General features: G+C 60.0%; 43 protein-coding genes. 17 read left to right on the top strand and 26 right to left on the bottom strand.

All coding sequences use genetic code 11. The features are described 5' to 3' along the window. Positions 1 to 1,023 precede the first annotated feature (1,023 nt). Complete coding sequence (locus V8J63_RS24930; protein ID WP_130888120.1) at positions 1,024 to 1,335, bottom strand: Nif3-like dinuclear metal center hexameric protein; 312 nt, start codon at positions 1,333 to 1,335, stop codon at positions 1,024 to 1,026. A 5-nt stretch (positions 1,336 to 1,340) separates the two neighbouring features. Then, positions 1,341 to 5,237 (bottom strand): phosphoribosylformylglycinamidine synthase, encoded by a 3,897-nt coding sequence (gene purL / locus V8J63_RS24925; RefSeq protein ID WP_024011705.1) that lies wholly within the window; start codon positions 5,235 to 5,237, stop codon positions 1,341 to 1,343. Between the two features lie 285 nt (positions 5,238 to 5,522). Between purL and mltF the strand changes: the two genes are divergently transcribed. Then, complete coding sequence (mltF, locus tag V8J63_RS24920; protein ID WP_081932530.1) at positions 5,523 to 6,983, top strand: membrane-bound lytic murein transglycosylase MltF; 1,461 nt, start codon at positions 5,523 to 5,525, stop codon at positions 6,981 to 6,983. A 127-nt stretch (positions 6,984 to 7,110) separates the two neighbouring features. Here mltF and pdxJ read toward each other — a convergent pair whose 3' ends face one another. The 8 genes from pdxJ to lptF form a co-directional block, all read right to left on the bottom strand. Beyond that, entirely contained in the window at positions 7,111 to 7,854 is a 744-nt protein-coding gene (gene pdxJ / locus V8J63_RS24915) for a pyridoxine 5'-phosphate synthase (RefSeq protein WP_076566005.1), read from the bottom strand. 39 nt (positions 7,855 to 7,893) lie between these two features. Beyond that, positions 7,894 to 8,583 carry a DNA repair protein RecO gene (gene recO / locus V8J63_RS24910; protein WP_110600235.1) on the bottom strand — a complete coding sequence of 230 codons (690 nt, stop codon included), beginning with the start codon at positions 8,581 to 8,583 and terminating at the stop codon, positions 7,894 to 7,896. Positions 8,584 to 8,749: 166 nt separating this feature from the next. Next, positions 8,750 to 9,652, bottom strand: coding sequence for a GTPase Era (gene era, locus V8J63_RS24905; RefSeq protein WP_016771562.1), 903 nt, complete (start codon positions 9,650 to 9,652; stop codon positions 8,750 to 8,752). After that, positions 9,645 to 10,334 carry a ribonuclease III gene (gene rnc / locus V8J63_RS24900; protein ID WP_024011703.1) on the bottom strand — a complete coding sequence of 230 codons (690 nt, stop codon included), beginning with the start codon at positions 10,332 to 10,334 and terminating at the stop codon, positions 9,645 to 9,647. The genes era and rnc overlap by 8 nt, the downstream gene beginning before the upstream one ends. 169 nt (positions 10,335 to 10,503) lie before the next feature. After that, positions 10,504 to 11,358, bottom strand: a complete 855-nt coding sequence (lepB, locus tag V8J63_RS24895) for a signal peptidase I (RefSeq protein WP_016771563.1) — start codon at positions 11,356 to 11,358, stop codon at positions 10,504 to 10,506. 9 nt (positions 11,359 to 11,367) lie between these two features. Next, complete coding sequence (gene lepA, locus V8J63_RS24890; RefSeq protein ID WP_016771564.1) at positions 11,368 to 13,164, bottom strand: translation elongation factor 4; 1,797 nt, start codon at positions 13,162 to 13,164, stop codon at positions 11,368 to 11,370. 173 nt (positions 13,165 to 13,337) lie between these two features. Then, the gene (gene lptG, locus V8J63_RS24885; RefSeq protein WP_336464781.1) at positions 13,338 to 14,399 is read right to left on the bottom strand and encodes an LPS export ABC transporter permease LptG; all 1,062 of its coding nucleotides are present in this window, start codon (positions 14,397 to 14,399) and stop codon (positions 13,338 to 13,340) included. Next, on the bottom strand, positions 14,392 to 15,513 hold the full coding sequence (gene lptF, locus V8J63_RS24880; RefSeq protein WP_016771566.1) for an LPS export ABC transporter permease LptF: 1,122 nt from the start codon (positions 15,511 to 15,513) through the stop codon (positions 14,392 to 14,394). Before lptF ends, lptG begins: the two co-directional genes overlap by 8 nt. 296 nt (positions 15,514 to 15,809) lie before the next feature. Between lptF and V8J63_RS24875 the strand changes: the two genes are divergently transcribed. The 5 genes from V8J63_RS24875 to rlmF all read left to right on the top strand — a co-directional run bounded on the left by V8J63_RS24875 (position 15,810) and on the right by rlmF (position 22,475). Then, on the top strand, positions 15,810 to 17,300 hold the full coding sequence (locus V8J63_RS24875) for a leucyl aminopeptidase (RefSeq protein ID WP_039759172.1): 1,491 nt from the start codon (positions 15,810 to 15,812) through the stop codon (positions 17,298 to 17,300). Positions 17,301 to 17,357: 57 nt separating this feature from the next. Next, positions 17,358 to 17,786 carry a DNA polymerase III subunit chi gene (locus tag V8J63_RS24870; protein ID WP_016771568.1) on the top strand — a complete coding sequence of 143 codons (429 nt, stop codon included), beginning with the start codon at positions 17,358 to 17,360 and terminating at the stop codon, positions 17,784 to 17,786. 8 nt (positions 17,787 to 17,794) lie between these two features. Then, on the top strand, positions 17,795 to 18,181 hold the full coding sequence (locus V8J63_RS24865) for a DNA polymerase III subunit chi (RefSeq protein WP_336464780.1): 387 nt from the start codon (positions 17,795 to 17,797) through the stop codon (positions 18,179 to 18,181). 194 nt (positions 18,182 to 18,375) lie between these two features. Beyond that, positions 18,376 to 21,222, top strand: a complete 2,847-nt coding sequence (locus V8J63_RS24860) for a valine--tRNA ligase (protein ID WP_197891442.1) — start codon at positions 18,376 to 18,378, stop codon at positions 21,220 to 21,222. 233 nt (positions 21,223 to 21,455) lie between these two features. Continuing rightward, complete coding sequence (rlmF, locus tag V8J63_RS24855) at positions 21,456 to 22,475, top strand: 23S rRNA (adenine(1618)-N(6))-methyltransferase RlmF (RefSeq protein ID WP_130887706.1); 1,020 nt, start codon at positions 21,456 to 21,458, stop codon at positions 22,473 to 22,475. 195 nt (positions 22,476 to 22,670) lie between these two features. Here rlmF and V8J63_RS24850 read toward each other — a convergent pair whose 3' ends face one another. After that, on the bottom strand, positions 22,671 to 22,952 hold the full coding sequence (locus V8J63_RS24850; RefSeq protein WP_003221909.1) for an HU family DNA-binding protein: 282 nt from the start codon (positions 22,950 to 22,952) through the stop codon (positions 22,671 to 22,673). 395 nt (positions 22,953 to 23,347) lie between these two features. On the opposite strand from V8J63_RS24850, the gene yejK reads away from it, so the two are divergent. Together yejK and V8J63_RS24840 are read left to right on the top strand one after the other, a co-directional pair. Then, positions 23,348 to 24,352 carry a nucleoid-associated protein YejK gene (gene yejK / locus V8J63_RS24845; RefSeq protein WP_016771572.1) on the top strand — a complete coding sequence of 335 codons (1,005 nt, stop codon included), beginning with the start codon at positions 23,348 to 23,350 and terminating at the stop codon, positions 24,350 to 24,352. Continuing rightward, a complete protein-coding gene (locus tag V8J63_RS24840) occupies positions 24,352 to 24,702 on the top strand; it encodes a glutaredoxin family protein (protein WP_073473638.1) in 351 nt (116 codons plus the stop codon). Before yejK ends, V8J63_RS24840 begins: the two co-directional genes overlap by 1 nt. Before the next feature lie 117 nt (positions 24,703 to 24,819). On the opposite strand, the gene V8J63_RS24835 is transcribed toward V8J63_RS24840, so the two are convergent. The 5 genes from V8J63_RS24835 to V8J63_RS24815 form a co-directional block, all read right to left on the bottom strand. Further along, positions 24,820 to 25,755: a glutathione S-transferase family protein gene (locus V8J63_RS24835; protein ID WP_336464779.1), complete on the bottom strand. Its 936-nt coding sequence runs from the start codon at positions 25,753 to 25,755 to the stop codon at positions 24,820 to 24,822. A gap of 84 nt (positions 25,756 to 25,839) precedes the next feature. Next, positions 25,840 to 26,142, bottom strand: coding sequence for a GIY-YIG nuclease family protein (locus V8J63_RS24830; RefSeq protein WP_073473642.1), 303 nt, complete (start codon positions 26,140 to 26,142; stop codon positions 25,840 to 25,842). Between the two features lie 41 nt (positions 26,143 to 26,183). Next, positions 26,184 to 26,654 carry a nuclear transport factor 2 family protein gene (locus tag V8J63_RS24825; RefSeq protein ID WP_336464778.1) on the bottom strand — a complete coding sequence of 157 codons (471 nt, stop codon included), beginning with the start codon at positions 26,652 to 26,654 and terminating at the stop codon, positions 26,184 to 26,186. Between the two features lie 189 nt (positions 26,655 to 26,843). After that, on the bottom strand, positions 26,844 to 28,148 hold the full coding sequence (locus tag V8J63_RS24820; protein ID WP_123443481.1) for a CynX/NimT family MFS transporter: 1,305 nt from the start codon (positions 28,146 to 28,148) through the stop codon (positions 26,844 to 26,846). Further along, a complete protein-coding gene (locus V8J63_RS24815) occupies positions 28,138 to 28,797 on the bottom strand; it encodes a FadR/GntR family transcriptional regulator (RefSeq protein WP_262139228.1) in 660 nt (219 codons plus the stop codon). Before V8J63_RS24815 ends, V8J63_RS24820 begins: the two co-directional genes overlap by 11 nt. Positions 28,798 to 28,963: 166 nt before the next feature. Here V8J63_RS24815 and V8J63_RS24810 point away from each other — a divergent pair, with 166 nt between their 5' ends. Both V8J63_RS24810 and V8J63_RS24805 read left to right on the top strand, forming a co-directional pair. Next, positions 28,964 to 29,275: a type II toxin-antitoxin system MqsR family toxin gene (locus tag V8J63_RS24810; RefSeq protein ID WP_336464777.1), complete on the top strand. Its 312-nt coding sequence runs from the start codon at positions 28,964 to 28,966 to the stop codon at positions 29,273 to 29,275. Next, entirely contained in the window at positions 29,272 to 29,760 is a 489-nt protein-coding gene (locus V8J63_RS24805; RefSeq protein ID WP_125918308.1) for a type II toxin-antitoxin system MqsA family antitoxin, read from the top strand. The genes V8J63_RS24810 and V8J63_RS24805 overlap by 4 nt, the downstream gene beginning before the upstream one ends. Positions 29,761 to 29,811: 51 nt before the next feature. Here V8J63_RS24805 and V8J63_RS24800 read toward each other — a convergent pair whose 3' ends face one another. The 4 genes from V8J63_RS24800 to V8J63_RS24785 all read right to left on the bottom strand — a co-directional run bounded on the left by V8J63_RS24800 (position 29,812) and on the right by V8J63_RS24785 (position 33,974). Next, positions 29,812 to 30,576 carry an amino acid ABC transporter ATP-binding protein gene (locus V8J63_RS24800; protein ID WP_016771581.1) on the bottom strand — a complete coding sequence of 255 codons (765 nt, stop codon included), beginning with the start codon at positions 30,574 to 30,576 and terminating at the stop codon, positions 29,812 to 29,814. Positions 30,577 to 30,589: 13 nt separating this feature from the next. Further along, the gene (locus V8J63_RS24795) at positions 30,590 to 31,684 is read right to left on the bottom strand and encodes an amino acid ABC transporter permease (RefSeq protein ID WP_110600243.1); all 1,095 of its coding nucleotides are present in this window, start codon (positions 31,682 to 31,684) and stop codon (positions 30,590 to 30,592) included. A 10-nt stretch (positions 31,685 to 31,694) separates the two neighbouring features. Then, positions 31,695 to 32,876, bottom strand: coding sequence for an amino acid ABC transporter permease (locus tag V8J63_RS24790; RefSeq protein ID WP_071174462.1), 1,182 nt, complete (start codon positions 32,874 to 32,876; stop codon positions 31,695 to 31,697). Between the two features lie 66 nt (positions 32,877 to 32,942). Next, positions 32,943 to 33,974: an amino acid ABC transporter substrate-binding protein gene (locus V8J63_RS24785; protein WP_016771583.1), complete on the bottom strand. Its 1,032-nt coding sequence runs from the start codon at positions 33,972 to 33,974 to the stop codon at positions 32,943 to 32,945. 468 nt (positions 33,975 to 34,442) lie between these two features. On the opposite strand from V8J63_RS24785, the gene V8J63_RS24780 reads away from it, so the two are divergent. From V8J63_RS24780 to V8J63_RS24760, 5 genes are all read left to right on the top strand, one after another. Then, entirely contained in the window at positions 34,443 to 35,099 is a 657-nt protein-coding gene (locus V8J63_RS24780) for an alpha/beta hydrolase (RefSeq protein WP_110600245.1), read from the top strand. A gap of 96 nt (positions 35,100 to 35,195) precedes the next feature. After that, the gene (rhlB, locus tag V8J63_RS24775; protein ID WP_016771585.1) at positions 35,196 to 36,674 is read left to right on the top strand and encodes an ATP-dependent RNA helicase RhlB; all 1,479 of its coding nucleotides are present in this window, start codon (positions 35,196 to 35,198) and stop codon (positions 36,672 to 36,674) included. Positions 36,675 to 36,791: 117 nt separating this feature from the next. Beyond that, positions 36,792 to 37,736 (top strand): ornithine cyclodeaminase family protein, encoded by a 945-nt coding sequence (locus V8J63_RS24770; RefSeq protein ID WP_336464776.1) that lies wholly within the window; start codon positions 36,792 to 36,794, stop codon positions 37,734 to 37,736. A gap of 149 nt (positions 37,737 to 37,885) precedes the next feature. After that, on the top strand, positions 37,886 to 39,013 hold the full coding sequence (locus V8J63_RS24765) for an NAD(P)/FAD-dependent oxidoreductase (protein ID WP_336464775.1): 1,128 nt from the start codon (positions 37,886 to 37,888) through the stop codon (positions 39,011 to 39,013). An 84-nt stretch (positions 39,014 to 39,097) separates the two neighbouring features. Next, positions 39,098 to 39,724 carry a helix-turn-helix transcriptional regulator gene (locus tag V8J63_RS24760; RefSeq protein WP_016771588.1) on the top strand — a complete coding sequence of 209 codons (627 nt, stop codon included), beginning with the start codon at positions 39,098 to 39,100 and terminating at the stop codon, positions 39,722 to 39,724. 101 nt (positions 39,725 to 39,825) lie between these two features. Here the strand turns inward: V8J63_RS24760 and V8J63_RS24755 are convergent, their stop codons facing one another. The 6 genes from V8J63_RS24755 to V8J63_RS24730 form a co-directional block, all read right to left on the bottom strand. Further along, complete coding sequence (locus V8J63_RS24755) at positions 39,826 to 40,602, bottom strand: ABC transporter substrate-binding protein (RefSeq protein ID WP_110646409.1); 777 nt, start codon at positions 40,600 to 40,602, stop codon at positions 39,826 to 39,828. Positions 40,603 to 40,865: 263 nt separating this feature from the next. Further along, positions 40,866 to 41,318 (bottom strand): molybdopterin synthase catalytic subunit MoaE, encoded by a 453-nt coding sequence (gene moaE / locus V8J63_RS24750; protein ID WP_016771590.1) that lies wholly within the window; start codon positions 41,316 to 41,318, stop codon positions 40,866 to 40,868. Between the two features lie 2 nt (positions 41,319 to 41,320). Then, on the bottom strand, positions 41,321 to 41,563 hold the full coding sequence (locus V8J63_RS24745) for a MoaD/ThiS family protein (RefSeq protein WP_016771591.1): 243 nt from the start codon (positions 41,561 to 41,563) through the stop codon (positions 41,321 to 41,323). Next, a complete protein-coding gene (gene moaC / locus V8J63_RS24740; protein WP_008080206.1) occupies positions 41,560 to 42,033 on the bottom strand; it encodes a cyclic pyranopterin monophosphate synthase MoaC in 474 nt (157 codons plus the stop codon). The genes V8J63_RS24745 and moaC overlap by 4 nt, the downstream gene beginning before the upstream one ends. Positions 42,034 to 42,273: 240 nt before the next feature. Then, positions 42,274 to 43,668, bottom strand: coding sequence for a PhoH family protein (locus V8J63_RS24735; protein WP_024011685.1), 1,395 nt, complete (start codon positions 43,666 to 43,668; stop codon positions 42,274 to 42,276). A gap of 338 nt (positions 43,669 to 44,006) precedes the next feature. Further along, positions 44,007 to 45,083: a polysaccharide deacetylase family protein gene (locus tag V8J63_RS24730; RefSeq protein ID WP_425645517.1), complete on the bottom strand. Its 1,077-nt coding sequence runs from the start codon at positions 45,081 to 45,083 to the stop codon at positions 44,007 to 44,009. A 374-nt stretch (positions 45,084 to 45,457) separates the two neighbouring features. Between V8J63_RS24730 and yaaA the strand changes: the two genes are divergently transcribed. Both yaaA and V8J63_RS24720 read left to right on the top strand, forming a co-directional pair. After that, positions 45,458 to 46,237 (top strand): peroxide stress protein YaaA, encoded by a 780-nt coding sequence (yaaA, locus tag V8J63_RS24725; RefSeq protein ID WP_016771594.1) that lies wholly within the window; start codon positions 45,458 to 45,460, stop codon positions 46,235 to 46,237. Between the two features lie 807 nt (positions 46,238 to 47,044). Beyond that, complete coding sequence (locus tag V8J63_RS24720) at positions 47,045 to 48,361, top strand: nucleotide sugar dehydrogenase (RefSeq protein ID WP_125927509.1); 1,317 nt, start codon at positions 47,045 to 47,047, stop codon at positions 48,359 to 48,361. The last annotated feature ends 10 nt before the right edge of the window (positions 48,362 to 48,371 follow it).

The raw sequence follows: 48,371 nt of genomic DNA, 5'->3' as shown, positions 1-48,371 counted from the left end.
GGGTCGGGGACGATCTTATCCAAAATGCTTCTCCTGCTGATGCTGATGGGCAGCCATCGATCGCCGGATCTCACGCGGCGAATAGGTGGCAGCTATGTGCGAGGTGAGATCCACCGGAGCAGGCAACCGGCCAGACCGAAGTCTGCCCGCACACAGCCGCCATAAAGCAGGCAGCAGATTGAGCTGGCGCCAATTATCGTGGTGCTGGCGCCAGTTGCAAGCTATCCGGGGATCTCACTCCCGATCGCTGATTCGCAGCGACGGGAAAAGACTAGAGATCGCACGTCCGACGGACAACCTGAAAACCTTGTGGGAAGGTTCTGCGAACTCAGATACCGCTTTAAACACACTCCAGATCGCCACCCTCACCCTAGCCCTCTCCCAGAGGGAGAGGGGACTGACCGAGTTGTTCAGGCGAGGTACGCCGACGTGAAAGTCCGAGTTGAACTCAGGATTTGCAAACCACACAAAATCGGCCCCCTCTCCCTCGGGAGAGGGCTGGGGTGAGGGGCAGCAACAACACAAATCAAAAGCCGGACACACACGCTTTTCACCACTCAATAGGCCGAGTGTCAGCTCGCCTGCTCTTGATCTTGATCCACCGGCGACGTCGGAAGGCTGAGTGGAGGGATTGATCCGGGGGTGGGAGCGCAGCGACCGTCTGGCGCAGCCAGACACAGCGGAAGGAGGTGCAGCGAAGCAAACCGTAGCCGCTGCGCCCGGATCAGTCCCGGAGCGAAGGAACCCGAGCCTGCGAGGGCCGAACGTAGGAGCAAGCGTTTTTTTGCTTACTTTTTTTAGGCGTTTGTAAAAAAAGTGAGTCGCCGTAAGGGCGAAACCGCCAGCCGCCACACCCGAAGCAACGGATATTCACCCAATCAGCCAGCATGCTCGCCTGTAGGGGCGCCTTCGCGAGCAGGCTCGCTCCCACAGTGAAAATGCGCCCGCCCAAAAATCAGCGGCAACAAAAAACCCGCAGACAATCACTCATCTGCGGGTTTCCCGTTCAAGCAGCCAAGAAGATCAGAAATCCTCCAGCCGCCACACCTCATAAGCCGGCGTCTCATACGGATGACTGAGCTTCAACGCCGCCACAACAGCAACAATCAAGTCATCCGCAACGACAAGCTCAACCTTCCATTCCTTAACCCGCTCGACCTGCCCCGCCTGACCAATAAACGGCTGACTGCCGTCCAACGGTCGAAACTGGCCAGAGCCAAGCACCTGCCACGCACAGTGGTCATAGTCACCGATCCGCCCACCACCGGCAGCGAACACAGCCCCTTTGACCACCTCGACATGACTGTCAGGAACAAAAAACGCCAGCTTGTACACAGGTCTTAGTTCACCCAGACGCGCGCATTACGGAACATGCGCATCCACGGAGCGTCTTCGTTCCAGTCTTCCGAACGCCACGAGTTCTGCACCGCACGGAACACACGCTCCGGGTGCGGCATCATGATCGTCACACGGCCGTCACGGCTGGTGAGGCCGGTGATCCCGCGCGGCGAGCCGTTCGGGTTGGCCGGATAGGCTTCGGTGACCTTGCCGTGGTTGTCGACAAAACGCATCGCCACGCAACCGGACAGATCGGCTTCCAGCAGTGCTTCTTCGCTGGCGAACTCGGCATGACCTTCACCGTGGGCGATAGCGATCGGCATGCGCGAACCGGCCATGCCCTGCAGGAAGATCGAGTTCGATTCCTGGATCTGCACCATCGCCACCCGCGCTTCGAACTGCTCGGAGCGGTTGCGCACGAAGTGCGGCCAGAACTCGCTGCCCGGGATCAGCTCGTGCAGGTTGGACATCATCTGGCAACCGTTGCACACGCCCAGCGTGAAGCTGTCGTTACGCTCGAAGAAGCCCTGGAACGCATCGCGGGCGCGGCTGTTGAACAGCGCCGACTTGGCCCAGCCTTCACCGGCGCCGAGCACGTCGCCGTAGGAGAAACCACCGCAGGCCACCAGGCCTTTGAACTCGTTGAGGTCGACACGACCGGCGAGGATGTCGCTCATGTGCACGTCGATCGCGCTGAAGCCGGCACGGTCGAACGCGGCGGCCATTTCCACCTGACCGTTGACGCCCTGCTCACGCAGCACGGCAACCTGTGGACGGATGCCTTTCTTGATGTAAGGCGCGGCGATGTCCTGATTGACGTCGTAGCTGAGCTTGACGCTCAGGCCCGGGTTGTCTTCTTCCAGCAGCGCGTCGAATTCCTGCTCGGCGCAGTCGGCGTTGTCGCGCAGACGCTGTATCTGGTAGCTGGTCTCGGCCCACTGACGTTGCAGCAGACGACGCTGGCCTTCGAACACGGTGTCACCGTTGAAGGTGATGTTGATCTGGCCATTGTTGATCGGCTGACCGATCACCGACACGCAGTCGCCCAGACCGGCGGCGCTGAATTGCGCGAGGATGTCCGGGGTGGCGTCCTGGCGAACCTGGATCACCGCACCGAGTTCTTCGTTGAACAGGATCGCGGCGATTTCCGAAGCGGATTCGGCAACGCTGTCCAGGTTCAGGCTCAGACCGCAGTGGCCGGCGAAGGCCATTTCCACCACGGAGGTCAGCAGACCACCGTCGGAACGGTCGTGGTAGGCCAGCAGGTGACCGTCGGCATTGAGGCCCTGGATCACCGCGAAGAAGGCTTTCAGGTCTTCGGCGTCATCGACGTCCGGCGCATGCTTGCCGAGCTTGCCGTGGACTTGCGCGAGGATCGATGCACCCATGCGGTTCTGGCCGCGACCGAGGTCGATCAGGATCAGGTCGGTGGTGCCCTTGTCCATGCGCAGTTCCGGGGTCAGGGTCTGACGGATGTCAGCCACTGGCGCGAAACCGGTAACGATCAGCGACATCGGCGAGGTGACGGTCTTGTCTTCGCCGTTGTCGTTCCAGCGCGTGGCCATGGACATCGAGTCCTTGCCCACCGGAATGGTGATGCCCAGCTCAGGGCACAGCTCCATGCCGACCGCTTTCACGGTGTCGTACAGACGCGCGTCTTCGCCCGGGTGGCCGGCCGCCGACATCCAGTTCGCCGACAGTTTGATGTCGGAGAGCTTGTTGATGCGCGAGGCGGCAATGTTGGTGATGGTTTCGCCGATGGCCATGCGGCCCGAGGCCGGCGCGTCCAGCAGAGCCAGCGGAGTACGCTCGCCCATCGCCATCGCTTCACCGGTGTAGACGTCGAAACTGGTGGCGGTGACGGCAACGTCGGCCACCGGCACTTGCCACGGGCCAACCATCTGGTCACGGGCAACGAGGCCAGTGATGGTGCGGTCGCCGATGGTGATCAGGAAGCTTTTGCTGGCCACGGCCGGATGATGCAGAACGCGCTCGATGGACTCGCTGATGTCGAGGTTCGACGGATCGAAGTCATCGCCCAGCTCGGCTTCGCGAACCACCGAACGGTGCATGCGCGGCGCCTTGCCCAGCAACACTTCCAGCGGCATGTCCACCGGGTTGTTGCCGAAATGGCTGTCGGTTACGGTCAGTTGCGGTTCGGCAGTCGCTTCCCCGACTACGGCAAACGGGCAACGCTCGCGTTCGCAGATCGCCTGGAAGCGCTCGAAGTCTTCCGGGCCGACTGCCAGCACGTAACGTTCCTGGGATTCGTTCGACCAGATTTCGTGCGGGGCCATGCCCGGCTCGTCATTAGGGATGTTGCGCAGTTCGAAACGGCCACCGCGGTCGCCGTCGTTGACCAGTTCCGGGAAGGCGTTGGACAGACCGCCCGCGCCGACGTCGTGGATGAAGCTGATCGGGTTCTTGTCGCCCAGTTGCCAGCAACGGTCGATGACTTCCTGGCAGCGACGCTCCATTTCAGGGTTTTCACGCTGCACGGAAGCAAAATCCAGATCCGCCGAGCTGGTGCCGGTGGCCATCGACGAAGCCGCGCCGCCACCGAGACCGATCAACATCGCCGGGCCGCCGAGCACGATCAGCTTGGAGCCGACGACGATCTCGCCCTTCTTGACGTGTTCTTCGCGGATGTTGCCCATGCCGCCAGCGAGCATGATCGGCTTGTGGTAACCACGCACTTCGTCACCGTGCGGAGTGGTGATCGACTGTTCGAAGGTACGGAAATAGCCGGTCAGCGCCGGACGACCGAATTCGTTGTTGAACGCAGCGCCGCCGAGCGGGCCTTCGATCATGATGTCCAGCGCGGTGACGATGCGCTCAGGCTTGCCGTACGGCACTTCCCACGGCTGTTCGAAGCCAGGGATCTGCAGGTTCGATACGGTGAAACCGGTCAGGCCAGCCTTTGGCTTGGCGCCGCGACCGGTTGCACCTTCGTCACGGATCTCGCCACCGGAACCGGTGGATGCGCCCGGGAACGGCGCAATCGCGGTCGGGTGGTTGTGGGTTTCAACCTTCATCAGAATGTGCACCGGCTCCTGCACCGCGCCGTACTGGCGGGTTTCAGGGTTCGGGAAGAAGCGGCCGGCGACGTTGCCGACGATCACCGAAGCGTTGTCCTTGTAAGCGGACAGCACGCCTTCGCTGTGCATCTGATAGGTGTTCTTGATCATGCCGAACAGGCTTTTTTCCTGGCTCTGGCCGTCAATGTCCCAACTGGCGTTGAAGATCTTGTGGCGGCAGTGCTCGGAGTTGGCCTGGGCGAACATCATCAATTCGATGTCGTGCGGGTTGCGCTTCAGACCGTTGAAGGCGTTGACCAGATAGTCGATCTCGTCTTCGGCCAGGGCCAGGCCCAGCTCGGTGTTGGCCTTTTCCAGCGCGGCGCGGCCGCCACCGAGGATGTCGATGGCCGTCAGCGGCTTCGGCTCGGCATGGCTGAACAGACCGGCGGCCTGCTCGAGGTTGGCCAGCACGATCTGGGTCATGCGGTCATGCAGCGCGTCCGAAATCAGCTGGGCTTCGGCTTCGCTGAACTGCCCTGCAACATAGAAGGCGATACCGCGTTCCAGGCGCTGGATCTTGCTCAGGCCGCAGTTGCGGGCGATGTCGCTGGCCTTGCTCGACCACGGCGAGATGGTGCCGAAACGCGGCAACACCAGAAACAGACGGCCGGTAGGCTCTTGAACCGGAACACTTGGGCCGTACTTCAGAAGGCGCGCTAGCACCTGCTGTTCGTCGCCGGTCAGGACGCCGGTGACTTCGGCGAAGTGAGCGAATTCAGCATACAGGCCACTGACAGCTGGAACCTTCTGGCTCAGTTGCTCAAGGAGTTTGCTGTGGCGAAAGGCAGAAAGGGCAGGAGCGCCGCGCAGGATCAACATCTTCGGGACAGCCTCGGGAAGGGGTGTGCTTTGAGGCCGTGCATTCTAGCCTAAACCGACCTCAACATCACCCGAAACGCTACGCACGGTTGCACTCGGGTAGCAATCTGTGTTTCTGCCTTCGGGGTCAGGTAAATCGAGCGTTTCAGCATGGCTTTTTTTTACTGTAACAAAATGCCCTGAAGGCCCGTATTCAAGGGATTTCGTTCGATTTTGTGATCGCTAGCAGACTAGTCCTACGCTGTCGAGATATGGCGCCCGTGGCCGTTTGCGTATACTGCGCAGATGTTTTTCCCAACGGCTTTGCGTCCGCGATACGCCAAATGGCTGATCGCAACCGGACTCTTCCTGATGCTCGGTGGCTGTGTTGATAAACCCAACACACTCGAGCGCGTAAAGGAGGACGGTGTGCTGCGCGTGGTTACCCGCAACAGCCCCGCCACCTACTTTCAGGATCGCAGCGGTGAAACCGGCTTCGAATACGAGCTGGTGAAGCGCTTCGCCGACGATTTGGGCGTCGAATTGAAGATCGAGACCGCCGACAACCTCGATGACCTGTTCAACCAGGTCGGCAAGCCGAACGGCCCGGTACTCGCGGCCGCCGGTCTGGTCAGCAGCGATGAACGCAAGAAGCAGGTGCGGTTCTCCCACTCCTACCTCGAAGTCACCCCGCAGATCATCTACCGCAACGGCCAGTCGCGCCCCACCGATCCGGCGGATCTGGTCGGCAAGAAGATCACCGTGCTCAAGGGCAGCACCCACGCCGAACAACTGGCCGCGCTGAAACAGAAATATCCCGGCATCGAATACGAAGAATCCGACGCGGTTGAAGTGGTCGATCTGCTGCGCATGGTCGATGAGGGCCAGATCGACCTGACACTGGTCGACTCCAACGAAGTGGCGATGAATCAGGTGTACTTCACCAACATCCGCGTGGCCTTCGACCTCGGCGACGCGCGCAGTCAGAGCTGGGCGGTCGGCCCGGGCGAAGACAACAGCCTGCTCAATGAAATCAACGCCTATCTGGACAAGGTGCAGAAGAACGGCACCCTGCAACGCCTGAAGGACCGCTATTACGGCCATGTCGATGTGCTTGGCTACATGGGCGCCACCACCTTCGCCCAGCACTTGCAGCAGCGCCTGCCGAAATACGAACAGCACTTCAAGAACTACGCGAAGAAAGAGAAAGTCGACTGGCGCCTGCTGGCCGCCATCGGTTATCAGGAATCCCTGTGGCAGCCGACGGTGACCTCGAAAACCGGCGTGCGCGGTCTGATGATGCTGACCCAGAACACCGCGCAGGCGATGGGCGTGTCCAACCGCCTCGACCCCAAGCAGAGCATCATGGGCGGCGCCAAGTACCTGGCTTATATGAAGGATCAGCTGGACGATTCGATCCAGGAACCGGATCGCACCTGGTTCGCCCTGGCGGCGTACAACGTCGGCAGCGGCCATCTGGATGACGCGCGCAAACTGGCGGCGAAGGAAGGCTTGAATCCGGACAAGTGGCTGGACGTGAAAAAGATCCTGCCGCGTCTGTCGCAGAAACAGTGGTACAGCAAGACCCGTTACGGTTACGCCCGTGGCGGCGAGCCAGTGCACTTCGTAGCGAACATCCGTCGCTACTACGACATCCTGACCTGGGTGACCCAGCCGCAGCTTGAAGGCGATCAGGTGGCTGAAGGCAACCTGCATGTGCCGGCGATCGACAAGTCGAAACCCGCGCAAGAACCTGCCCCGCTTTAACCCACACCTCAAATCCAACTGTGGGAGCGAGCCTGCTCGCGAAAGCGTCGTGTCAGTCGACATAATCTTTGACTGATACATCGTTTTCGCGAGCAGGCTCGCTCCCACAGGGGTTTTGTGTAGCTGCTCAGGATTTGGCAGCAGCCAGAATCAGCGCTTTCATTTCCGATACGGCAGACTTGAAGCCAACGAACAACGCATGCGCCACCAGCGCGTGGCCGATGTTCAGCTCATTGATGCCTTTGATCGCAGCCACGGCTTCAACGTTGTGGTAATGCAGGCCATGCCCGGCGTTAACGATCAAGCCTTGAGCCAGACCAAACGCAACGCCATCCGCCACACGCTTCAATTCCTCGGCCACTTCAGTCGGGGTTTCGGCATCGGCGTAACGACCGGTGTGCAGCTCGATAGCCGGCGCACCGACGCGCTTGGAAGCCGCAATCTGCCGCTCGTCAGCATCGATGAACAGCGACACTTCGCTGCCGATTTTCGACAAGCGCTCGACCGCAGCCCTGATGCGCTCCTCCTGCCCCGCTACATCCAGACCGCCTTCGGTGGTCAGCTCCTGACGGGTTTCCGGGACCAGGCAGATGTGCGCCGGGCGAATGCGCTCGGCGAACGCCATCATTTCTTCGGTGACGCCCATTTCGAAGTTCATGCGGGTTTGCAGCACATCCTTGAGCAGCAACACGTCGCGCTCCTGGATGTGCCGGCGGTCTTCGCGCAGGTGCACGGTGATGCCATCGGCGCCCGCCTCTTCTGCATCCAGCGCCGCCTTGACCGGATCCGGGTAGCGCGTGCCACGGGCCTGACGCAGGGTGGCGACGTGGTCGATGTTCACGCCGAGAAGAATGCGATTGCTGCTGGTCACGGATGCGCTCCTGAATTGAGAGGTTCGGCGCACAGCATATCAGGGCTTGCGAAACAGCTCGCGACTGACAAGCGGACGCCCGCCCAAATGCACTGCCAGGGCCTGGCGCATCAGACGCTTGGCCGCCGACAGCGCACCGGGCGCCGACCAGTCGGCTTCGGCCATGGCCAGCAGTTCGGTACCGTTGAACAAGCCTGGTTGCAGCAGATACACCCTTTCGAGACCGGCATCGACTTGCAGGCGATAGAGACCGTCAGGCGCGACAGGCTCGCCGTGGATGTCGGTATTCATGGAGAAGCCGTAGCCGAGATCATCCAGCAGACGCCATTCGAAGGAGCGCAGCAACGGTTCCAGCGGCCGACCTTCGGCCAGCGCCAGCAAGGTCGCGGCGTAATGATCAAATACTGCAGGATGCGGATCCTCGGCAGGCAACAGGCGGATCAACAATTCGTTGAGGTAGAGACCGCTGAACAGCGCCTCGCCATTGAGCCACGCAGAGGTGCCAGAACTCTCCATGCGCCCGACATTCTTCAGCTCGCCCTTGCCACGGAACTCGACCTCCAGCGCCACGAACGGCCGTGCCAGCGTCCCGGCCTTGCCCCGCGCACTGCGCAACACCGCCCGCAGCCGACCTTGCGGCGTGAGGAAATCGACCAGTGCGCTGGTTTCGCGATAGGCGCGCGAATGCAGGACGTAGGCGGGTTGGGCGGGAGGCGGGTTTTGCGACATTGAGTTCTCGATGAAGAAACGCGGTTTTACATACAACCCAAAACCACTGTGGGAGCGAGCCTGCTCGCGAAAGCGGAGTGACAGTCAACATCAATGCTGAATGTTACATCCTCTTCGCGAGCAGGCTCGCTCCCACAGTGAGTAGCGGTGTTTTCGAGATCGCTACTTACAGGTCGCCATAACCCAGCGAACGCAGCGCGCGCTCGTCATCGGACCAGCCGCCCTTCACCTTGACCCACAGGTTGAGCATGATCTTGGAGTCGAACAGCAGCTCCATGTCCTTGCGCGCTTCGGTGCCGATGCGCTTGATGCGCTCGCCCTTGTCGCCAATGATGATTTTCTTCTGGCCGTCACGCTCGACGAGAATCAGCGCGTGGATGTGCAATGTCTTGCCCTGCTGCTTGAATTCTTCGATTTCGACGGTGATCTGGTACGGCAGCTCGGCGCCCATCTGGCGCATGATTTTCTCGCGCACCAGTTCGGCGGCAAGGAAACGGCTGCTGCGGTCGGTGATCTGGTCTTCCGGGAAGAAGTGATCATTCTCCGGCAAGTGATCGGCGATGACCTTTTCCAGCGCTTCGAGGTTGTGCCCGTGCTGCGCGGAAATCGGGATGATCTGCGCGTTCGGCAGCTGTTCCTGCAACCAGCTCAGGTGCGGCATCAACTCGGCTTTGTCTTCGATACGATCGGTCTTGTTCAGCGCGACGATCAGCGGGCCGGTCACGTATTGCACACGCTCCAGAACCATCTGGTCTTCGTCGGTCCACTTGGTACGGTCGACGACGAAGATCACCACGTCAACATCTTTCAACGCCGCCGAAGCGGTTTTGTTCATGTAACGGTTCAGGGCCTTTTCGCCCCCCTTGTGCATGCCCGGGGTGTCGACGTAGATCGCCTGCACGTCGCCCTCGGTCTTGATCCCGAGCATGTTGTGGCGGGTGGTCTGCGGCTTGCGCGAAGTGATCGCGAGCTTCTGGCCAAGGATGTGGTTGAGCAACGTCGACTTGCCGACGTTGGGACGGCCGACGATGGCAACGTAGCCACAGCGAGTTGCGTTTGTATCAGTCATTGCCATTCTCCACGCCCAGGGCAATCAGTGCTGCGGCGGCCGCTACCTGTTCGGCAATACGACGGCTCACACCCTGACCTCGGCTTTTTTCATTCAGTAAGACCACTTCGCATTCGACGAAGAAGGTACGGCAGTGCGGTTCGCCCTGGATATCCACCACTTCGTAGCGTGGCAGTTCGCAACCGCGCGATTGCAGGTGTTCCTGCAAGCGGGTTTTCGGATCCTTGTTGGTGTCGACCAGCGTCAGGCCTTCGAATTCGCCGGCCAGCCAGGCCAGCACGCGCTCGCGGGCGACGTCCATGCCGGCATCGAGGTAGATCGCACCGATCAGAGCTTCGAGGGCATCGGCGAGAATCGATTCACGGCGGAAACCACCGCTCTTCAGTTCACCCGAACCCAGGCGCAGATAATCGCCGAGGTCGAAACCGCGAGCCAGTACGGCCAGGGTCTCACCTTTTACCAGCCGTGCGCGCAAACGCGACAACTGGCCTTCGCGGGCCAGCGGGAAGCGATCGAACAGCGCCTCGCCAGCGACGAAGTTGAGGATGGCATCACCGAGGAACTCCAGACGCTCGTTGTTGCGCCCGGCAAAACTGCGGTGCGTGAGGGCCAGCAGCATCAGCTCCTGATCCTTGAAGGTGTAACCGAGCTGGCGCTCGAGACGGCTTAGAGAAACGCTCACGGTTTACCCACGCTGAGTTCGTGGCTGGTTTCCACTGCCATCGCCGGGGTACGGCGCAGGCCTGGGACAATTAACGCTGTGTTCAAAAAATAAATCCTGGCGATTGCGAAGCCGATTGTGCCGGCTCCAGAAATGCATTCGGCGCTGTGGTCAACAGCGCCGTGTTTGATTACTTGATCAGGCCAACCCGCGAGAAATTCGGCAGGTGGCTGAGTTTCGGCTCTGGCCAGCTCATCCAGACCGCGAAGGCCTTGCCGACAATATTCTTGTCGGGAACCATGCCCAGCAGATCCTTGGGAATGTTCGGATCATCCCAGTAGCGGCTGTCATTCGAATTGTCGCGGTTGTCGCCCATCATGAAGTAGTGCCCGGCAGGCACTGTCCACGAACGGTCCGGGGTGGCGCGGTAGCGGCTCATTTCCTTACGGATCAGGTGTTCGGCTGCGCCGAGTTTTTCCTGATAGAGCTCCGCGCTGCCCAGCGAACCCGCCTCGGCGCCGACCATCTTCTCGGCAATCGATTCGCCGTTGACGAACAGACGCTTGTCGGCGGTGTAACGCACCGTGTCACCCGGCAGGCCGACCACACGCTTGATGTAGTTGACGTTCGGGTCGCTCGGGTAGCGGAACACCATCACATCGCCGCGCTGCGGGTCACCGACTTCGATGATCTTCTTGTCGATCACCGGCAGACGAATGCCGTAGGAAAACTTGTTCACCAGAATGAAGTCGCCGACATCCAGGGTCGGTTTCATCGAGCCGGACGGGATCTGGAACGGCTCCACCAGGAACGAACGCAGCACCAGCACGATGAACAGCACCGGAAAGAACGACTTGCCGTATTCGACCAGCAGCGGCTCTTTGTTCAGCTTCTCGACCACCACAGGCTCGGGCTGGCTGACACTGCCTTGATAAGAGGCAATGGCAGCACGCCGACGCGGTGCCAGGAACAGCAGATCAAGCAACGCCAACAGGCCGCAGACGAACACGGCGATGACCAGCAACAGCGGGAAATTTAGCGACATAGGACCTGATTATTCCAACCTGAGCACGGCGAGGAAGGCTTCCTGTGGAATTTCCACGTTGCCGACCTGTTTCATGCGTTTCTTACCGGCCTTCTGCTTCTCGAGCAGTTTCTTCTTACGACTGACGTCACCGCCGTAGCATTTGGCCAATACGTTCTTTCTGAGCGCCTTGACGGTTGTCCGCGCCACGATCTGACCACCGATGGCGGCCTGGATCGCCACGTCGAACATCTGACGAGGAATCAGTTCTTTCATCTTCTCGGTCAACTGGCGACCTTTGAAGTGCGAATTGTCACGGTGCACGATCAATGCCAGGGCATCGACCTTGTCGCCGTTGATCAGCACGTCCAGTTTCACCAGATTAGCCGATTGGTAACGATCGAAATGGTAGTCCAGCGAAGCATAGCCGCGGCTGGTGGATTTGAGACGGTCGAAGAAGTCCAGGACCACTTCGTTCATCGGCAGGTCGTAGGTCACTTGCACCTGATTGCCGAGGAACAGCATGTCGACCTGAACACCGCGTTTCTCGATGCACAGGGTGATCACGTTGCCCAAGTGTTCCTGCGGTACGAGGATATTGGCGCGCACGATTGGCTCGCGCATGTCCTCGATCGCCGACACATCCGGAAGCTTCGACGGGTTGTCGACGTAAATCGTTTCACCGGTTTTCAACACCAGTTCGAAAATTACTGTCGGCGCGGTGGTGATCAGGTCCAGGTCGTATTCGCGCTCGAGGCGCTCCTGGATGATTTCCATGTGCAGCATGCCGAGGAAGCCGCAACGGAAGCCGAAGCCCAGGGCGTCGGAGCTTTCCGGGGTGTACTGCAGCGACGAGTCGTTCAGGGTCAGCTTCTGCAGCGCTTCGCGGAAATCCTCGAAGTCGTCGGAACTGACCGGGAACAGACCGGCGTAAACCTGTGGCTGAATGCGTTTGAAGCCCGGCAGCACCGGAACGTCCGGCGTGGAGCTCAGGGTCAGGGTGTCACCGACCGGCGCACCGTGAATGTCCTTGATGCTGGCGATGATGAAGCCCACTTCGCCGGCCTTCAGATCAACGGTGGCGGTGTGCTTCGGGTTGAACACGCCGACGCTGTCGACCAGGTGCACCTTGCCGGTGGACTTGACCAGAATCTTGTCGCCCTTCTTCACACGGCCGTGGCGCACGCGTACCAGGGAAACAACGCCCAGGTAGTTGTCGAACCAGGAGTCGATGATCAACGCTTGCAGCGGATCTTCGATGTTGCCGGTCGGCGCAGGAATGGTGTGCACCAGACGCTCGAGCACTTCGTCGACACCCAGGCCGGTCTTGGCGCTGCAGGTGACGGCGTCGGTGGCGTCGATGCCGATGATCTTCTCGATCTCGTCCTTGACGCGATCCGGCTCGGCCTGGGGCAGGTCGATCTTGTTCAGGACCGGCATGACCTCCAGGCCCTGCTCGATGGCGGTGTAGCAGTTGGCCACGGACTGGGCTTCGACGCCCTGCCCCGCATCGACCACCAGCAAGGCGCCTTCGCACGCGGCCAGGGAACGGCTGACTTCATAGGTGAAGTCGACGTGGCCCGGGGTGTCAATGAAGTTCAGCTGGTAGGTGATGCCGTCTTTGGCTTTGTAATAGAGGGTAACGCTGTGGGCCTTGATGGTGATCCCGCGTTCACGCTCAAGATCCATGGAATCCAGTACCTGGGCTTCCATTTCACGCTCGGCCAGGCCGCCGCACATCTGGATGAAACGGTCAGCCAGCGTCGACTTGCCATGGTCAATGTGGGCGATGATGGAGAAATTGCGGATATGACTCAAATCACTCACGGATCAACACTCAAAAAGGCTGCAGGCTTGGCCCGCCGAAAAATAGCCGGGAATTGTACCTGATACACGGCGCAAGCGTCACGTTCGCCTGTCACCCGGATCGCATGCAAAAACGCCCCGGTCTGGCGACCGAGGCGTTTTCAGGGTTCAAGCGCTCAATGAAAGCTTGTTCATCAGCCCGCGCGTCTGAGCAGCCAGACACCCGCCAGCGCACACACGCCGGCCGGCACCAGCACCGCAAACAGCGGCGAGAAACCGAACACCAGACTCGATGGCCCCAGCAGATCCTGGACGATGCGGAAGGTGAAGCCCACCAGCACGCCGGTGAAGACCCGCTGACCGAGGGTCACCGAACGCAGTGGACCGAAGATGAACGAGATCGCCATCAGCACCAGCGCGGCAGTCACCAGCGGCTGCAACACCTTGACCCAAAATGCCAGCCAGTAACGGCCGTTGCTCAGGCCCTGCTCGGCCAGATAGTGGATGTAGCCCCACAGACCGCTGATCGACAGCGATTCCGGCGCCATGACCACGGTGCTGAGCAGCTGCGGGCTCAACGCCACGTCCCATTCCTCGCTCGGGGCGTTGACGACCTCGGTGCTGCGCTCGTGGAACAGCGTGGTGGCAACGTCAGTGAGCTGCCACTTGCTGCCGTCAAACTCAGCCTTTTTGGCGAAGCTGGAGCTGAGCAGATGGCGCTCTTTGTCGAAGTGATAACGCGTCACGCCGTACAACAGACCGTTCGGTTGAACGGCGTTGATGTGGATGAATTCTTCACCCTGACGGTGCCACATACCGTGCTTGGCGCTTTGCGCGTCGCCGCTGCCCTGGGCCAGCGAGCGATTGGCCTGGGCCATGCTTTCGGTGGCCGGGGCGACGTATTCGCCGATCAGCACGCCGACGAGCATCAGCACCAGCATCGGTTTCATGACGGCCCAGACGATACGGCCGATCGACACGCCAGCAGCGCGCATGACTGTCAGCTCACTGCTGCTGGCCAGACTGCCGAGACCGATCAGGCAGCCGATCAATGCCGCCATCGGCAGCATTTCATAGAGCCGGCGCGGTGCGGTGAGCAATACAAAACCGAGCACGTCGACCAAGGTGTAGGTGTCGCTGACGTCGCCCATTTCATCGATGAAGGCGAAAAGCGTTGCCAGGCCGAGGATGATCGCCAGCACGGCGATGATCGCCATGAACACGCTGCTGCCGATATAGCGGTCGAGTTTAACCACGGGCCACCTCCAGCGCAGCACTGCGACGGCTGGCCAGCTTCAGGCGCAGCGGCTCCCAATAAAGCAGGCCGAGGCCGATCACCAGGAAGATCGCGTGTACCCACCACAGGCCGAGGGCTGGCGGAATCTTGCCTTTTTCAAGGGCGCCGCGAGCGGCAATCAGGATGGTCAGGTAAGCCATATAAAGAAGAATCGCCGGCAGCAGCTTGAGGAAACGCCCCTGACGCGGATTCACCCGCGACAGCGGCACCGCCATCAGGGTCACGATGAATACCAGCAAAGGCAGGGACATGCGCCATTGCAGCTCGGTTTTTGAACGGATGTCATCACTGCCCCACAGGGACGAGGTCGGCATCGCATCGCGATCGGTGACTTCTTCGCTGACGTCCGGCTTGGGCAGCAGCACGCCGTAGGTTTCGTAATGAATGGCGCGGTAATCGGCTTGCCCCGGGCTGCCGTCATAGCGATAGCCGTTGTCGAGGATCAGGTAGCGATTGCCATCGGGGCGGATTTCCTGACGGCCCGACTCGGCCACCAGCACGGAAATCCCGCGGTCCTTTTTATCGGCGCCGAGGTTCTTCTGCGAGATGAACACGCTACCGAGATTGACGCGGTCGTCGCTCAGGGTTTCGGTGTAAGTCACTCGGGTGCCGTCGCGCAAGGCCTGGAAGCGTCCAGGTTCGAGGGTATCGAACTCGGTCAGCGCGTCCTGCTTGTTCAGCAGCAACTGAAACTGGTTGGCGCCCTGCGGAGCCAGGCCGAGGCTCAACCAAGCCACCACCAGTGCCACCAGCGTTGCCGGAAACAGGGTCATGCGAAACAGCTTCTGCTGGCTCATGCCGGTGGCCGAGAGCACGGTCATTTCGCTTTCGAGGTACAGGCGACCGTAGGCCAGCAGGATCCCGAGGAACAGGCCCAGCGGCAGAATCAGTTGCAGGAAACCCGGCAGACGAAAGCCCATGATCAGGAACAGCGAGCCCGGATCGAGCTGACCGGCCGCAGCCTGCGCCAGGTATTTGATGAAGCGACCGCTCATGATGATGACCAGCAGCACGGCACTTACGGCGCTGAGGGTCAACAGGACTTCGCGGGACAGATAACGGAAGACGATCAAACCAGACACTCCAGGGTTGTCAGGCTAAGGCGGCCAAACAAGCAAACACATCGACCGGCCCGCCATGCAGAGCGGTCGAAAAAAGATGCGGCATTATCCTGTGATTGGGTGCGCCTGTCACTGCGCACACTCATCCATCGCTGTAATCCTTTGCTGAGGGTTGTCAGGCGCGGGGAGCGAGGTTCAAACTGCGGCCCTTGTCGCAGGCTTTGGCCTGCGCCTCTTCTATCTATAAGCAGGCGACTGCGGACAGCGTCGAACGCCTGCGTGTTGACCATTCATTCAGGGATCCGGACATGGAACTGGTTGTAAAAAGCGTTAGCCCAGAAACGTTGAAAACCGCCACCCTGGTGGTTGCCGTCGGCGAAGGCCGCAAACTCGGTGTCGCCGCCAGACTGGTTGACGAGTCGAGCGGTGGCGCGATCAGCGCCGTGCTCAAGCGTGGCGACCTGGCTGGCAAGGTCGGTCAGAGCCTGCTGCTGCACAGCCTGCCGAACCTGAAAGCCGAGCGCGTGTTGCTGGTCGGCGTGGGCAAGGACGAAGAACTGGGCGACCGTCCGTTCCGCAAAATCGTTGCCGGCATCCTCAACACCCTCAAAGGCCTGGGCGGCGGTGATGCCGTGCTGGCGCTGGATGAAGTCATCGTCAAAGGTCGCGACAGCTACGGCAAGACTCGCCTGCTGGCAGAAACCCTGGTCGACGGCGGCTACACCTTCGACCAGTTCAAGAGCCAGAAAGCCGAACCGCGCGCCCTGAAGAAAATCACTCTGCTGACCATCAAGGCTGCGCAAGCCGAAGTGCAGCGTGCCGTGAACCACGCCACCGCCATCGCCAACGGCATGGCCTTCACCCGCGATCTGGGCAACCTGCCACCGAACATCTGCCACCCGACCTTCATGGGCGAACAAGCCAAGAACCTGGGCAAAGAGTTCAAGGATCTGAAAGTCGAAGTGCTCGACGAGAAGAAGATCAAATCCCTCGGCATGGGCTCGTTCTACGCTGTGGGCCAGGGCAGCGCCCAGCCGCCGCGCCTGATCGTCATGCAATACAACGGCGGCAAGAAATCCGAGAAGCCATACGCGCTGGTCGGCAAGGGCATCACCTTCGACACCGGCGGCATCAGCCTGAAGCCGGGCGCCGGCATGGACGAGATGAAATACGACATGGGCGGCGCTGCCTCCGTGTTCGGTACCTTGCGTGCTGTGCTTGAGCTGAAACTGCCGATCAATCTGGTGTGCATCCTCGCCTGCGCCGAAAACATGCCGAGCGGCAATGCTTCGCGGCCGGGCGATATCGTCACTACCATGAGCGGCCAGACCGTGGAAATCCTCAACACCGACGCTGAAGGCCGTCTGGTGCTGTGCGATGCGCTGACCTACGCCGAGCGCTTCAAGCCACAAGCGGTGATCGACATCGCCACCCTGACCGGTGCTTGCGTAGTTGCCTTGGGCGCGCACACGTCCGGCCTGCTGGGCAACAACGACGAGCTGATCGACCAACTGCTCAGCGCCGGCAAGGCTGCCGACGACCGCGCCTGGCAACTGCCGCTGTTCGATGAGTATCAAGAGCAGCTGGACAGCCCGTTCGCCGACATCGCCAACATTGGCGGGCCGAAGGCAGGCACCATCACTGCCGCCTGCTTCCTGTCGCGCTTCACCAAGAACCTCAACTGGGCGCACCTGGACATCGCCGGCACGGCATGGACCAGCGGCGGCAAGGACAAAGGCGCCACCGGCCGTCCGGTTCCACTGCTGACCCAGTACCTGCTCGATCGCGCCAAGGCCTGAAACCGCTGAAAGGTGGCGTCACTCTCGGGTGACGCCACTTGCCGCTCTGGAACCGCAATGACCAAAGTCGACTTCTATATCCTGCCCAGCGCCGATCCTTCAGCGCGCCTGGATTTCGCCTGCAAGCTCACCGAGAAAGCCTGGCGCATGGGCCACCGCATCTACCTGCATTGCAGCGATGCGGCCCAGCGCGACGATCTCGATGCGCGTCTGTGGGCATTCAAGGGTGAAAGCTTCGTGCCCCACGGCCCGGCCGACAGCGAACCGGACGGTTTGATCGTGCTGGGACTCGGGCAAGACTGCGGTGAGCATCAGGATCTGCTGGTCAATCTCGACCTGAAAGTCCCGGCCTTCGCCAGCAAATTCGCCCGCGTGGCGGAAGTGGTGGTGGAAGATCCGACCATCCGAGCGGCGGCGCGGGAGAGTTTCCGTTTCTACCGCGAACAGGGCTATTCTCTGCAAGACCACCGTTTACAGCGACTCTGAGCACTCCAATGGACACTCCGAAACCGCAACAGAAGTCCGCACATCTGCTGGACGATCTTGAATCGATCCGCCAGTTGCTCGGCGATGACAACCTGCAACCGCCGCTTTTGACCGATACGGTCGATGACGGCGAACAGGAACAGATTCCGATGCTGTTCGATTCCGTCGGCAATCAGCCGGCGGCCGTCGAGCCGCCACCAGCGCCGCCGGCGCCGCCGGCTGCCGCACCGGTCGATAAAGGCCCGGATGCCTTGCTGCACCTGGACAGCGAACTGCGCGCCGCCGCGCAATTGATCATGCAAGACGTGATCGACGACTTCGCCCCGCACATCGAGACCGAAATCAAACGCCGCCTCGATGCGCGGATGGAGCGGCTGCTCAGCCAGTACGAGTAAGCCGCTAGTGCAGGAGCTGCCGAAGGCTGCGATCTTTTGACTTTGCTTTCACAAAAAACAAGATCAAAAGATCGCAGCCTTCGGCAGCTCCTGCATTTAGATCTCCGCCAGACCTCCCCCGCTCGCCCTCGGCACCATGCCCCGCTATACTTCCCGGCTTTTCCTGAATAAATGCCAATAGGGTCCCGCCGCGCATGGATAAGACCTACCAGCCGCACGCCATTGAAACTTCCTGGTACAAGACCTGGGAGTCCGAGAACTACTTCGCCCCGCAAGGCGCGGGCGAGTCCTACACCATCATGATCCCGCCGCCGAACGTCACCGGCAGCCTGCACATGGGTCACGGCTTCAACAACGCGATCATGGACGCGTTGATCCGTTTCCGCCGCATGCAGGGTCGCGACACCCTGTGGCAGCCGGGCACCGACCACGCCGGTATCGCCACGCAGATGCTGGTGGAGCGTCAGCTCGAAGCCCAGGGCCAGAATCGTCACGATCTGGGCCGGGAAAAATTCCTCGAAAAAGTCTGGGAATGGAAAGATCAGTCCGGCGGCAACATCAGCCGGCAGATCCGCCGCCTCGGCTCGTCCGTCGACTGGAGCCGCGAGCGCTTCACCATGGACGACGGCCTCTCGGAAGCGGTCAAGGAAGCCTTCGTGCGCCTGCATGAAGACGGCCTGATCTACCGCGGCAAGCGCCTGGTCAACTGGGACACCAAACTGCACACGGCGATTTCTGACCTCGAAGTGGAAAACCACGAAGAGAAAGGTTTCCTGTGGAACCTGAAATACCCATTGGCCGATGGTGTGAAAACCGCCGAGGGCAATGGCTTCCTGATCGTCGCCACCACCCGTCCGGAAACCATGCTCGGCGACTCCGCCGTCGCGGTTAACCCGAACGACGAGCGCTACAAAGCGCTGATCGGCAAATTCGTCGAGCTGCCACTGGTTGGCCGGCGCATCCCGATCATCGCCGACGATTACTGCGATCCTGAATTCGGCACCGGCTGCGTGAAAATCACCCCGGCCCACGATTTCAACGACTACGAAGTCGGCAAGCGCCACAACCTGCCGCTGCTGAACATCTTCGACAAGAACGCCAACGTGCTGCCTGCCGCGCAGGTGTTCAACCTTGACGGCACGCTGAACGAGAGCATCGACGGCAAGATTCCGGCGGAGTTCGCCGGGCTGGAGCGTTTCGAGGCGCGCAAGCAGATCGTCGCCGCGTTCGACGCTGCCGGCCTGCTGGTGAGCGTCAACGATCACAACCTGAAAACGCCGAAAGGCGATCGCTCCGGCACGGTCATCGAACCGTGGCTGACCGACCAGTGGTACGTATCGACCAAGCCTCTGGCCGAGCCGGCGATTGCTGCCGTTGAAGACGGTCGCATCCAGTTCGTGCCCAAGCAGTACGAAAACATGTACTTCTCGTGGATGCGCGACATCCAGGACTGGTGCATCAGCCGTCAGCTGTGGTGGGGCCACCGGATTCCGGCCTGGTACGACGAGTCGGGCAAAGTCTACGTCGGTCGCGACGAAGCCGAAGTGCGTGCCAAGCACAACCTCGGCCCGGACGTTGCGCTGCAACAGGACAACGACGTACTCGACACCTGGTTCAGCTCCGGGCTGTGGACCTTCTCGACCCTGGGCTGGCCTGAGCAGACCGAGTTCCTGAAGAAATTCCACTCCACCGACGTGCTGGTCACCGGTTTCGACATCATTTTCTTCTGGGTTGCCCGGATGATCATGATGACCATGCACCTGATGAAGAACGAAGACGGCACGCCGCAGGTTCCGTTCAAAACTGTGTACGTACACGGTCTGGTGCGCGACGGCCAGGGCCAGAAGATGTCCAAGTCCAAGGGCAACGTCCTTGACCCGCTGGACATCATCGACGGCATCGACCTGGAAACCCTGGTGCAGAAGCGCACTTCGGGCCTGATGCAACCGAAACTGGCGAAGAAGATCGAGAAAGCCACCCGCGAAGAATTCGCCAATGGCATCGAAAGCTACGGCACCGACGCCCTGCGCTTTACCTTCTGTTCGCTGGCCTCGACCGGTCGCGACATCAAGTTCGACATGGGTCGCGTCGAAGGCTATCGCAACTTCTGCAACAAGATCTGGAACGCCGCGCGTTACGTTCTGGACAAGGGCGAAGATTGCGGCCAGAACGGCGAAGCCTACGAGCTGTCGTTGGCTGATCGCTGGATCATCTCGCAGTTGCAACGCACCGAAGCCGAAGTGACCCGCCAACTGGATCAGTTCCGTTTCGACCTCGCCGCGCAAGCGCTGTACGAGTTCATCTGGAACCAATACTGCGACTGGTATCTGGAACTGTCCAAGCCTGTGCTGTGGGACGAGAACGCGCCGGTCGAACGTCAGCGCGGTACTCGCCGGACGCTGGTGCGCGTGCTGGAAGTGGCGCTGCGTCTGGCGCATCCGTTCATGCCGTTTATCACTGAGGAAATCTGGCAGCGTATCGCGCCGCTGGCCGGTATTCAGGGCAAAACGATCATGCTGCAGCCTTGGCCGGTGGCCAACGAGGAGCGCATCGATCCGGCGGCGGAAAACGACATCGAATGGCTCAAGGAACTGATGCTCGGCACGCGCAACATTCGTGGCGAGATGAACATCGGCCCGGGCAAGCCACTGCCGATCTTCCTGAAGAACGTCAGCACTGAAGACCAGCGCCGCTTGTCCGAGAACGAAGCGCTGCTGAAGAAGCTGGCGCGCCTGGAATCGATCACCGTACTCGCCGCTGGCGAAGAAGCACCGCTGTCCGCCACCGCATTGGTGGGCGAGATGGAAGTGCTGGTGCCAATGGCCGGTCTGATCGACAAGGGCGCGGAACTGGCGCGTCTGGACAAGGAAATCCTGCGTCTGCAGGGCGAAGTCCAACGCGTTGGCGGCAAGCTCTCCAACGCAGGATTCGTCGACAAGGCCCCGGCCGAAGTCATCGAGAAGGAACGCGCCAAACTGGCCGAGGCCGAACAGGCCCTGGGCAAACTGGCCGAGCAGCACGCGCGGATTGCCAGTCTGTAACGGCAAATCGCACTGAAGAAGGGAGGCCCAGGTGGCCTCCCTTTTTTATTCCTGCAAAACCTCGAGTCCCCTGTGGGAGCGAGCCTGCTCGCGAAAGCGGCGTGTCAGCCGACAAATCTGTCAGATGTAAAACCGCGTTCGCGAGCAGGCTCGCTCCCACAGTTTGAACGGTGTTGCCTTCAGATGTGGGACAATGCCCGCCACTTTCAGCCATACCCGAATCGACCACGCCCATGACCACCCCCCGCACACCCAAACCTGCGCGCAAGAAGCCTGACGCCGCGTCCCCGAGCAAAGCCGTCGAGCCGCGCGACAAGGCCAGCCTGCATCCGCGCAATCGCCATCAGGGTCGTTACGACTTTCCGGCACTGATCAAGACCACGCCGGAACTGGCCAAGTACGTGATCACCAACCCGTACGGCAAGGAAAGCATCGACTTCGCCAGCCCCGACGCGGTGCGGGTGTTCAATCGGGCGCTGCTCAAGGCGTTCTATGGCATTCAGCATTGGGACATCCCGGCCGACTATCTGTGCCCTCCGGTTCCGGGGCGTGCCGACTATGTGCACTTTCTCGCCGACCTGCTGGCGAGCATGAACGACGGTAAGGTGCCGCGCGGTGCGATCGTCAATGTGCTGGACATCGGCATGGGCGCCAACTGCGTGTATCCGCTGATTGGCAACAGCGAATACCGCTGGCACTTCCTCGGCTCGGAGATCGACCCGACAGCCGTGGCGGCGGCGCGAGCCATCGTGCAGTCCAATGATCTGAGCAAAGTGATCCAGCTGCGCCAGCAGGAAAACCGCAAGCACATCCTTATCGGCTTGCTGGAGCCGGGCGAGCGTTTTGACCTGACCATGTGCAACCCGCCGTTCCACGCCTCGATGGAAGAAGCGACCAAGGGCAGCGAGCGCAAGTGGCGCGCCTTGGGCAAGGCCGACCCGAAACGCAAGCTGCCGGTGCTGAACTTCGGCGGACAATCGGCGGAGCTGTGGTGTGAAGGCGGTGAAGCGCGCTTCGTGACGCAGTTGATTGCCGAGAGCGCGAACTTCCAGCACAAGGTGTTGTGGTTCAGCACCCTGGTGTCGAAGGCCTCGAACCTGCCGGCCATCGAGACGGCACTGAAGAAGGCCGGCGTGCTGGAAAGCCAGGTCGTGGAGATGTCGCAGGGGCAGAAGCAGAGCCGCTTTGTCGCCTGGACCTTCCAGACCAAGTCCGAGCAGCAGATCTGGCGGCGTGAGCGCTGGGTGCGCTAAGACACAGCAGATCCCCCTGTGGGAGCGAGCCTGCTCGCGAAGGCAGCGTGTCAGTCAGCTTCAATATCGACTGACCCACCGCTTTCGCGAGCAGGCTCGCTCCCACATTTGCCCGCGACTTGACCGTCAAATCGCAGACACAAAAAAACCGTGCCCCGGATCACTCCGAAGCACGGTTTTTTTTATCGCTGCGTCTTACTTGTTCACAGCGTCGGTCAGGCCTTTGGCCACAACCAGCTTGATCACTTTCTTTGCAGGGATTTCGATGGCAGCGCCAGTCGAAGGGTTACGGCCGGTGCGGGCAGGACGCTCGGTCACTTTCAGCTTGCCGATACCTGGCAAGGTGATTTCGCCGCCGTTTTCCAGCTGATCGGCAACGATTTGGCCCAGTTGGTCCAGAGCGTTACGCGCGGTGGTTTTCGGCGCGTCGATAGCTTCAGCGATGTCGGCGATCAGTTGGTCTTTAGTAAGAGCCATGTAGTGTTCCTTCCCTATCAAATTCATATGGATTGCAGAGTGCAGTGTCAGCCATCATGCCCGATCTTCTGGATCTGGCACCCTCGGCGATAACCACGACGAGTCGGGTTATAGATGCCGAAATCAGGGTTTGGTTCGACCTGACAAATGCTGAATGCACGCTTAACGCAGTGACTTCGCGTAAGACCGGGCAAAACTAGCACAGCGACAAGGAAATATCCGCCTCTAGCTACCCATTTGGTCAGCTTTATTGCGCTAAATCGGTAAAAAACCGCTTAAGGCCGGGCGCGCGCCCCGGTTTTGCCCTGCAACCCGCGCCAAAACCAGTGGTTGCGGTACACTGAGCGCTTTTTCGGGGGAGCCTGCCCTCCTCCCTTCCAACAGCCGAGAAGCCCATGCCGATCCGTCATTGCATCGTCCACCTGATCGACAAAAAACCCGACGGCACGCCCGCAGTTCTGCACGCCCGTGACTCTGAACTGGCCGAGTCCGCAGCCATCGAAAACATGCTCGCCGACCTCAACGAAAGCTACAACGCCAAACAGGGCAAAGCCTGGGGCCTGTTCCATCCGGAATCCGGCGCGTTCCCGTTCAGCGGCTGGCTGAAGGAGTACATGGACGGCGGCCGTGACTTCACCGCGTTCAGTAAAGTGGCGGTCGAGCATCTGCAGAAGCTGATGGAAGAATCCAACCTGTCGGTGGGCGGCCACGTGCTGTTCGCCCACTATCAGCAAGGGATGACCGACTATCTGGCAATCGCCCTGCTGCACCACAGCGAAGGCGTGGCGGTGACCGATGAGCTCGACGTGACGCCTTCGCGCCATCTCGACCTTGGCCAGTTGCATCTGGCCGCGCGGATCAACGTTTCCGAGTGGCAGAACAACAAGCAGTCCAAACAGTACATTTCGTTCATCAAGGGCAAGAATGGCAAGAAGGTCTCGGAATACTTCCGCGACTTCATCGGCTGCCAGGAAGGCGTCGACGGCCCCGGCGAGACCCGCACCCTGCTCAAAGCCTTCAGCGACTTTGTCGAGAGCGAAGACCTGCCGGAAGACTCGGCCCGCGAGAAAACCAAGACTCTGGTCGACTACGCCAGCAGCCAGGCCAAGCTCGGCGAACCGATGGGCCTTGAGGAGCTGTCGGAGCTGATCGACGAAGAACGCCCGAAGGCCTTCTACGACCACATTCGCAACAAGGACTACGGCCTCTCGCCAGAGATTCCGGCAGACAAGCGCACCCTCAATCAATTCCGCCGCTTCACCGGCCGCGCCGAAGGCCTGTCGATCAGCTTCGAAGCGCATCTGCTGGGTTCGAAGATCGAGTACGACGAAGAGAACGGCACCCTGATCATCAAAGGCCTGCCGACTTCGCTGACCGACCAGTTGAAGCGGCGTAACTGATGCTCGGCAACGTGCTGAAAAAAGTCGCCCTGGTGCTGCTGGTGGTCGTGGTTTATCAGAACTGGGGCAAGATCGAGCGAGTGTTCAATCCCTCGCAGATGGTCTCGCAGCAGACCCGGGCGCAAGCCAATGTCGTGCTCTATGCCACCGACTGGTGCGGCTACTGCAAACAGACCAAACGCTTTCTCGACAGCAAGGGCATACCGTTCAAGGAGTACGACATCGAGAAGGATGCCGATGCGCGCAAGGCGTATGAGGCATTGGGTGGACGCGGGATTCCGCTGATTGATGTGAACGGTACGTTGATTCGCGGGTTCGATCCGGACGAAATCCTCGCCGCCCTGAAATAACCAATGTGGGAGCGAGCCTGCTCGCGAAAGCGCTGCATCAGCCAACAACAATGTTGAATGATCCATCGTCTTCGCGAGCAGGCTCGCTCCCACAGGTTTTGCCGCTGACTTGATAAATCAGCGCGCCTCGATACGGAACCCAAAGCGCGGAAAGTGCACATGCACCACGCCGCCACGTTCGTCTTCACGGCGAATGATCAGCTCTTCACTGCCAGCAAACAGCAGCTCGCCCACCACCGGATCAACGCCGTAATCGATAGCGGCAATTGCCACTTGCTGGCCCGCCTTGAAGCCGTTCGGATCAACGAACCGCTCATCCGGCAATGCCGCTGGCGTCGCGTTATGCGCGACCTCCAGTGCCTCGGCGGAAGACATCTCGCTCGCTGCGCCATGGCCGAACCCCAGCACCCGACCCAGCCACGCCGCCACCGCCGGGTATTCATCCACCAGCGGCGCCGTCACGTGGGTCGCCTTGAGGAACCACATCGGATGCGCCAGGGCGAAGTCAGCAATCGACGGCTCACCAAAAAGGAAGTCGCCCTGCTCGCGCTGCAACTGCTGCTCCAGACGCGCCATGATCGTCGGCCACTGATGTTTGGCCTGCTCGGCGGACAGACGCGTGGCGCTGCCACCGCTGAACAGACCGGCGCGGTCGGCCAGGAATGCCTTGATCGCTTCCGGCGGCAATTTGCCGAAACGCACCGCCACCGATTCCGGCTGGAATACCAGGCTTACGGCGTGCTGGAACACCACCGAATCGGCCCACGCCGCAAAACTGGCGCAGGTCATTTCCTGACCCTCGGGGAAGAACGCCGGCAGGGCTTTTTCCTGTTCCAGGCGTCGAGCGATCAGTGCGGTGTCGCAATAGATGTCAGCACCGATCTGCAACACAGGGGTCTTGCGGTAGCCACCGGTCAACGCGGTCAGATCCGGCTTTGGCATCACCGGGGAAATATGCACCGAACGCCAGGACAGGCCTTTGAAGCCCAGCAGCAGGCGGGCCTTCTCGGCGAATGGAGAGGTCGGGTAATGGTGCAGAATCAACTCGGACATGCTCGGCTCCGCCGCTCAGATAGTGAGCCCGCAGCTTAGCGTGCATTGGATTAGCAGCCTACAGATCTGCCTGATGGGAACCAATCAGTCAGATTGATAAGACGCGACGAGGCATTCCTTGGCGCTTTTGCGCAGCTTCTTGATCAGCCGTTCCTGGCGCAAAGCATCGCTTTTGTCGCGGCACAGTTCGGTGTAGACCAGCGCCATCGCCGGGCTGGAGAGAAAGAACCGCGCGCCCTTGCCGCTCTGGTGCTTGGCAAAACGCCGCACCGGGTCGTCGCTGATTCCGCAGTACAACGAGCCATTGGCGGCACGCACGAGGTAGACGAACCAGGATTTGCTCACTGGCTCGGCAGCATCGACGGATTGTTCGCTAAGACTGGTCACTTGGGTGATCTGAACATGTAGGAAAACAGGCGGCGATCTTATCAGCGCCCGGCCTGAAATGCCTTCAGTCCCTTGCGCGCCTGGGCGCGGACGGCGTTGCGCACCAGCGGCGTCCAGCCCAGCAGCAGGCCTTTGAAACCCAACGCCTGGCGCGACCAGCGCCACAGATCGAAGTGGTCGTGGTGCTCACAGATCTTGCCGTCACGGAACACGAAGCGCGCCTGGATATCGTTGATGACGATGTTGCCGGTCTGGCTGAACAGGTAGGTCGCGACCCAGTGTGCGCCGCCGCTGCGTTCGTCGGCGCGGACGTTGTCGAAGGTCAGGGAGAAATCCTTGGCGCGGGTAGTCAGCATGCGCCACATGTCGCCGGCATCGCGCCCGCGCAACTCACCGAACGCCGGATCGCTGAAGACCACATCATCGGTGTAGCAGGCGGCCATGGCTTCGGCGTCAAGGCGCTGCAAGGCTTGGTAGAAGCGGGTGATCAGGGCGCTATGGGCTTCGCTCAAGGCAATCTCCAAAGAAATAGGTACAGATTGCCAGCACCATAATCTGCCGCGCGCAGAAACACTATCGGCAATATGCAAAACCCTTGCGGGAGCGAGCCTGCTCGCGAAGGCAATTCAACATTCAACACCTTTGTTGACCGAACACCGCTTTCGCGAGCAGGCTCGCTCCCACATTTGCACCCAGTGCATTCAGATCTTTTCGCTTTGCACCTGCACATACAACGCCCGCCCAGCACCCAGCCCGGCCAGGATCGCACCAGCGCCGATAATGCCGAAAATCCAGCCCAGCGCATTCCAGCCGCCGGTCCAGTCATGCACCACGCCCACGGCAAACGGCCCCATGGACGCCAGGGTGTAGCCAAAACCCTGGGACATGCTCGACAGGTTCGCCGCGACATGGGAATCGCGCGAGCGCAGCACGATCAGGGTCAGGGCCAGACTGAACGTACCGCCCTGCCCCAGCCCGAGCAGAATCGCCCAGCCCCACAGACCTTCGATCGGTGCGTACAGGCAGCCGAACAGGCCGGCCAGGGTCAGCGCCATGACCACCACGATCGCCAGACGCTGATCCTTGCCACGGGTCGCCAGCCACGGCGCGGCCAGCGAACTGGCCAGCTGAATGATCACCGAACCGGACAGCACCAATCCGGCCTGAGTCGGTGTCAGCCCGCGACCGATGAGGATCGACGGCAACCAGCCAAACACGATGTAGGCCAGCGACGATTGCAGGCCCATGTACAAGGTCACCTGCCAGGCCAGCGGATCACGCAGCAACCCGCGCACGCGGTAGGCGACGTTGTGTGCGCCATGTTTGGAGCCGACTTGTGGCAGCCAGAAAACCGCCGCCACCAATGCCGGAATCACCCAGAAGCCCAGGCCCATCGCCCAGCTGTTGCCGAAGTGTTCACTCAGCGGCACGGTCGAACCCGCCGCCATCGCTGCGCCCAGGCACAGCGCCATGGTGTAGACGCCGGTCATGGTCCCGGCGTGTTTGGCGAAGTCGCGCTTGACGATGCCCGGCAGCAGCACGCCGACGATGCCGATGCTGGCGCCGCCAAGCACGCTGCCGGCGAACAGCCCGATCTCGCCGAAATTGCTGCGCAGGATGATGCCGCCGGCCAGTGTCAGCAGAATCCCCAACACCACGCGCTCAGCACCAAACCGCCGCGCAAGGATCGGCGCCAGCGGTGCGAACAAGCCCAAGCACAGCACCGGCAACGTGGTCAGCAACCCCGCCTGCGCCGCAGACAGCCCGAGGCTTCTGGAGACCTCGCTGAGCAATGGCGCCATGCTCGACAACGCCGGGCGCAGGTTCAGCGCCACTAGAATCAGCCCGAGCAGCAACAGCCACGGACGTTTTACCAACGGATGGCTTTGCTGCACCTGCTCGTCGTCGGCCTCGGCATCGATCAGCAGCTCTTCAAGTTCGGGGGTGCGTTTCGATGCTGTGGATAACTCACTGCGGGACATGGTCTTCTCGGTTTCAAGGTTCATTGATCAACTGCCTCGACAAGGCTTTGGCCCGTTCCGGGTCGCGTTGCTCGACCGCATCGAGCAAGTCGATGTGCAGATCGAACACTTCCTGACGGCGCGGGGAGATATTCAGGGTCTGGCGCAATTGCGCGCCGACGATGCTGGAGAAGTAGCGATACAACTCGCTGAGGGTCGGGTTGTGCGCGGCGTCGACCAGTCGGCGATGGAACACCAGATCGCAGGCGATATAGGTGTCGAGATCGCCGTGGTAATGGCTGCCGCTGGTGCCGAGCGCTTCACGCAGCGCCGCCAGATCCTCATCGGTACGACGCAACGCCGCCAGGCCGATGGCCTCGACTTCAAGGATGTGCCGGGTCTCCCGAGCCTGCTCCAGGGAACAGCGGGACAACGCTTTGAGCGTATCCAGCGGATCGACCACCGCGCGCAGATAACTGCCATCGCCCTGGCGAATTTCGATCAGACCGGAAAACGCCAGAACACGCATGGCTTCGCGCACGGTGTTGCGGCTGATGCCCAGCTCGGCGCACAGCTCAGGCTCGGTCGGCAGACGCTCGCCGACCTGCCACGCACCGCTGTTGATGCGCTGACGCAGTTGATCCAAAGCCTGATCGACCAGAGATCGCTTGATCAAAGGGGAAATTTCGGACATGAGCCTCGCCTTTTCATCCAATCATAGGATGAATTTTCCGACATGTTAGTCAGACCCATGTAGGACGGCAACTACCTAGGGTCAATCGGAGACACATGGAGCGGCATTTTCGATTGGTCAAAATTACCCTTTAAGGGTAATTTCAGGGACAGGGTTTTGGCTTCTTATGGAAAAGAACACACCCCATTACGACTTGGCGGTGATCAAGTCTGAAGTGAGGCGACTGGGTCAAAATGCTTTCACCAAAACTTCAGTATGGTCAGCTGAGAAGCTCGGCTTCAATGTCAGCGAAATGCAGGAGATTGTTTTCGAGCTACAAACCAAGATGTTGTACAAATCGATGACTACTTATGAGGATCATCGAATCTGGCAAGACGTGTATCACATCAATTCACGAGATCAGGAGATTTACATCAAGGTGACATACCGCCCCGGCGGCAGCCCACCGGTGATCTCCTTCAAGGAGAACAACCCATGAAAACCCAGCAATGTGTCAGCTGCGGTGCACGTGAGGGAATGACCCATTTTCAGGGGCGTGGCGAAACCCTCAAAGTCAAAGGCATGGAGCGTCGTGTCGATAATCTTTCTGGCTGGGAATGCCAGAAGTGCGGTGAGATTGAATGGGACGCCGAGACCGATAGTGCGGAGCGGTATTGCAACGCAGGTGATGAGTTGGTCATCGCTGCCAGGAAAATGATCGGCGACGAGATGAAGCGGATTCGCCGCAAATTGCATCTGACGCAAAAAGAGACGGTGCAACTGCTATCTGGGGGTGGGCATAACGCATTCTCTCGCTACGAGCGCGGCGAAATCTTGCCGCCCAAGGCACTCATACTGCTGATGCGTTTATTGGATCGTTACCCATATTTGCTAACCGATGCAAAGACTCTCGGCGAAGGTGCAGATTTGAGAGGTTTCGAGCACATCGTCCACAAAGAACATGAATCCCTTTCGGTTTCCTGACCCCGAAAAAACAACCCGGCACATGGCCGGGTTGGTTTCACTTATCAACCATCAATGCAAAATCTGACTCAAGAACAACTTGGTCCGATCATTCTGCGGATTGTCGAAGAAATCGTTCGGCGCGGCCTGTTCAACGATTTCGCCCTTGTCCATGAAGATCACGCGGTTGGCCACGGTGCGGGCAAAGCCCATTTCGTGGGTCACGCAGAGCATGGTCATACCGTCTTCGGCCAGACCGATCATGGTGTCGAGAACCTCTTTCACCATTTCCGGATCGAGCGCTGAAGTCGGCTCGTCAAACAGCATGATTTTCGGCTTCATGCACAAGGCGCGGGCGATCGCCACACGCTGTTGCTGGCCGCCGGACAGTTGCCCCGGGTACTTGTGCGCCTGCTCCGGAATGCGTACGCGTTCCAGGTAATGCATGGCAATTTCTTCGGCCTTGCGCTTGGGCATTTTGCGCACCCACATCGGCGCCAGGGTGCAGTTCTGCAGAATGGTCAGGTGCGGGAACAGGTTGAAGTGCTGGAACACCATGCCGACTTCGCGACGGATCGCTTCGATCTGCTTGAGGTCGTTGGTCAGTTCCACGCCATCGACAACGATGCGGCCCTGCTGGTGTTCTTCCAGACGATTCAGGCAACGAATCGTGGTCGACTTACCGGAACCCGACGGGCCGCACAGGACGATGCGCTCGCCCTGTTTGACGTTGAGGTTGATGTCTTTGAGTACGTGAAACTGGCCGTACCACTTGTTCACGCCCTGCATCTGGATAATGCCTTCCGGACCCACAGGCTTTTTGATTGCTTCGCTCATTTACAGAGAACTCCTAACGCTTGTGGCCAGTGTCGAGCTTGCGTTCCAGATGCATGGAATAGCGCGACATACCAAAACAGAAAATCCAGAACACCAGGGCGGCGAACACGTAGCCTTCGGTGGCCATGCCCAGCCATTTCGGGTCGGCCGCGGCTTGCTTGACGCTGTTGAGCAGGTCGAACAGGCCGATGATGATCACCAGGCTGGTGTCCTTGAACAGCGCAATGAACGTGTTGACGATGCCCGGAATCACCAGCTTCAGCGCTTGCGGCAGAATCACCAGGCCCATCGAACGCCAGTAACCGAGGCCCATCGCTGCTGCCGCTTCGTACTGCCCTTTGGGAATCGCTTGCAGACCACCGCGCACCACTTCGGCGACGTACGCCGACTGGAACAGGATCACGCCGATCAGCGCCCGCAGCAGCTTGTCGAAGTTCATGCCTTCGGGCAGGAACAGCGGCAGCATTACCGAGGACATGAACAGCACCGTGATCAACGGCACGCCGCGCCAGAACTCGATGAAAGTCACGCAGACCACACGAATCGCCGGCATGTTCGAACGTCGTCCCAGCGCCAGCACGATGCCCAGCGGCAATGCTCCGGCGATGCCGACGGTGGCGATCACCAGGGTCAGCATCAGGCCGCCCCACTGGCTGGTCGGCACGGTGGTCATTCCGAAACCGCCGTGCAACAAGATGAAGGCGATGATCGGGTACAGCACCAGGAAGCTCAGGCCGTACACCGCTTTACGCGGCACGCGCGAGATGAACAGCGGTGCTGCGCCAATGACCGCCAGCCACACGGTCAGATCAACGCGCCAGCGCAGCTCGGTCGGGTAGTAGCCGTACATGAACTGGCCGAAACGCTGCTGAATGAACACCCAGCAGGCGCCTTCCTTGGTGCAGTCGGCGCGGGTGGTGCCGACCCAGTTGGCATCGACGATCGCCCAGCTGAGGATCGGTGGCACGACCAGGTAGATCAGGTAGAACGCAAACAGCGTCAGCAGGGTGTTGAGCCAGCTGGAGAACATGTTTGCGCGCATCCACGCCACCACGCCGATACTGCTGTTCGGTGGAGGCATGTCGGGTTTGAAAGTATGAGTACTCATGCGCTTTTCCTTACCGCTCGATCAGCGCAATGCGCTTGTTGTACCAGTTCATCAGCAGGGAAATGCTGATACTGATCGCCAGGTACACGCTCATGGTGATGGCAATCACTTCGATGGCCTGCCCGGTCTGGTTGAGCACGGTGCCAGCGAACAGCGAAACCATTTCCGGGTAACCGATACCGGCCGCCAGCGAAGAGTTCTTCGCAAGGTTCAGGTATTGGCTGGTCAGCGGCGGAATGATCACGCGCAGGGCTTGCGGGATGATCACCTTGCGCAGGGTCGGGCCGTTGCGCAGGCCGAGGGAACGCGCTGCTTCGGTCTGGCCGTGGCTGACCGACTTGATCCCGGAACGTACGATCTCGGCGATGAACGCTGCGGTGTACACGGTGAGCGCCAGGGTCAATGCCAGCAGTTCCGGGATCAACACCCAGCCGCCGACAAAGTTGAAGCCCTTGAGCTCGGGCATTTCCCAGTGCAGCGGAGCGCCGAAGATCAGCGCGCACAGGGTCGGGATCACCAGCGCAATTGCCAGGCCGGTCCAGAACTTGTGGAACGGTACGCCGGTTTCTTCGAAACGCTTGTTGGCCCAGCGGCACATCAGCACGATGCCGACAATGGCCAGGACGATGCTGATCACGAACGCCCAGAAGCCGTCGGCAGCGAGTGCGGCCGGCATGTTCAGGCCACGGCTGCTGACGAAGAAGGTGTCGCCGAAGTTGTGGCTGTTGCGCGGCCCCGGCATGGTCAGGAACACCGCGAAGTACCAGAACAGGATCTGCAGCAGCGGCGGAATGTTGCGGAATACTTCCACATACACCGTCGCCAGTTTGGCGATGATCCAGTTCTGCGACAGCCGCGCCACGCCAACGATGAAACCGAGAATCGTCGCCAGGATCACGCCGATAAAGGTCACCAACAGGGTGTTGAGCAGGCCGATGACAAACACCCGCGCGTAACTGTCCGCTTCGGTGTAGTCGATCAGGGTTTGAGCGATGCCGAATCCGGCACTGCGCTCCAGAAAGCTGAAGCCGGAGGTGATGCCCCGGTGCTGAAGGTTGGTTTGCGTATTGTCGAACAGGTACCAGCCAAGCGAGACCACCGCCACAACGGTGATGATCTGGAATAGCCACGCACGCACTCGTGGATCGCTGAGGCTGAGCCTCTGCTTTGGTGCGCCGATTGAATTTTGCATGAAGTGCCCCGGAAGAAATGGAACAAGAACATCACCCGGCGGTTGGCCCGCCGGGCGATAGAACCATTAGCGCACTGGTGGTGCGTACTGAATGCCGCCGTTGTTCCACAGGGCGTTCAGGCCACGGTCGATTTCCAGCGGAGTGCTCTTGCCGAGGTTTTTCTCGAAGATTTCGCCGTAGTTGCCGACCTGCTTGACGATCTGCACAACCCAGTCTTTCGGCAGTTTCAGGTCTTTGCCGTATTCGCCGTCAGCACCGAGCATACGGGCTACGTCCGGGTTCTTGGTGGACTTGGCTTCAGCTTCGACGTTCTTCGAAGTGATGCCGGCTTCTTCGGCATTGAGCAGCGCGTAGCCGACCCAACGCACGATCGCCAGCCACTCGTCGTCGCCGTTACGTACGACCGGGCCCAATGGTTCCTTGGAAATGGTTTCCGGCAGCACCACGTAGTCCTTCGGCGAGGCCAGCTTGCTGCGCTGCGCGAACAGCTGGGACTTGTCGGAGGTCAGCACGTCGCAACGACCGGATTCCAGCGACTTGGCGCTTTCATCGGAGGTGTCGAAGGTGATCGGGGTGTATTTCAGACCGTTGCCACGGAAGTAGTCGGAAACGTTCAGTTCGGTGGTGGTACCGGCCTGGATGCAGATGGTCGCGCCGTCGAGCTCTTTGGCACTTTTCACGCCCAGCTTGTTGTTCACCAGGAAGCCGATGCCGTCGTAGTAGGTGATGAAGCCCGGGAATTTCAGGCCCATGCCCGCGTCACGGGAACTGGTCATGGTGGTGTTGCGCGACAGGATGTCGATCTCGCCGGACTGCAGCGCGGTGAAGCGCTCCTTGGCGTTCAACTGGCTGAACTTGACCTTGTTGGCGTCGCCGAAAACGGCTGCCGCCACAGCGCGGCAGACGTCAGCATCGATGCCGAGAATCTTGCCGGTCGCATCCGGTACCGAGAAGCCCGGCAGACCGTCGCTCACGCCACACTGCACGAAACCTTTTTTCTGTACCGCATCCAGGGTTGCACCCGCCTGAGCGAACCCGCTGACGCCGAGTACTGCTGCAGCAGTCACGACCGCCAGAGTGGATTTCAACATCTTCATTCAAACCTCCAGTTTTGCTCTTGTTGTGTCGGAGCTTGAGTCCTGTCGCACCCTTTTGAGGCGTTGTTGACCCGTGTTGGCTTTTTTTGGGGTCAACCGACGTAAGACCTTCGCTATGAGTCTAGTAGGAGAAAATCCACATCATGGATCACTCACTTCTCACCAATCGGCCGAACGGGCTGTAGCCCTTTCACGTTCGCTAAGCCCGTTTCGGCCATTGGCGAACATCCATCACCGGATTCGTTGCTATCCCATCACGCGACTGACACTGATAGTGTTACCGCCGCGCAACGGATGCTTCGTACGCAAAGCTCCATAGCAAACGCCGTACCACACCGCTTGCGAAAGTGATTGCGCGACACGTCAATAGCTAAACTTGTAACCTTGCGACATCTTGTTAACGGATCAACCGGGCGCGCACTTCAATCACGCACTCAATGAGAGCGCCCGCACATTTTTGGAGCAGACATGACCGAGCCCTTGATTCTTCAGCCTGTTAAGCCCGCAGACGCCTGCGTGATCTGGCTGCACGGCCTCGGCGCCGACCGTTACGACTTCCTGCCGGTAGCCGAGGCATTGCAGGAAAGTCTGTTGAGCACGCGCTTTGTGCTGCCGCAGGCACCGACCCGTCCAGTGACGATAAATGGCGGATATGCCATGCCCAGCTGGTATGACATCAAGGCCATGAGCCCGGCCCGGGCGATCGATCGCGACCAACTGGAGGCGTCGGCAGAGCGCATCATCGAGCTGATCGAAAACGAGCGCGCCAGCGGAATAGACGCCTCGCGGATTTTCCTTGCCGGGTTTTCGCAAGGCGGCGCGGTGGTATTGCATACCGCGTTCCTTAAATGGCAGGGACCGCTGGGCGGGGTGCTGGCGTTGTCGACGTACGCACCGACATTCAGCGACGAACTGGAGTTATCCGCCAGTCAGCAGCGTATTCCGGTGCTGTGTCTGCACGGGCAGTTCGATGGCGTGGTGCAGAACTCGATGGGGCGCACTGCCTATGAGCATTTGGTGAAGCATGGTGTCACCGTGACATGGCAGGAATACCCAATGGAGCACGAAGTGTTACCTGAAGAGATTCGCGACGTCGGCGTCTGGCTGAGCGAACGCCTGCGCTGATTCGCGAGCAATGTCCGCCCATTGATCCCTCCTACTACGCCGCGCCCGATTCTTGCATTACACTGGCCGGCGTACATTCCTTAACCAACTGATGAGATGACCGTGCTCAAAGCACTCAAGAAGATGTTCGGTAAAAGCGAGGCTGAGCAGCTCGCGCCAGTTCCCAGTGCGCCGTCGCACGCCCCCGGTCATCGCACCGATGCCCCGCAGGCCGACCGCCCCGCTCCCGCAGCCGCACCGAAGCCAGAAGAAATACCCGCTGCGCCAGCGCCAATTGCCGTAGAGCCTGCACCCAGCGAAGCGCCGAAACCGGCCAGGCCACGTCGCGAACCGAAGCCCAAGGCACCGGTCATTCCATGGAAACTCGAAGACTTCGTCGTCGAGCCGCAGGAAGGCAAAACCCGCTTTCACGATTTCAAGCTTGCTCCGGAACTGATGCACGCCATCCAGGACCTGGGCTTTCCGTACTGCACGCCGATCCAGGCGCAGGTGCTGGGTTTCACCCTCGCCGGCAAAGACGCCATTGGCCGCGCGCAGACCGGCACCGGCAAGACCGCCGCGTTCCTGATCTCGATCATCACCCAGTTGCTGCAGACGCCGCCGCCGAAAGAGCGCTACATGGGCGAACCGCGCGCACTGATCATCGCGCCGACCCGTGAGCTGGTGGTGCAGATCGCCAAGGACGCCGCTGACCTGACCAAGTACACCGGCCTCAACGTCATGACCTTCGTCGGCGGCATGGACTTCGACAAACAGCTCAAGCACCTCGAAGCACGTCATTGCGACATCCTCGTCGCCACGCCTGGCCGCTTGCTCGACTTCAACCAGCGCGGCGATGTGCACCTGGACATGGTTGAAGTGATGGTGCTGGACGAAGCCGACCGCATGCTCGATATGGGTTTCATCCCACAGGTACGGCAGATCATTCGCCAGACCCCGCCGAAGTCCGAACGCCAGACTTTGCTGTTCTCCGCAACCTTCACCGAAGACGTGATGAATCTGGCCAAGCAATGGACCACCGACCCGGCCATCGTCGAAATCGAAATCACCAACGTCGCCAACGAGAACGTCGAGCAGCACATCTACGCCGTGGCCGCTGCCGACAAATACAAACTGCTCTATAACCTGGTCAACGACAACGGTTGGGAGCGGGTCATCGTGTTTGCCAACCGCAAGGACGAAGTACGCCGCATCGAAGAGCGTCTGGTGCGTGACGGCATCAACGCCGCGCAGCTGTCCGGCGACGTACCGCAGCACAAGCGCATCAAGACTCTGGAAGGTTTCCGCGAAGGCAAGATTCGCGTGCTGGTCGCCACCGATGTCGCCGGTCGCGGCATCCACATCGACGGTATCAGCCACGTGATCAACTTCACCCTGCCGGAAGTGCCGGACGACTACGTGCACCGCATCGGCCGTACCGGTCGCGCAGGCGCTGACGGTGTGTCGATCAGCTTTGCCGGCGAGGACGATTCCTACCAGTTGCCGTCGATCGAAGAAAAACTTGGTCGCAAGATCAGCTGCGAAACCCCGCCGACGCATCTGCTGCGTGCGGTTGAGCGTAAGCGTCCGCAGTAAGCCCCGCTATACGAGAAAGCGCAGCCGGCAACGGACTGCGCTTTTTTTATGCCCGATGGTTGCTCACCAGAACTAAAAGTCCATAATGGAAAAATAAGTTCAGTTTCGGAGCGCGAAATGTCCAATACGCCTTATGTGATCGATCAAGCCCAAGCCCATGAGCTATTGGCGCGTATCGATGTTCCGCAAATACTGCGCAAGCTGTTCCGCGATCTGGCGGCCGGTAACGCCGTGCAGCCGACGCAGCAATGGGTCGACTTCCCGCAGGGCGCCGGCGACTTCATCAATTATCTGGGCGTGCTGGCCGAGGATGGCGTGTACGGAGTGAAGACTTCGCCGTACATCGTCCGTGAGCAGGGTGCGCTGGTGACGGCATGGACATTGTTGATGTCGATGAAAACCGGCCAGCCGCTGCTGCTCTGTGATGCCGGCGAACTGACCACCGCGCGCACCGCCGCGACCACGGCAGTGGCGGTCGACGCCCTCGCCCCGTTGGACGCCCAGCGACTGGCAATCATCGGCAGCGGCAAGGTCGCTCAGGCGCATCTGCATTACGCCAAGGCGCTGCGCGACTGGCAGAGCATCAGCCTGTATTCGCCATCGCTGCTGGAAGATGCGGAAACACAGACTGTGTTGAAGTCCATCGCGCCGTCACTGAAGATTGCCGACAGCCGCGAAACCGCCATCTCCGATGCTGACGTGATCATGCTCTGCACCTCGTCTGCCGGGCCGGTGATCGATCCGGCGCAACTGCACAAACCGGCGCTGATCACCTCGATCAGCACCAACGCCCCGCGCGCCCATGAAGTACCGCCGCAAAGCCTCAACGACATGCAGGTGTTCTGCGACTATCGTCAGACCACGCCGGGTTCGGCAGGTGAGATGCTGATTGCCGCCGAACAGCATGGCTGGAGCAAGGATTCGATTGTTGGCGACCTCGCCGACTTGCTCAGCGAAAAAGTGCAACGCCCGGATTACCAGCGGCATGTGTTTTTCCGTTCGATCGGTCTGGGCCTGGAAGACATTGCCCTCGCCAATGCGGTTTATCACTTAACCCACTAACGCCAAAAATCCCTGTGGAAGCGAGCCTGCTCGCGAATGCGGTCTGACATTCACCGAAGATGTCGACTGATACACCGCTTTCGCGAGCAGGCTCGCTCCCACAAGGGACTAGCGAACGCCTTGATATTGCGTACCCACTGGAGACCTACATGAGCCACGCAGATTTCATCATCATCGGCGGCGGGATTGCCGGCGCTTCTACCGGGTTCTGGCTGGCGCCGCACGGCAAAGTGATCGTGCTCGAGCGTGAAACCCATCCTGGCTATCACTCCACCGGTCGCTCCGCCGCGCTGTACACCGCCGCCTACGGCACCGCACAGGTCCGCGCACTGACTCAGGCCAGCCGCGCGTTTTTCGACAGCCCTCCAAGCGGCTTCTGCGAGCACCCGCTGCTGACCCCACGCGGCGAAATGACCGTCGACTTCATCGGTGATCCCGCCGAACTGAACAACCAATACCTCAGCGCCAAAGCCACGGTGCCGCAGATGCAATTGCTCAGCGCCGACGAAGCCTGCGCGCGTCTGCCGATCCTGCGCCGGGACAAAGTCCACGGCGCGATCTACGATCCATCGGCCTGCGACATCGACACCGACGCGCTGCATCAAGGCTACCTGCGCGGCATTCGGCGCAATCACGGCGAAGTCCGCACCGATTGCGAGGTGCTCGGCTTGAGCTGCGATGCCGATGGCCTGTGGATCGTGCAGACCAACGGCGAGACATTCAGCGCACCGGTGCTCATCAACGCCGCCGGTGCCTGGGCCGACAAGATCGCTGCCCTGGCCGGCGCGCAGCCGCTGGGTCTGCAACCGAAACGCCGCGCCGCATTTATATTTGCCGGCCCGGAAGGCGTGGACACTCATCACTGGCCGATGCTGGTCAGCCTCGACGAATCCTTCTACATGAAGCCCGACGCCGGCATGTTCCTCGGCTCGCCGGCCAACGCCGATCCGGTCGAACCGCACGACGTGCAGCCGGAAGAACTCGACATCGCCATGGGCATCTATCAGATCGAAGAGGCCACCACGCTGACCATCCGCCGCCCGACCCGCACTTGGGCCGGTCTGCGCAGTTTCGTTGTCGACGGTGATCTGCTCAGCGGCTTCGATCCGCAAGTTCCGGGGCTGTTCTGGGTCGCCGCGCAGGGTGGTTACGGCATCCAGACGTCGCCAGCGATGGGCCAGGCCAGTGCGGCGCTGGTGCGCGGCGAGCCGTTTCCCGAGCACCTGCATGAATTCGGTCTGGACAGCGCCATGCTCTCCCCGGCCCGACTGGCTTGATCGCATCGACTCGTCGAAAAGATTGCGGCACACTCGCAGCGCCCCGGCACAAGGGGCGCTGACGCTGCCTGGAGCTCCACTGTCATGACTGCCCCCGAATTCGATCCGGCGCTGGATAACTTCCGCGCCATCGCCGACGCCATCGCCACGCTGTTCTTCCCCCACGCCGAGGTGGTGCTGCACGACCTGCGCACGCAGAAGGTCGACTACATCGCCAACAACCTGTCCAAGCGCGAGATCGGCGACGACTCGTCGCTGGAAGACATGCTCAGCGAGGATGTCAGCGACAGGAACATCGGCCCGTACGAAAAGCTCAACTGGGACGGTCAGAAAATTCGCAGCCTGAGCACCGTGCTGCGCGACAGCGAAAGCCGTCCGCTGGCGGTGCTGTGCATCAACCTGAATATTTCCCTGTTCGAGAACGCCAAGGCGGCGCTGGATCTGTTTCTCTCGCCGAGCAAACTGATTCCGCAGCCGGACTCGCTGTTCCGTGATGACTGGCAGGAGCGCATCAACACCTTCCTCCACGCCTGGCTGCGCGAGCGGCAGTTGAGCCTGAACCTGCTGACCCGCGATCACAAACGCGAGCTGGTGCTGGCGCTGCACGCCGAGGGCGCGTTCAAGGGTAAGAGCGCCTCGAACTACGTGGCCAATGTGCTGAACATGGGGCGGGCGACGGTGTACAAGCATTTGAAGGAATTGAAGGGCTGAAGATTTGCATCGCCAGCGCCGGCCTCTTCGCGAGCAGGCTCGCTCCCACATTTGGAATGCGTTACCCCTGTGGGAGCGAGCCAGCTCGCGAAAGCGCTTGATCAATCGCCGTAGATATCGGTCTTGAAATACTTCTCGGAAATCTTCTGGTACTCGCCATTCGCGCGAATCCCGTCGATGGCGCTGTTCAACTGGCTGACCAGTTCACCGTTGCCCTTGCGCACGGCAATCCCCGCGCCCTCGCCGACGTACTTCGGATCCTTCAGCTCCGGCCCGACAAACGCGTAACCCTTGCCGCGCGGCATCGACAGGAAGTCATTGAGCGGAATGGTGTCGGCAAAAATCGCATCAAGGCGCCCCGCCGCCAGGTCCATGTAGATTTCTTCGTTGTTGCTGTAGCGCTTGACGTTGATGCCCTTGGGTTCGAATACCTCGGTGGCGTAACGATCAGTGGTGGTCGCGCGCTGCACGCCGACGTTCTTGCCTTTGAGGCTGGCGTACTGATCATCGACCGTAGCGCCTTCCTTCATCACCAGACGCGAAGAAGTGAAATAGTACTTGTGGCTGAAATCCACCGACTTCTTGCGATCTTCGTTGATGGTCATCGACGACAGCGCCATGTCGATCTTCTTCACTTTCAGCGAAGGAATCAGCCCGTCGAACTCACCTTCAACCCACACGCACTTGACCTTCATCTGCGCACACAGGGCATTGCCGATGTCGTAGTCGAAACCGACGATTTCACCTTTATCGGTTTTCGACGCGAATGGCGGGTAGGCCGCTTCGATGCCGATGCGCAAGGTTTTCTCGGCGGCAAAGGTGCTGGCACAGGCCAGCAGGCTGAAGGCAAGGCCGGTGATGAGGGGGAGTTTCTTCATGTTCGTTCTCTCGCGGGTTGTTGTTGGTTTGGCGAAGAAGAGCAGCTACAAGCGGCAAGCTGATAGCTGCAAGACAGAAGCTTTTTTTGTACTTGGAAATCCATACTGGACTCTCAGGTACAAATCGTCAATCGGGTAGAGAAGGAAGGATTTTCGGTGTCGCAGATGATGACTTCGCGAGCAGGCTCGCTCCCACAGGGGAACGCATTCCAATTGTGGGAGCGAGCTTGCTCGCGAAGGCGTACTGAGGGGCGCTACAGGAATTACTTCTTCCAGCGATCGGCGGCGGCATGATCACTATCACGTCCTTCGACCCAACGTGGTCCATCGCTGGTATTTTCTTTCTTCCAGAACGGCGCGCGGGTTTTCAGGTAGTCCATGACGAAGGCGCAGGCATCGAACGCGGCCTGGCGATGGGCGCTGGCGGCGCCGACGAAGACGATCGGCTCGCCCGGTTCCAGCGCGCCAATGCGATGCAGCACTTCCAGTTTCAACAGCGGCCAGCGCTGCTCAGCTTCGACAGCGATCTTGCCGAGGGCTTTTTCGGTCATGCCCGGATAATGCTCGAGGAACATCCCGGCCACGTCGAGACCGTCGTTGAAATCGCGCACGTAACCGACAAAGCTCACCACCGCGCCAACGCCGACATTGGCCGCGTGCATCGCATTGACTTCAGCGCCCGGATCGAACGGCGTGGCCTGCACGCGAATCGCCATGTTCAGCCTCCGGTCACGGTGGGGAAAAACGCCACTTCGTCGCCATCGACCACCGGCTCATCGAGCTGGCAGAGGTCTTCGTTACGTGCGCACATCAGGTTCTGCTCGCTCAGCACTTCGGCGCCATCACGTTGTGCCAACAGTGCGCGAACGTCATCGACGGTAGCGAAATCGCCTTCAACCGCAACCGAATCCACGCCCAGCGCTTCACGGTAGCGGGCAAAAAACTTCACGGTCAGTTTCATGGCTGCTCCGCCTGGAAGTGGCCGCTCTTGCCGCCGACTTTCTCCAGCAGCCGCACGCTTTCGATGGTCATGCCACGGTCGACGGCTTTGCACATGTCGTAAATGGTCAGGGCGGCGACGCTGGCGGCGGTCAGCGCTTCCATCTCGACGCCGGTCTGCCCGGACAACTTGCAGCGGGCGACGATACGCACGCTGTCCTCACCCTCGGCGCTGAGTTCGACTTTGACGCCAGTCAGCATCAGCGGATGGCACAGGGGAATCAGATCGCTGGTTTTCTTCGCCGCCTGAATCCCGGCAATGCGCGCCACGGCGAACACATCGCCCTTGGGGTGGCCGCCGCTGACGATCATCTGCAGGGTTTCAGGGAGCATGCGCACCAGCGCTTGAGCGGTCGCTTCACGGAACGTCACGGCTTTTTCAGTGACGTCGACCATGTTGGCGCGACCTTGGGAATCGAGATGAGTCAGCACGGGATTACTCCTGATCAGGAGCGTGGATTGTAAACCTGTGGGTCAGATATCCGCATCACTGATTATGAAATCACCGTTGCCCCCTGTGGGAGCGAGCCTGCTCGCGAAAGCGGATTCAGATTCACTATAGATGTCGACTGATACACCGCATTCGCGAGCAGGCTCGCTCCCACAGGAGATATGCATTCATCCATAAAAAAACCGGGCGGCTTTAAGGGCCGCCCGGTCTTGTGGGAAGGGTTACAGATGCGATTCGGCGTATTCGGCCAGGATCGAGCGAGGCACCCCTTGCAAGGTGATGTGCACACCGTTGGGGAAATCCTTGAAGCGTTCGGTCAGGTAGGTCAGCCCGGAGCTGGTCGCGGACAGGTAAGGGGTGTCGATCTGCGCCAGGTTGCCCAGGCACACCACTTTGGAACCGGCGCCGGCACGGGTGATGATGGTTTTCATCTGGTGCGGCGTGAGGTTCTGGCATTCGTCGATCAGGATCAGGCTCTGCTGGAAGCTGCGACCGCGAATGTAGTTGAGCGATTTGAACTGCAACGGCACTTTGCTGAGGATGTAGTCGACGCTGCCATGGGTGTTTTCGTCATCCATGTGCAAGGCTTCGAGGTTGTCGGTGATGGCGCCCAGCCAAGGCTCCATTTTCTCCGCTTCGGTGCCGGGCAGGAAACCGATTTCCTGGTCCAGGCCCTGCACGCTGCGGGTGGCGATAATGCGGCGATAACGTTTGCTGACCATGGTCTGCTCGATCGCAGCGGCCAGCGCCAGAATGGTCTTACCGGAACCGGCGGCGCCAGACAGGTTGACCAGATGAATGTCCGGGTCAAGCAACGCATACAGCGCCAGACTCTGATAGATGTCGCGCGGCTTCAGGCCCCAGGCCTCCTGATGCAGCAGCGGTTCCTGGTGCAGGTCGAGGATCAGCAGGCGGTCTTCCTGGATTTCCTTGATCCAGCCGACAAAGCCCTGCTCGTCGATGATGAACTCGTTGATGTGCACGGCCGGCAGGTTGTCGATCAGTTGCACCTGATGCCAGGTGCGGCCGTGGTCCTGACGGGTTTCGACCTTGCTCACGCGGTCCCAGAAGGAGCCGGTCATGTTGTGGTAGCCGTTGGGCAGCAGGGACACGTCATCGACCAACTGGTCGGTGCTGTAGTCCTCGGCGTCGATGCCACAGGCGCGCGCCTTGAGGCGCATGTTGATGTCTTTGGTGACCAGCACCACCGGTTTTTGCGGATCGCGGGTATGCAGATCAATCAGTTGGTTGATGATTTTGTTGTCGTTCAGGTGCTCGGGCAGAATCAGGTTCGACTCGGCCTGTTTGCTCATCAGAATTGACAGCAAGCCTTTCGGCCCGCCCTTGCCGCGCTGGATCGGCACACCCAGTTCGACGTCCTCGGGGGACGCATCGCCCAGCGTCTTGTCGATCAGGCGGATCGCCTGACGGCATTCGGCGGCCACGCTGTGATGGCCGCTCTTGAGCTTGTCCAGCTCTTCCAGCACGGTCATCGGGATGGCGACGTGGTGTTCTTCGAAATTCAGCAGGGCATTTGGATCGTGAATCAATACGTTGGTATCGAGTACATACAGGATTGGCTGGTTGGAGGAAGGGCTGCGTCCGTGATCATCCATACTCGGTCACCTTTGTGGGAGCCATTCGACGCAATACCTTGACAGTGCTGCGCCTCGAGGTGACTGCCGAATTCATCCACGAGGGCCTGGATGAGCTGCACACAATAGGAGTCTGGGAAGACGCCACCTGTGTTGCAGGTTTCGGCGGTCTGTCTTCGTAATACTCCAAAACCGATGACATAAAAAAGCACTTTGACGGTTTTTTTAAGTTTATTTTGCAGAGTGACGAAAAGCCCTTGGCGGACTCCCCGTACCCCGCTAAAGTCGGAAGTCCGCCTGCATCGAATTCCTCCTGAAAATTACCCCAAGCCCAATGTTTCCGGGCTTTTTGTCGTTTCTCAACGAAACGCGTCCTGACAGTCTTCCCAGCCAATGCCGCTCTGCGCAGTCTGGGTGATCAGCCACGGCAGCGACGTCTTCACCGCATCCTGTTTCATGTTGAAATTGATCACCCCGTGCCGCCACAGCAGCATCAGGGTCAACACTCGCTGCGCGCTGGCCGGCCCCTTGAGCTTGCCGGCACCGTCCTGGGCATCGATGTCCCACAGTGCCACTTGCAGGCCCTGGCTATTGAAAAAACCTTGCGCGTCACTGCGGCGCTGGCCATCCGGCGGACGGAATAGCGGCACGTAGTTTTCCGGCAGTTTGTTCTTCACCAGATCGGCGCTGCGCCGTACCGAATCCTGCCAGTCCTGCCAATGGCTGTGGGAGCGGAACTCCCAGCCCTGCACGCCCACGCACTGCCGGGAGAAACTCGCCTGCAGACTGCTGACCGAACGGCCGGCGAGTCGTGCCTGAATATCCTTGCCCAGGACAAAGAATGTCCCGCTCAGGTTCGATTTGCGCAGGTACTCGGCCAGCCAGTCGGTGTTGTCCGGTTGCACGTTGGCGGCGCTGTCGAACGTCAGCAGAAACAGCCGGTCGTGCATGTCGTCGCCGTTGCGCTCGTAGTCGCCGAAACGATCGAATTCGTTACTGGTTTGCGGCGACAGCGCCGCCTTGCGCATCAGCTCGTCGAGGTACTGCAGATGGAAGATCCGGCTCGGCTCGGCCCATTTGGTGTAATAGCTGTCGTCGCTGACCACGAACTTGGCCGCCTGCTCGCGCAGGGTCGGCAGGTCTTCGACGAGGAAGCAGAACGAGGCGTCCTGATCGCAGCTTTGCTGGGCGTGGTTGTAGTTGGCGAGCAAGCGCTGCCAGAGGCGCTGGCGCAGCTGGTTGACCGCATCGATATTGACCGTGCGCAGGCCCAGGCGCTGGGCCAGTGCCGCCTCGTCGATGGACTCGGTGCCGAGCAGGCCGCGAGCGAACATGAGGATTTCCGCCCGCGACGCGACGTCGAACAGGGTCGGATTGCTGAGCTGCTCCGGCCAGGTCGTGCGATCCAGCGTCGCCGCGTCGCCGGGCGCCGCCATGGCGCCGAAGCTCAGCAGCCACGCGGTGAATATAAGAACAATGCGCAAAGGGATGTCTCCATAACAAAACCCGCGCGGCACTATAGCTGATGTGCAAGATTCAAGGTCGTCACCCTCACCCCAGCCCTCTCCCAGAGGGAGAGGGAGCTGACCGAGCGGTTCTTTCGATATCCGTCTACCTGAGCTATCGAGTCGAACTCAAATTTGAATCCAGCGAACATCGGCCCCCTCTCCCTCTGGGAGAGGGCTGGGGTGAGGGTAAAATCCACCAACCGTCGCAAATCCCGGCACTTGCACCGACCTATAACCCCCATAGCTGGAGTCAACAAGAACAACCCCCTAGAATCGCCCCCACGATTAAAGGAGACGACTTCATGCTGATGGTGATTTCCCCCGCCAAGACCCTCGACTACGAAACACCGCCGGCGACCCAGCGCTTCACCCAGCCGCAGTACCTCGACCATTCCCAGGAATTGATCCAGCAGTTGCGCGAGCTGAGTCCGGCGCAGATCAGCGAGTTGATGCACGTGTCCGACAAGATCGGTGGCCTCAACGCCGCGCGTTTCGGCAGCTGGACACCCGCCTTCACCCCAGAGAACGCCAAGCAGGCGCTGCTCGCCTTCAAGGGTGATGTGTACACCGGCCTCGACGCGCAATCCTTCAGCGAGGCGCAATTCGATTACGCGCAAAAGCACCTGCGCATGCTCTCTGGCCTTTATGGCCTGCTGCGGCCGCTGGACCTGATGCAACCCTATCGCCTGGAAATGGGCACCAAACTGGCCAACGCCCGTGGCAAGGATCTGTATGCGTTCTGGGGCACGCGCATCAGCGAGTGGCTGAACGAAGCGCTGGCCGAGCAAGGCGATGACGTACTGCTCAACCTTGCATCCAACGAATACTTTTCCGCGGTCAAGCGCAGCGCGTTGAAGGCGCGGATCATCAACACCGAGTTCAAGGATCAGAAGAACGGTCAGTACAAGATCATCAGTTTCTACGCGAAGAAAGCGCGCGGTCTGATGAGCCGTTTTGTTATCCAGGAACGCATCAACGACCCGGCTCAGCTCAAGCAATTCGATGTACAGGGTTATCGCTACAGCGCCGAGCAGTCGAAACCCGACAATCTGGTGTTTTTGCGCGACCACGCCCCGGAATAAAGCATGCCCTTTGCACGACTCTTTTCGTCAGGAGTCGTGCAGTCCGCCCGAAGTCAAAATCCCCCCGCGACATATCGCCAAATTCATGGCGCCAATAAAACCACACTCTATTTTCTAATTTTAGTTTCACTCGACACTGAAGTTTTTTTTCAGTAGTGGCACCTAAATTTTTACCCGTAGTGGCACAAAACTATCGGCCCCGGTTTCGCCCCGATAATTAAAGGGCGAAATCGTTAGTGCTATCAATTTGCACCCAGTGCCATCTTCATCAATATTTCAAAAAATTTCGGCTGGCACGATGAGCGGGCTGGAACTATGTCCAAATGCGTCGCTCATACCACCGGTAACGATTCTCGCCGAGTTTGTACGAGATAACTTACGCAGAGCTGATAGCCATGTAACCAAGTTGTCACAGCAACTTGCCTGAGTGACTAACTAGTCTCAAAACAATCGAAGGACAGGAGATACGCACCATTAATATCCCCTACAAAGGCCAAGGCCGCGCCCCTATAAACGTGCTCGCCTGAGCACCTAACTGCTTGATTTACCGGCTCCCTACCGGACGTCGAGCAGGCTACACGACTGCACTAGAGTCTTCCCGCACGGAAGATCGGCTGCATAACAGGGCAAGTCATAACAACAAGGCCTAGTTGCGCACATCTTGAGTGCACTTATTAGACACTCGGAACTTTGTATGCCTGCACACGGCATTGTTGCGCCTGTAAGCCGCACTTCCGAGTGCACTAGTGACCGCTGAACACCATTAACTCCGGCCTCTAAGGCCTGATATATACAGAGGTAATTGCGATGCGCATCAGCATATTTGGTTTGGGTTACGTTGGCGCAGTATGTGCCGGTTGCCTGTCTGCACGGGGCCATGACGTAGTTGGCGTCGATGTTGCCAAAGACAAGATCGACATGATTAACGCCGGCAAATCGCCGATTGTAGAACCGGGCTTGGGCGAACTGCTGCAACAGGGAGTCCAGACCGCTCGTCTGCGCGGTACGACCAACTTCGCCGAGGCGATTCGTGATACCGACCTGTCGATGATCTGCGTCGGCACGCCGAGCAAAAAGAACGGCGACCTGGAACTGAACTACATCGAGGCCGTGTGCCGCGAGATCGGTTTTGTCCTGCGTGAAAAAACCACCCGTCACACCATCGTCGTGCGCAGCACCGTGTTGCCAGGCACCGTGGCCAACGTGGTCATCCCGATTCTGGAAGACTGCTCGGGCAAGAAGGCTGGCGTCGATTTTGGCGTAGCGGTCAACCCGGAATTCCTCCGCGAATCCACCGCCATTGCCGACTACGATCACCCACCGATGACCGTAATCGGCGAGTTCGATACCGCCTCGGGCGACGTTCTGCAATCGCTGTACGAAGAACTCGACGCACCGATCATCCGCAAGGACATCGCCGTTGCCGAGATGATCAAGTACACCTGCAACGTCTGGCACGCGACCAAAGTGACCTTCGCCAACGAGATCGGCAACATCGCCAAAGCGGTCGGCGTCGATGGTCGTGAAGTGATGGACGTAGTCTGCCAGGACAAGACCCTGAACCTGTCCCAGTACTACATGCGCCCGGGCTTCGCCTTCGGCGGTTCGTGCCTACCCAAAGACGTACGTGCGCTGACCTACCGCGCCGGTTCCCTGGACGTCGAGGCGCCGCTGCTCAACTCGCTGATGCGCAGTAACGAATCGCAAGTGCAGAACGCTTTCGACATCGTTGAAAGCCATGAAAAACGCAAAGTCGCCCTGCTCGGTCTGAGCTTCAAGGCCGGCACCGACGACCTGCGCGAAAGCCCGCTGGTCGAACTGGCGGAAATGCTGATCGGCAAGGGTTACGACCTGAGCATCTACGACAGCAACGTCGAATACGCCCGTGTCCACGGTGCGAACAAGGACTACATCGAATCGAAGATTCCGCACGTATCGTCCCTGCTCAACTCCGACTTCGACTCGGTGATCGACAACTCCGACGTGATCATCCTCGGCAACCGCGACGAGAAATTCCGTTCGCTGGCCCAGGAAGCGCCGCACGGCAAGCAAGTCATCGACCTGGTGGGCTTCATGTCCAAGCCCACCAGCGCCGGTAGCCGCACCGAAGGCATTTGCTGGTAAGGCAAGCCTC

The sequence above is a fragment of the Pseudomonas sp. CCNWLW23 genome, assembly GCF_037095675.1.
GTDB lineage: Bacteria > Pseudomonadota > Gammaproteobacteria > Pseudomonadales > Pseudomonadaceae > Aquipseudomonas > Aquipseudomonas atacamensis.
The sequence above is the reverse complement of the archived record's forward strand: the minus strand, read 5'-3'. Positions and strand labels throughout refer to the sequence as shown.

What these genes read in the sequence shown, in the direction of transcription:
- purL (WP_024011705.1), bottom strand. Translation starts at nt 5,237, where the DNA reads ATGTTGATCCTGCGCGGCGCTCCTGCCCTTTCTGCCTTTCGCCACAGC.
- mltF (WP_081932530.1), top strand. Translation starts at nt 5,523, where the DNA reads ATGTTTTTCCCAACGGCTTTGCGTCCGCGATACGCCAAATGGCTGATC.
- recO (WP_110600235.1), bottom strand. Translation starts at nt 8,583, where the DNA reads ATGTCGCAAAACCCGCCTCCCGCCCAACCCGCCTACGTCCTGCATTCG.
- era (WP_016771562.1), bottom strand. Translation starts at nt 9,652, where the DNA reads ATGACTGATACAAACGCAACTCGCTGTGGCTACGTTGCCATCGTCGGC.
- lepB (WP_016771563.1), bottom strand. Translation starts at nt 11,358, where the DNA reads ATGTCGCTAAATTTCCCGCTGTTGCTGGTCATCGCCGTGTTCGTCTGC.
- V8J63_RS24875 (WP_039759172.1), top strand. Translation starts at nt 15,810, where the DNA reads ATGGAACTGGTTGTAAAAAGCGTTAGCCCAGAAACGTTGAAAACCGCC.
- V8J63_RS24870 (WP_016771568.1), top strand. Translation starts at nt 17,358, where the DNA reads ATGACCAAAGTCGACTTCTATATCCTGCCCAGCGCCGATCCTTCAGCG.
- V8J63_RS24865 (WP_336464780.1), top strand. Translation starts at nt 17,795, where the DNA reads ATGGACACTCCGAAACCGCAACAGAAGTCCGCACATCTGCTGGACGAT.
- V8J63_RS24860 (WP_197891442.1), top strand. Translation starts at nt 18,376, where the DNA reads ATGGATAAGACCTACCAGCCGCACGCCATTGAAACTTCCTGGTACAAG.
- rlmF (WP_130887706.1), top strand. Translation starts at nt 21,456, where the DNA reads ATGACCACCCCCCGCACACCCAAACCTGCGCGCAAGAAGCCTGACGCC.
- V8J63_RS24850 (WP_003221909.1), bottom strand. Translation starts at nt 22,952, where the DNA reads ATGGCTCTTACTAAAGACCAACTGATCGCCGACATCGCTGAAGCTATC.
- yejK (WP_016771572.1), top strand. Translation starts at nt 23,348, where the DNA reads ATGCCGATCCGTCATTGCATCGTCCACCTGATCGACAAAAAACCCGAC.
- V8J63_RS24840 (WP_073473638.1), top strand. Translation starts at nt 24,352, where the DNA reads ATGCTCGGCAACGTGCTGAAAAAAGTCGCCCTGGTGCTGCTGGTGGTC.
- V8J63_RS24835 (WP_336464779.1), bottom strand. Translation starts at nt 25,755, where the DNA reads ATGTCCGAGTTGATTCTGCACCATTACCCGACCTCTCCATTCGCCGAG.
- V8J63_RS24820 (WP_123443481.1), bottom strand. Translation starts at nt 28,148, where the DNA reads ATGAACCTTGAAACCGAGAAGACCATGTCCCGCAGTGAGTTATCCACA.
- V8J63_RS24815 (WP_262139228.1), bottom strand. Translation starts at nt 28,797, where the DNA reads ATGTCCGAAATTTCCCCTTTGATCAAGCGATCTCTGGTCGATCAGGCT.
- V8J63_RS24810 (WP_336464777.1), top strand. Translation starts at nt 28,964, where the DNA reads ATGGAAAAGAACACACCCCATTACGACTTGGCGGTGATCAAGTCTGAA.
- V8J63_RS24805 (WP_125918308.1), top strand. Translation starts at nt 29,272, where the DNA reads ATGAAAACCCAGCAATGTGTCAGCTGCGGTGCACGTGAGGGAATGACC.
- V8J63_RS24800 (WP_016771581.1), bottom strand. Translation starts at nt 30,576, where the DNA reads ATGAGCGAAGCAATCAAAAAGCCTGTGGGTCCGGAAGGCATTATCCAG.
- V8J63_RS24795 (WP_110600243.1), bottom strand. Translation starts at nt 31,684, where the DNA reads ATGAGTACTCATACTTTCAAACCCGACATGCCTCCACCGAACAGCAGT.
- V8J63_RS24790 (WP_071174462.1), bottom strand. Translation starts at nt 32,876, where the DNA reads ATGCAAAATTCAATCGGCGCACCAAAGCAGAGGCTCAGCCTCAGCGAT.
- V8J63_RS24785 (WP_016771583.1), bottom strand. Translation starts at nt 33,974, where the DNA reads ATGAAGATGTTGAAATCCACTCTGGCGGTCGTGACTGCTGCAGCAGTA.
- V8J63_RS24780 (WP_110600245.1), top strand. Translation starts at nt 34,443, where the DNA reads ATGACCGAGCCCTTGATTCTTCAGCCTGTTAAGCCCGCAGACGCCTGC.
- rhlB (WP_016771585.1), top strand. Translation starts at nt 35,196, where the DNA reads ATGACCGTGCTCAAAGCACTCAAGAAGATGTTCGGTAAAAGCGAGGCT.
- V8J63_RS24770 (WP_336464776.1), top strand. Translation starts at nt 36,792, where the DNA reads ATGTCCAATACGCCTTATGTGATCGATCAAGCCCAAGCCCATGAGCTA.
- V8J63_RS24765 (WP_336464775.1), top strand. Translation starts at nt 37,886, where the DNA reads ATGAGCCACGCAGATTTCATCATCATCGGCGGCGGGATTGCCGGCGCT.
- V8J63_RS24760 (WP_016771588.1), top strand. Translation starts at nt 39,098, where the DNA reads ATGACTGCCCCCGAATTCGATCCGGCGCTGGATAACTTCCGCGCCATC.
- V8J63_RS24755 (WP_110646409.1), bottom strand. Translation starts at nt 40,602, where the DNA reads ATGAAGAAACTCCCCCTCATCACCGGCCTTGCCTTCAGCCTGCTGGCC.
- moaE (WP_016771590.1), bottom strand. Translation starts at nt 41,318, where the DNA reads ATGGCGATTCGCGTGCAGGCCACGCCGTTCGATCCGGGCGCTGAAGTC.
- V8J63_RS24745 (WP_016771591.1), bottom strand. Translation starts at nt 41,563, where the DNA reads ATGAAACTGACCGTGAAGTTTTTTGCCCGCTACCGTGAAGCGCTGGGC.
- V8J63_RS24735 (WP_024011685.1), bottom strand. Translation starts at nt 43,668, where the DNA reads ATGGATGATCACGGACGCAGCCCTTCCTCCAACCAGCCAATCCTGTAT.
- V8J63_RS24730 (WP_425645517.1), bottom strand. Translation starts at nt 45,083, where the DNA reads ATGGCGGCGCCCGGCGACGCGGCGACGCTGGATCGCACGACCTGGCCG.
- yaaA (WP_016771594.1), top strand. Translation starts at nt 45,458, where the DNA reads ATGCTGATGGTGATTTCCCCCGCCAAGACCCTCGACTACGAAACACCG.
- V8J63_RS24720 (WP_125927509.1), top strand. Translation starts at nt 47,045, where the DNA reads ATGCGCATCAGCATATTTGGTTTGGGTTACGTTGGCGCAGTATGTGCC.